Origin of the sequence: Pseudoalteromonas sp. XMcav2-N (genome assembly GCF_024124545.1) — a bacterium.
Classification (GTDB): Bacteria; Pseudomonadota; Gammaproteobacteria; order Enterobacterales; family Alteromonadaceae; genus Pseudoalteromonas.
Genome location: NZ_JAMXSF010000010.1, coordinates 57672 through 115342 on the forward strand (window position 1 = coordinate 57672; position 57671 = coordinate 115342).

The 57671-nt window shown below is 49.3% G+C and carries 30 protein-coding genes (2 of these 30 cut by a window edge); 21 read left to right on the forward strand and 9 right to left on the reverse strand.

Going from position 1 to position 57671, the window contains the following annotated elements; all coding sequences use genetic code 11:
- The 8 genes from NH568_RS14050 to NH568_RS14085 form a co-directional block, all read right to left on the reverse strand.
- Window positions 1-574 carry the beginning of a cyclic peptide export ABC transporter gene (locus NH568_RS14050; protein WP_253048278.1) on the reverse strand. The gene continues 1088 nt to the left of window position 1, outside the view, so only the first 574 of its 1662 coding nucleotides appear in the window; its start codon is at window positions 572-574; the stop codon falls past the left edge of the window.
- Between the two features lie 190 nt (window positions 575-764).
- Window positions 765-944, reverse strand: coding sequence for a hypothetical protein (locus tag NH568_RS14055; protein ID WP_253048279.1), 180 nt, complete (start codon window positions 942-944; stop codon window positions 765-767).
- Between the two features lie 93 nt (window positions 945-1037).
- The gene (locus NH568_RS14060) at window positions 1038-1598 is read right to left on the reverse strand and encodes a DUF697 domain-containing protein (RefSeq protein WP_138543464.1); all 561 of its coding nucleotides are present in this window, start codon (window positions 1596-1598) and stop codon (window positions 1038-1040) included.
- A 1520-nt stretch (window positions 1599-3118) separates the two neighbouring features.
- Window positions 3119-4486 carry a serine hydrolase domain-containing protein gene (locus NH568_RS14065; protein ID WP_138550908.1) on the reverse strand — a complete coding sequence of 456 codons (1368 nt, stop codon included), beginning with the start codon at window positions 4484-4486 and terminating at the stop codon, window positions 3119-3121.
- Between the two features lie 73 nt (window positions 4487-4559).
- Window positions 4560-5513, reverse strand: a complete 954-nt coding sequence (locus tag NH568_RS14070; RefSeq protein ID WP_253048280.1) for a TauD/TfdA family dioxygenase — start codon at window positions 5511-5513, stop codon at window positions 4560-4562.
- Window positions 5514-5640: 127 nt separating this feature from the next.
- Entirely contained in the window at window positions 5641-17682 is a 12042-nt protein-coding gene (locus NH568_RS14075; protein ID WP_253048281.1) for a non-ribosomal peptide synthetase, read from the reverse strand.
- On the reverse strand, window positions 17682-27581 hold the full coding sequence (locus tag NH568_RS14080) for a non-ribosomal peptide synthetase (protein WP_253048282.1): 9900 nt from the start codon (window positions 27579-27581) through the stop codon (window positions 17682-17684). Before NH568_RS14080 ends, NH568_RS14075 begins: the two co-directional genes overlap by 1 nt.
- A 2-nt stretch (window positions 27582-27583) precedes the next feature.
- Window positions 27584-37615: a non-ribosomal peptide synthetase/type I polyketide synthase gene (locus NH568_RS14085; RefSeq protein WP_253048283.1), complete on the reverse strand. Its 10032-nt coding sequence runs from the start codon at window positions 37613-37615 to the stop codon at window positions 27584-27586.
- A gap of 964 nt (window positions 37616-38579) precedes the next feature.
- On the opposite strand from NH568_RS14085, the gene adhP reads away from it, so the two are divergent.
- On the forward strand, window positions 38580-39596 hold the full coding sequence (adhP, locus tag NH568_RS14090) for an alcohol dehydrogenase AdhP (protein ID WP_253048284.1): 1017 nt from the start codon (window positions 38580-38582) through the stop codon (window positions 39594-39596).
- 69 nt (window positions 39597-39665) lie between these two features.
- Here adhP and NH568_RS14095 read toward each other — a convergent pair whose 3' ends face one another.
- The gene (locus NH568_RS14095) at window positions 39666-41837 is read right to left on the reverse strand and encodes a fasciclin domain-containing protein (RefSeq protein ID WP_253048286.1); all 2172 of its coding nucleotides are present in this window, start codon (window positions 41835-41837) and stop codon (window positions 39666-39668) included.
- Window positions 41838-42444: 607 nt separating this feature from the next.
- Between NH568_RS14095 and NH568_RS14100 the strand changes: the two genes are divergently transcribed.
- From NH568_RS14100 to NH568_RS14195, 20 genes are all read left to right on the forward strand, one after another.
- A complete protein-coding gene (locus NH568_RS14100) occupies window positions 42445-43596 on the forward strand; it encodes an ATP-binding protein (RefSeq protein ID WP_253048288.1) in 1152 nt (383 codons plus the stop codon).
- Between the two features lie 111 nt (window positions 43597-43707).
- On the forward strand, window positions 43708-44934 hold the full coding sequence (locus NH568_RS14105; RefSeq protein ID WP_253048289.1) for an AraC family transcriptional regulator: 1227 nt from the start codon (window positions 43708-43710) through the stop codon (window positions 44932-44934).
- A 230-nt stretch (window positions 44935-45164) separates the two neighbouring features.
- Window positions 45165-45464 (forward strand): RebB family R body protein, encoded by a 300-nt coding sequence (locus NH568_RS14110; RefSeq protein WP_039607636.1) that lies wholly within the window; start codon window positions 45165-45167, stop codon window positions 45462-45464.
- Window positions 45465-45601: 137 nt separating this feature from the next.
- Window positions 45602-45868: a RebB family R body protein gene (locus tag NH568_RS14115; protein ID WP_010380819.1), complete on the forward strand. Its 267-nt coding sequence runs from the start codon at window positions 45602-45604 to the stop codon at window positions 45866-45868.
- Between the two features lie 70 nt (window positions 45869-45938).
- Window positions 45939-46205: a RebB family R body protein gene (locus NH568_RS14120; RefSeq protein ID WP_253048290.1), complete on the forward strand. Its 267-nt coding sequence runs from the start codon at window positions 45939-45941 to the stop codon at window positions 46203-46205.
- Window positions 46206-46287: 82 nt separating this feature from the next.
- Window positions 46288-46479 carry a RebB family R body protein gene (locus NH568_RS14125; protein ID WP_253048291.1) on the forward strand — a complete coding sequence of 64 codons (192 nt, stop codon included), beginning with the start codon at window positions 46288-46290 and terminating at the stop codon, window positions 46477-46479.
- A gap of 14 nt (window positions 46480-46493) precedes the next feature.
- Complete coding sequence (locus tag NH568_RS14130) at window positions 46494-46850, forward strand: RebB family R body protein (RefSeq protein ID WP_253048292.1); 357 nt, start codon at window positions 46494-46496, stop codon at window positions 46848-46850.
- Between the two features lie 40 nt (window positions 46851-46890).
- On the forward strand, window positions 46891-47250 hold the full coding sequence (locus NH568_RS14135) for a hypothetical protein (RefSeq protein ID WP_253048293.1): 360 nt from the start codon (window positions 46891-46893) through the stop codon (window positions 47248-47250).
- Window positions 47251-47290: 40 nt separating this feature from the next.
- Entirely contained in the window at window positions 47291-48298 is a 1008-nt protein-coding gene (locus tag NH568_RS14140) for a hypothetical protein (protein ID WP_253048294.1), read from the forward strand.
- 14 nt (window positions 48299-48312) lie between these two features.
- Window positions 48313-48798 carry a hypothetical protein gene (locus tag NH568_RS14145; RefSeq protein WP_253048295.1) on the forward strand — a complete coding sequence of 162 codons (486 nt, stop codon included), beginning with the start codon at window positions 48313-48315 and terminating at the stop codon, window positions 48796-48798.
- A 26-nt stretch (window positions 48799-48824) separates the two neighbouring features.
- Window positions 48825-50243: a hypothetical protein gene (locus tag NH568_RS14150; RefSeq protein WP_253048296.1), complete on the forward strand. Its 1419-nt coding sequence runs from the start codon at window positions 48825-48827 to the stop codon at window positions 50241-50243.
- A 27-nt stretch (window positions 50244-50270) separates the two neighbouring features.
- A complete protein-coding gene (locus NH568_RS14155; RefSeq protein ID WP_253048298.1) occupies window positions 50271-50528 on the forward strand; it encodes a hypothetical protein in 258 nt (85 codons plus the stop codon).
- A gap of 229 nt (window positions 50529-50757) precedes the next feature.
- Complete coding sequence (locus NH568_RS14160) at window positions 50758-51177, forward strand: DUF4157 domain-containing protein (protein ID WP_253048299.1); 420 nt, start codon at window positions 50758-50760, stop codon at window positions 51175-51177.
- Window positions 51178-51330: 153 nt separating this feature from the next.
- Complete coding sequence (locus NH568_RS14165) at window positions 51331-51687, forward strand: hypothetical protein (protein ID WP_253048300.1); 357 nt, start codon at window positions 51331-51333, stop codon at window positions 51685-51687.
- 43 nt (window positions 51688-51730) lie between these two features.
- Window positions 51731-52465 (forward strand): hypothetical protein, encoded by a 735-nt coding sequence (locus NH568_RS14170; RefSeq protein WP_253048301.1) that lies wholly within the window; start codon window positions 51731-51733, stop codon window positions 52463-52465.
- Between the two features lie 668 nt (window positions 52466-53133).
- Window positions 53134-53658 carry a hypothetical protein gene (locus NH568_RS14175; protein WP_253048302.1) on the forward strand — a complete coding sequence of 175 codons (525 nt, stop codon included), beginning with the start codon at window positions 53134-53136 and terminating at the stop codon, window positions 53656-53658.
- A 356-nt stretch (window positions 53659-54014) separates the two neighbouring features.
- Window positions 54015-54854, forward strand: coding sequence for a glycosyl hydrolase family 18 protein (locus NH568_RS14180; protein ID WP_253048303.1), 840 nt, complete (start codon window positions 54015-54017; stop codon window positions 54852-54854).
- Window positions 54855-55079: 225 nt separating this feature from the next.
- Window positions 55080-55763 carry a hypothetical protein gene (locus tag NH568_RS14185; RefSeq protein WP_253048304.1) on the forward strand — a complete coding sequence of 228 codons (684 nt, stop codon included), beginning with the start codon at window positions 55080-55082 and terminating at the stop codon, window positions 55761-55763.
- Between the two features lie 64 nt (window positions 55764-55827).
- Entirely contained in the window at window positions 55828-56220 is a 393-nt protein-coding gene (locus NH568_RS14190; RefSeq protein WP_253048305.1) for a LysM domain-containing protein, read from the forward strand.
- 131 nt (window positions 56221-56351) lie between these two features.
- On the forward strand, window positions 56352-57671 hold the 5' portion of the coding sequence (locus tag NH568_RS14195; protein ID WP_253048306.1) for an ATP-binding protein. Its footprint extends 78 nt past the window's final position; 1320 of the gene's 1398 nt are visible here — the first part of the coding sequence; it begins with the start codon at window positions 56352-56354; its stop codon lies off the right edge, out of view.

Sequence of the window (57671 nt, forward strand, 5' to 3'; positions counted from 1 at the left end):
GAATAAGCTGGTTTTCACTCTGAAACGCTTGTTGCATGTTGCGCTGGATCTCATCAGATCTGAAACGGTGAATAAAACCGCCCATGGTAATCAGTACGCCAAGTACCAGGAATGCTGCAACTGAATGATAAGCAATATATAAAGATGTAAAAAACACCAAGCTTATTGACTGGCCGATGATCACAAACAGCTGCGCAGAGTGAGAAATGGTCTGCAATTCTTTACTCAGGGTGTTAAAAATACGTTCTTTACCAATTTTCTCCAGAGTTGATAGCTCGGTATGCCTTACAGATTCAAATAGCTCGACCCGCAACTTGTCGATGGCTTTTTCTACCATTTTTGCAGCTTTGGTCATAACTCTTTGTTGCGTCAAACCGTAGATCAAGACTGTCAGCGTGAACAGGATCAGGTAGTAAAAGATAAAGTTTTCTTTGTGGATATCAGAAATATTTTCTGCCACGTTGTTGATGAGAGCAAGCACCAGTGCATTCGCCAGGCCAGAGATACAACCGAGTAATACAAAGGTCCTTTTCTTAATTTTAATGTTTCGACTTATTAAATCGTATAATACCATTTTTATTGTCTTTTCATTGTGTTACCAATGGCCTGAAAGTCCGCCATTGGTCAGAATACTGAGCGCTACGACGCAGCAAAAACTGCAATCCTTGTTATCTTATCTTGAGGATCTGCTTCCTCTGTTTTTTAGCTTGCCTGTTTTTCAATCACAATCAAGCAATGACTGCTGGCAATGCGATCGTTTTCTACTATTCTTCCTCTACTTCTTTCGGTTCTGCCAGGCGTGATTGCGCCAGTAGCAGCACTAACAAACTGACTAAAGGCGTAAAGAACAGGCCAATTAAAAAGAATCCCACCGGACCTGCAAACGTGTTACGTCCCCAGTAGCCCGAAAGTACACACAACACCAGATACAAAGTAACTAACATTTTTCGCTCCTATGAACTGCTTTACAGTTCGATTTAACAAACGAAAATAAACCAACAGTAAACTGCTGGTTTATTTAAGATTTAGCGTCTCAACTACACTGCAGCTTGATTCTCTTGAGTGCTGTTGCCTTTATCTTTACGATACTTTGCTGCAATTTCAGAGATATCTCCCTTAATACTTGCCAGATTCAGATCTAGCAAAGTACCGCCATTTTCAAAGTGTCGAATAAATGTGGAGCCGACTGCATTTGTAGAAGCAGCAGATACCACAGGCATAAATGCGATTGCGCTAAGCGTGCCAATGATTGGTACTGACTTTAAGAAACTACTCAGTCCAGCACCGCCCAAAGATTGTGGGAATGAGCCGCCAATCACCGCACTAACCGTTCCGCGGATTTTATTGTCGCTGTATGACTGGCCGTAAACCTTGGCGATCTCACTGATCATCTTGATTTGCACCCCAGTTAACGCCACCAAATCAATCGCAGGTACTGGAATAAGACCGGTACCGAAAGACCATTTGGTGTACTTATCGACAATAATGCGCGCTACGGCTTCGCGATTCTCAGCTTCAACACTGACTGTATCCTGCTTTGCAGCAGCTTCAGCAGCAGTTGTTGCCTTGTCATCCTTCGCTGTTTTTGTCGCTGTCATGTTTTTTCCTCTATGATTGGAATTGTACCAACGTCGTTTAAAACTCAGTTGGCATAAACAGTTGTTAAACCCACCAAGTCAGGTAAAGCCTAGACCCTAACTTGCCCTTTTTCACTTTCCATGTCCTAAAACACAGCAAGTAAATGCTTAAAAATACAGTGGATAAGCCGTTACAATGCCTAAACTCACCGCGAGTATATTTTTTATTTCTACCAGGCTCGTTGCTGCTAAATGACGCAATGCCCAAACACACCAGCATCAGAGCCCGTCATCCTGATTTTGGGCACACGCCTATACTCCAACCCCGTCATCCCGGCCAACGAGCCGGGAACCATAAATTCTTCACTCGTACCGCCATCTACCCAACAACCGTGTTGTCTGTGAGTAGATCCCGCATCAAGTGCGGGATGACAACGCAGTTGTTGTTTACACTCCAAACCCCGTCATCCCGGCCAACGAGCCGGGAACCATAAATTCTTCACTCGTACCGCTAACTACCCAACAACCGTGTTGTCTGTGAGTAGATCCCGCATCAAGTGCGGGATGACAACGCAGTTGTTGCTAATAGCCCTAAATCCGTCATCCCGGCCAACGAGCCGGGAACCATAAATTCTTCACTCGTACCGCCATCTACCCAACAACCGTGTTGTTTGTCGGTAGATCCCACATCAAGTGCGGGATGACAACGGAGCTGTTGCTAATAGCCCTAAATCCGTCATCCCGGCCAACGAGCCGGGAACCATAAATTCTTCACTGGTACCGCTAACTACCCAACAACCGTGTTGTCTGTGAGTAGATCCCGCATCAAGTGCGGGATGACAACGCAGTTGTTGTTTACACTCCAAACCCCGTCATCCCGGCCAACGAGCCGGGAACCATTCATTCTTGACTGGTACCGCTAACTACCCAACAACCGTGTTGTCTGTGAGTAGATCCCGCATCAAGTGCGGGATGACAACGCAGTTGTTGTTTACACTCCAACCCCATCATCCCGGCCAACGAGCCGGGAACCACAAATTCTTCACTCGTACCGCTAACTACCCAACAACCGTGTTGTCTGTGAGTAGATCCCGCATCAAGTGCGGGATGACAACGCAGTTGTTGTCGGATAGCAGTATGTCCCTACAAACCAGCATCAGAGCCCGTCATCCTGATTTTGGGCACACGCCTATACTCCAACCCCGTCATCCCGGCCAACGAGCCGGGAACCACAAATTCTTCACTCGTACCGCTAACTACCCAACAACCGTGTTGTCTGTGAGTAGATCCCGCATCAAGTGCGGGATGACAACGCAGTTGTTGTTTACACTCCAAACCCCGTCATCCCGGCCAACGAGCCGGGGACCACAAATTCTTCACTCGTACCGCTAACTATCCAACAACCGTGTTGTCTGTGTGTAGCTCCCGCATCAAGTGCGGGATGACAACGCAGTTGTTGAAGGGTGACAAAGGTGTTGTTACGGGCTGGCTGGTTTGCCACCCCAGCCTTGAACCGATAAACACCTGTGTTGCCCGCACTTTTACGCTTCATCCAATACTGTCTGACATGCCTCGGTGCGGTGCTTGTCGCTATAGAAAATAATGTTGCGAATTTCTTCTGCGATACAGTCCGACTCAGTGCCGGTTTTCACATAGTTGCTGAACACCATCACGTTCTGATCCCGCTCCAGCAGGCGATTAAAGCTGGTCACCCATGAGTAAGGGTAACTGCCCGAATATTGTAAAAATTTCTCGTACTTTCTGAGGTTTGTTTCGCTGGGGTCATCGGGACAGTCTGCGACTTTGCCGTACTGATTGGGGTCGATATAGGTGACAAACCAACCATATCCGTAGTATTCACACGAGCTTGAGCTGCCAGTATTTGAATAAGGCGCGAATGCTGCCAACTTCTGCGCTTCATTAAGGATTTTGTTGGTATATAAACCCTGATCCCACTTGTGCATATCTTCAACGGTGGAGTACATATCACCGGCCGAGTACAGCACCAAAGGGTTACTGTATGGATTAACCAGGATATCCTGATAGGGTGCCGGGCCACCGGTTGCTGGCGGACGGCCGTTGGCCAGTGGCAGGTATTGGTTGTCTTTGTAGATATAACCTGTTGTCATATCAGAATAAATGCCAATGGCACTAAACGAGCCACTGTCACTCATATCCAGCGGATCCAGGATCTGTTCTTTTAGGATGTTGCTGAACCAGAAACTGCGGTCGATATCCCCTTGTGTACCCGCTGCTAGCTGCTCAATGATGTTGCCAACCAGATAGTAGTTACAGTTACTGTATTCGTATTTGCTTCCCTGGGTAAAAGAAGGCTGGCCCCCTTGCTCATCACATGTACAAAAGCGGTTACCAAACCCTTCCGGACCATTCAGGTTGAGCGTTTCGTCATACAAGTAAGGACGCCAGCCCCAGTTGTTATACACTTCTTCGTTGTCACTGTAGTTAGGGATCCCCGACGACATCGCCAGCAAATTATGCAAGGTTACGTCTGCGCACTGGTTTTTAGGATACCAAGGCAGATAGTCACCAACAGTTTCGACTCTGAGGTCCTTACCCTCTAACATGCGCATCAGGATAGCAGCAGCAAATGCTTTGGTATTTGAACCAATGCGGTACTTAGACTTAACCGTGTTGTCCACGTTGTATTGCATGTTTTGCGGGCCACAGTGGTACTCATAAACCACTTTGTCTACGGAAGTAATATAGATAGTCCCGAAAAACACCATAGCGTCGCAATACTGTTTAACGGATACATCGATCATTTCCAGTTGCGATGCCGTGATAGTTGTGTCTTTTGCCGAACTTTTGTTTTGCAGACACGATGCCAGGATCAGGCTGATCAAACACATCACCATGATCTTGAGTCTTGAAGGGTATAACCAGTTCATTGTATGGATTCCTCAATTTTGACCACTTTGTTTGCCAACCACATCACCACTAACAAACCCCAATTGGCGCTCATTAACGCGCCGCTTTTGCCATTCCCACCAGTACCTTGCGAGTACCTGTATAAGCCTGACGGCCATGTGTGAATAGCATGTTGTCTAGCAGCAAAATGTCGTTGCGCTGCCAGGGGTAAGAAAAAGTGAGCGTACGGTAGACATCATTGATGACATCAATGTCTTCTCTGGCAATCTCACTACCGTCACCGTAATAGGCGTTGCGCGGCAAGTAATCGCTTCCGATGCTGTCGGGCATTTCATTGTCTACTGCAGAGCAATGGAATAAATGCGCCTGGTTAAACCAAACCTTTTCGCCGGTTTGCGGATGTGTCATAACCGCAGGTCTGAACTGTCTGGTCTGTAACCTGCCATCGTCAAACCACTCGCACTGAATGTCGTTTTTCCAGCAATACGCCTCTACTTCATCCCGATCACTGGTCTGAAACACTTCCTGCCAGGGCAAATCTATGTCACCGTAATTGCGTACATACATAATGCCGCGCTCTTCAAACCGCGCTTTGAGGTCATCAGGCAGTCGCTTGTATACTTCCCGACTATCTGCAAGCGGGGTATCGCCCCCCGTTTTAGCAGGAACAACGCAAAAAAAGCCCATCCGCATTGGCCAGCAATTGGAGTAGGCATTTTCATTGTGTTGCAGGATCACCTGGTCGGCGTGATATTCCGTGGTGGTATAGATGTTGTTGCGAAGTGCGGTACGAGGCGAAGAGCGATAAATATATTGACTGAGCGGTTCACCAAAAATCGTTTCCAAAATGGTGCTGAACTGGTTGGTGCTAACAATGTTGAGGCCACGCAACAGCGCAAACCCATCGCGGTCAACCCAGGCATTAATTTCCTTAACATTCGCCTTAACCCAGGCAAGACCACTTTGCTTTTGTCCTGAGAGATCATGGATCCGTTGATCTGTATCGGCGGAATTTAAATCCATGTCTGGTGATAGTAACTGATCCATTTTATTCCCATCCTTTAAGTAAGGTAACAAGTAAAATTTACATCGTAATTTTGACATTAATTGTTTACTTTTTAAGCTTAACCAACATCAAATTAAACATTTAAAAAACATATTCATAAACAATAGACTACAAAATATAATCACTCTCTATTATTTTCACGACCGCTCCGACGTCTTTGTGGCCCAAAATTGAAAGGTGTCCCCCTGCAACTTCAAATGCGCGTACATGGCCATAAAGTGCCCGCCAGCCCATATCAGACGTTAAAGTTCGCCCTTCAAACTCTTGAGTCTGTGTGGCTTTGACCACCCTGACCGGACAGCTAAGCTGTTCAGGCAAGTACACATCAGCCATCAGCTGAGCACAAAATACCGTTTGTAAACGCTGCAACTGGGCCGGCGAAAAGTGATACCCCGACTGAGCCATGGACTGAGCTAAGGCTTTGCCCTGCGCCTCGGCCGACATTGCCAACAGCGCTTCCAGCTGAGCGTCATCAAACTGCAGTGCAAAGAATGCGTTCATATTGTCGAGCATCAGGCGATTTGCCTGTTGCTCCGTAACTGGTACTACGCTTTGCACAGGTCTGGGCGTGTCTAAAATCGTGATGGAAGCAACAGACACTCCCTGCGAGTCCGAAACGAATTCATCGCTGTGTTCCAGGTGCCGGGCCATTGCCAGCGCAATAAAACTACCAAATGAATGACCAATCAGGTTGACCTGACCAAGACCGGCTTGTGTCAGCGCAGACACATAATGCAAAGCTGTGGTTTCAACCGATCCGACCGCATCCGGGTCATGTGCTATCAGATCTGGCTGTAAACCATACACCGGGATCCGTTTATCAAGCCCCTGTACCAATGCCTGAAAGGCCATCAGCAGTCCGCCAGCTCCGGCTATCAACACCACAGGGGTGACGCCATTGCTGCCTGTTTGCAGGCACAGCAGGCTCTGAGGAGACAGATGCTGGTCCTGGTGGGCATGCTGAAACTCAGTTAACGCCTTGGCAAGGTCACCTACACACGGGTGTTGCAGCAACAAAGCTATCGGTACTTCCACCTTAAGCGTATCGCACAGCTCAGTATGCAATCGCATCATCAGCAGTGAATGACCTCCCAGCTCAAAAAAGTCGTCACTTAAGCCCACCTGAGGGCACTGAAGCAACTCAGCAAGGTAGTCACACAGGTGGCGTTCAAGTGGTGTTGCCGGGGCAATATAGTGCTCAGGCCTGTCCAGTGTCAGCGTCTGAGCCTCACGAACCAGCGCTTTTCTGTCCAGTTTGCCATTATTGTTGTGTGGTAGCTGGGCACGAGGCACCACCCATTGAGGCACCATATATTTGGGAAGCTGCTCAGCCAAAGTTGCTTTGAGCAAAGTGACATCCGCATCATGTGATTCGATAAAAGCAACCAGCTGATCACCCGCCGCTTTATCACTTTTAACTACGACAGCACACGCTTTTACCTCTTGGTGTTCAAGCAATGCCCGTTCAATTTCGCCCAGTTCAATACGATATCCTCTGATTTTTACCTGCTCATCCAGACGCCCCAAAAAGTGCAACGCCCCACCCTCAAGCCGAACTTTGTCGCCGGTTTTGTAGCAGCGGGCTTGCGTATTCGGGTTAAACACAAAGGCTTTGTCTGTTTTCGTTTTGTCACCCAGATAACCAAGCGCCAGAGCGGCTCCGCCCACATACAGCTCCCCAGCAACATAGTCCGGCACAGATCTGAGTTCCTTATCGAGAATGTGCACTGTCAGTCCAGTCAGAGGCTGACCTATCGGAATTGAATCTCCCTGGTACCGGGTGACATCCATAAGAGTGGCTGAAATGGTGGTTTCCGTCGGGCCATAAGCGTTAATAATTCGGATGGCAGAACCGTAGTGACGCTGCCAGGCACGTAACGCCGTACTTTGCATTTGTTCACCACCTACGGTGATAATCCGCATAGCCGAACCTAAGTCCACAGGGCTCATCGCCAGCTGATGCCAGTAGGCCGTTGGCAGACTCATTAAACTCAGCTTACTTTGCCGGGATAATTCGGCCAGAGCCTGACTGTTAAGCAACTGCTCCTGCTCTGCCATAACCAGCGTTGCGCCGCTGAGTAAAGTACAAAAGACCTCTTCGGCAAACACATCAAAGCTACAACTTGCAAATTGCAGATAATTATCCTCAGGCGTAATCGCATAATTGCTTTGCAGGCAAGACACGTAATTCAATACGCTGCGATGCGCAACCTGCACGCCTTTTGGCTCACCTGTGGTGCCAGAAGTGTAGATAACATAGCAAGCAGACTCGCCGTGACAATCCGCTTCCACAAACTCGTTTGACTGCGCTGAGATAGCAGCATGACTTGCAGTCAGGTCAACGACCGGACAAGCTAGTGCGTCGTCTATCCAGGCAGACTCGGCGCTGATCAGCACAGCAGCTTGCGCATTAGTCAGCATGTAGTGGCGCCTTTTTTCGGGCAATGCCGGGGCAATCGGCAGATAAGAGGCACCGAGTTTAAGGGCGGCCAGAATGGCAATGATAAGTTGCGGGCCAGAGTCCAGGCAAACCGCAATGACCGCTTGGCCTGCGCCCAGCGAATGGTGCGACGACAAGTAATTCGCCAGCTGACAGGCGGCTTCATCCAGTTCACCATAGCTCAGCACAATCTCAGTGTGATTACTCTGCTGAATGTAACGAATGGCAGGGTTCGTCTCATATTTGGCCCTGTTCTGCGCAAATGCCTGCTGTAACGTCTGATACTGATCCATCCGCGGTTGCGCACCAGGCAATTCGAAATGGGGGATCTGAGCTGCCTGGTCAGGCCGCACCAGAGGCAATTGAGTCAGCGTCATATCGGGCTGCGCCATAAAGGCATCCAGCAAATCCGTGATCAGGTTCAGACTCTGACTGGCCTGTGTGTTTGTCAGTATTGCTTCGCTATAACTGAGCGTCAGCGACAGCTGATCCGTTACACCCACTACAAATGTGATGGGATAATGCGTCTGATCCTGCTCCGAGCAGACCTTTACCCTGAATGGTGCGCTTTCTTCTGCCAGTGGATCGTTGGGATAATTTTCAAAGACATAAAGTGCATCAAACAGGTCGCTGCTATTATCAATGCCACTCCACTGGTGGATCTGCGCCAGAGGTGTATGGGCAAACCGTGTCAGCTGAGCCTGGTGCGCTTTAATCTGCAGCAGGTAATCTTTTACTGACATCTGCCCCACTGTAGTAATTAGAACAGGTTGCGTATTAATATACAGCCCAACCCGCTGCGCTACATTTGGCAAAGCGTCCGGGCGACCTGAAATGGTCTGACCGAATAACACGTAGTCACTCTGACAACAGGTGCGCAACCAGTAAGCCCAGGCCCCCTGGATCACCTGATTGAGTGTCAGTCCCAGATGCTTCGCAAACTGGTTCAATCGCTGAGTGAACTCAGTACTGAGCGTCTGGGTCAGCTCACTCACGCCAGGATCTTTGTCTGCGCTCAGCGTCAGGTGTTCTGTCACTAATGTTGGTGTGTCAATATGGCCCAGTTGGCTATGCCAGAATGCCTTTTCTGCCTGTGTATCACGGGTCTCAAGATAAGCCACATAGTCACGAAATGGATCTGCGACCAGCGCTAATCCCCGGTTTTCAATCCTGGCACGGTACAACTCAACCAGACCATCAAACAGTACGGGCAAGGACCAGCCATCCATAATCATGTGATGGTAAGTCCAGATAAACCCATGGCAATGCTCACCATATGGTACAAGCCTCAGCAGCATACAAGGCGCACGGTTTAACTCGATTGGCCTGGCGAACTCCTGCTCAGCAAGCTGCGCCAGACGAACGGTGACCGTTTCGTCATAATGCTGAGGTTCATCGATTTGCAGGGGAAGCTTGCACTGCTCAAAAACTAGCTGCACTGGTTGCTCTGAGGTGACAAAAAATGCTGTACGCAGGATAGAGTGTTTCGCCATCAGCTGAGCCCAGGCGTAATCAAAGGCTTCCGTATCCAGTGCACCTTCCAATAACATCACTGACTGCTCGCGATAAACTGGGATTTCTGTACTTTGAGCATGGAACCACATCCCCTGTTGCAACGGCGTCATGGGGTAGATATCGGCTACGGGCTGACCTGCCTTGTCGAGCAGTTGCTGCAGTTGCAGGCAGTCAAGATCCGGTAACAGCGCAAAATCGCTGGGGGTCGGGCAGCTTTCGGTTTGCGCCTGGCAATGTGCCAGCACAGTTTCAATGGCCTGTTCAAAGTGCGCACTTAACCGCAGTGCATCCTGCTCTGTGTAGTAACCCGATGCACATTCCAGTGTGACCGACAAACGGCCATCCGTCACCGCTGCCGTAATTTGCAAAGCAGCAAACCCATCATCCAGTTCGTTACGCATGGCACCCGGGGGTTCGCTGGCATCACCGAGCAAGCCCCTTTGCTGTAGCACAGTATCGAGCTGGCCCAGATAATTAAAAAAGACCTGAGTGCGCGTATCGATTGTCAGTGATGTCCTCACTTGCGGGTCGGGGTGAGAATAGCGCAGCGCCCCAAACTCACAGCCGTGTTCCGTGGCCCAGGCCAGCTGCTCTTTCACTGCACAAATTGTCTGAGTCAGGGCACTGTCAGAAGCCCCGCTTTGACTGTGTAAACGCAGCGGAAACAGCGCGGTTAACCAACCAATGGTGCGGCTGGCATCGTGTGCACCGCTGAGTTTTGCCCGGCCATGGCTCTCAAGCAAAACAACCTGCTCCGCCTGCTGGTAATTAGCTAAACCGGACCACTGCCAGGCACTGAGTAGTAACGTCTGTATATTACTTTTGTATGCCCGGTTTGCCTCATTTAACAGCTGCCGGGTGTGCGCTTCACTCAACTGAAATTTCGTGTGGCTCACACTTGTGCTTGCACGGTCAGACAAGCTGGCACCCAAAGCTTGCTGACACCTGACCGTCGCACAAGTCCCCTGCCACCGTTCAAGATGCTTACCCTCACAAGCGCGTTCCTGAAGGTAAAAGGCAATCGCATCGAGCGAGGCACTGGCGGGCGGTAATGTCACAGCCTGTCCGGCTTGTGCCATAGTGCAGGCTTGCTCCAGATCCGTCAGTAAAATACGCCAGGATACGCCGTCTACCAATAAATGATGAGCAATTATCAGTAGTCGATCCGTCTGCTCTGAACCGGGAGTCGCGGCATGACATAGTCGCAGTAAAGGTGAGCCATCAAAAGAAAAACTTGCCTGCGCGGAGTTACTTAGCTCTGCAAGTGCGTCGCGCCACTGCACGCCGGCTCCACTCAGGTTGTGATACTGGCATATATCTGTGCTGCTCAGCTGATCAGTAATATAGAGCTCATCTTTGTTCCTGACCGACAGTCTGAGTGCATCATGACATGCGACAAGGCTCTGAACAGCTTCGCACAGATGCGTAAAAGACACTGATTTGTCGATGCTCAGCATTACAGCCTGATTCCAGCGCTCCGGTTCAGCAAAAGCTTGTTCAAAGAACCACTGCTGTATGGGCTGAGGTCTCAGCTTGCCTGCAAAATGTTGCTGCTCGTGATCAGCCGCAGATGATTCAGAGAGCGCATTGGTTGTTGTAAAGTTTGCCGCCAGTGCTGCCGCAGAGCTATGAGCAAAAATATCAGCCACAGAGACAGGTATGTCTATCGCTCTGGCCCGACTGGCAAGCTGAATGGCTAAAATAGAGTCTCCACCGCTGGCAAAAAAATCATCCTCGGGTTGCAGATCAGGCTGGTTTAACAGCTCCCGCATCAGGATTAAAATACGGTTGTGCTGTGCGTGCGTGTTACTTTTAGCGCCCGGCTCTTTCGGGTGCTCCGCTGCCACTTCCTGTGCCTGCTGTGCCAGTACCTGTAGCGCCCGGTGGTCTAATTTGCCATGAGCGGTCAGAGGCAGTGCCTCCAACATCAAAAAGCGTGCTGGCACCATGTACTCAGGCAGAATCGGACGCAGCAGTCCTCGCAGTTGTGCCGCTAAATTGTGTCCCGTATGCGTTAACTCTGGTACAACAAAGGCCGTCAGTTGTTTATTACCAGACTGCGCTTCGGTTATCTGCACCGTACATTCAGAAACACCGTCTTGTGCACGCAGTTGGTGATCAATTTCAGCCAGTTCAATGCGATAACCGCGTATCTTAACCTGGGCATCATTGCGGCCAATATACGCAATACGGCCACTGCTTAGTCGCCGTACCAGATCGCCACTACGATAAACACGCACTGACGTGCCACTATCCAGCTCCAGTTCAGTGAATTTTTCCTTACTTAACTCAGGTCTATTGAGGTAACCCAGCGCCAACCCCAGACCGGCAATCAGCAACTCACCGACCATGCCGTCCGCAACACTGTGACCCTGCTCATCGACAATATAAACATCGCAGTTGTCCACTGGTAAACCAATATCCGGAAGTGCCTCTGTACCGCAGACAACCGGACCCGATGTCGCCACTACAGAGGCTTCGGTTGGACCATAATTGTTGATCAGCTTGAAAGGAAATGACCCGTTAACCGGGTTGAGCCTGTCACCACCCACCAGCAGATACTTAAGTGATGCCGGCGCAAAACGGGGGTCTGCCAGCATCACTTCTGCGATGGGAGTAGCCAGGAAACAGTGACTTACCGACTCTTGGGTCAAAAATGCCGAGAGTAACTGCGGATCCGTAAGCTCGGCGTTGGCAACAAATACCAGCTGTGCACCAGCGCTCAGATAAGGCCAGATCTCCCAGGTTGCCGCGTCAAAGGCAATATTCGCCGTCTGGCTGCCCACGCTATCAGCATCCAGTGTAAATACTCGCTGATGCCAGGCACACAGGTTAGTCAAACCCCGATGAGGGATCATCACCCCTTTAGGTTGCCCTGTTGTACCTGAAGTATAGATCACATAGGCGAGTTGTTCGGCATTGAGCTCGGGTAACGGAGCCGTCGCGAAAGACGCCAATTGCACATCCAGTTCAGGGCTGTCCAGCATAATGATTTGACATTGTGTGTGTTGTTCAAACTGACTGGCAAAGCGCTGCTGTGTGAGTAGCCACTGACTGTTGCTATCCGCAATAATATGCGCGATGCGCGCCTTGGGATAATGAGCCGACACAGGCACATACGCACCACCGGCTTTAAGCACCGCCAGCATTGCTACGACCAGGTCGCAACCGGCGTCACAGCTAACTAAAACGGTTTGCTGTGGCTTAAGCCCCTGTCCAATCAGGTATTTGGCTAAACGGCTGGTACGCTCGTTCAGTTCACCGTATGTCAGTCTTTCACTCTGTTGAGGGTCTTTAAGTGCTATTTTGTCTGGGTTTTGAGCCCCCAGCTGAGCAAGGCGGTCAACCACAGTCTGTGGCTTTGATACTGGATGAGATTGTCCTTTGATTGCGTCATACCGCCGCTTTGTCAGAGGCAAGTCTGCGATGCAATGATCTGTATTGCTGGCAAGTGCATTCAGTAGCACCTGTAGTGACTGGCTCATACGTTCAATACTGACGGCGTCAAACAAAGCTGTGTTATAACACCAGGACAAGCGGATCCCATCCGCGGTCTGTGCAGCGCTCAGCTCAATATCGAACTTGGCAGCTACTGAGACCGCTTGCTCAGCCTGCACTTCTATATCAGCAAGACGTAAGTCGGTATCCAGCTGCGGGTTTAATGCAAAACTAAGCTGAAAGACGCCCTGGTGACTGAGGGAGCGCTCCAGGTTAAGCGCATCCAAAATCTGCTCAAACGGCATCGCCTGATGTGCCTGAATATCAACCATAACGGCTTTTTGTTGTGCAAGCAGCTCGGTAAATGTGAGCTGCGGCGTAAACCGTGTACGTATCGGCAAGGTATTGATAAAAAAACCGACCAAAGGTTGCAACTGGCTGTGTTCACGGCCCGAGAAAGGCGCGCCTATCACCACATCCGTGGTGTGGCTGTATTTGCCAACAAAAACAGCAAAGGCAGTCTGTAACAAGGTAAACAAGGTGACGTCATGGCGGCGGCACTGCACCTGAATTTGCTCACACACCGCGCTATCAAGGTGCGTTATATGTGTGTCCCCCTGGGCGACAGACATTCTGGTTCTGGCTCTGTCCAGTGGCAGTTGATGCAGCGGCGGCGCGTCTGCCAGATGAGCAAGCCAGAACCTTCTATGGGCCTCTAAAGCACTTGTGTTCAGAGTGTTGCGCTGCCACTGCGCATAATCGGCATAGTTTATAGGCAATGGGTGCGCAAGCAATTCAGGTAATGGCTGGCCACACGCAAAATGCTGGTAAAAAGCCGCCAGTTCTTCACTCAGGATAGCAAGAGAGTGGGCATCCGCAGCAATGTGATGCAGATTCACCCGTAGTCGATACTGAGTATCAGCAACCGCCATCAGGGTCAGTCTGATCATTAACCCCTGACTCAAATCGAACGGCTGCATGGCATCGTCGCGCTGCGCTCTGAGCCAGCTTTGCTGTTGTGCATGTGGTGCCAAAGTGCGTGCGTCAATGAAAGTCAGAGGCACTTCAAAATCTGGCACAACCTGTTGCTGCGGACCGAGCGTATCGTCCTGAATAATTTTGCTGCGTAACACCTCATGACGCTGGATGATAGCGTGCCAGGCTTGTCTGAACGCCGCCAGGTTTAACGAGCCGCTCAGCGTGAATGTACCGGGCATATGATACTGAGCCGAACCGGGTGTCATCTGCTCAACGGTCCAGAGTCTCGCCTGAGCGAACGACAGCGGCACTGGCAACCCGGATTGCGTGCGCGATATGTCAACGGACAAACTCGTTGCGGTATCGGCCACAGACACGGCTTTAGCCAGCTCACCCACTCTTGGGCTCTGAAACACCTCTTTTAGCTCGACTGACAAGCCATAGCGTTCCCGTAGCTGACTCACCAATTGGGTGGCCAGTAATGAGTGACCGCCCAGGCGGAAAAAGTGGTCATTCAGGCCAACTTTGTCAACGCCAAGCAACGCAGTAAAACACTGAGCAATAGCGCGTTCAACGTCACTATCCGGTGCCTGATAAACCGCTTCTTGCTGCAAAATATCCAATGCCAGCAACGCTTTTTTATCTATTTTTCCATTACTGGTCAGCGGCAAAGCCTCTACCACAACGACGTTGGTTGGCAACATAAACTCAGGCAAAGCACTGCGCAGATATTGTTGTACCTGTGAAATTGGATCAGTGAGCTCAATCCCGTTACGGGCAACCACAAAGGCGCTGATCCTGGCTCCCTGTGGGTCGTTGCGATTAAGTAATACGCACACCGCCTGCAAATCAGGGTGCTTACGTAGCTGGTTTTCAATTTCCCCCAGCTCAATGCGATAACCACGCACTTTCACTTGATCATCGGCACGACTGATGTAAGTTAGCTCACCGTCAGGTAAAAAGCGCACCAGATCACCCGATTTATAAAGCTTTTTGCCGCTGGTGTTTGCAAAAGGATCTGCAATAAAGCGCTGGGCATTGAGCTCCTCTCTTTGCCAGTAGCCACGACACACCCCTTCACCACCCACATACAGCTCACCCACGGCGCCCATCGGTAACAACTGCTGATGCTTATCAAGCACATAACAAGACATGGTAGGAATGGCATGACCAATATTACTCACTCCCAGCGCCAGATCCGCATCGGTGAGTCGTTTAAAGGTCACGTGAACTGTGGTTTCGGTAATGCCATACATATTAATAAGCTGGCAGGCATCAAACCGTTTGGCCCAGGGTTTGAGTTTGCCCGGTTGCAATGCTTCTCCACCGAAAATAACGTAGCGTACCTGGCATAGTGCCTGCTCGGTTTCCTCCAAGCCGCACATCGCAGACTGAAGCGCGTAAAAGGCACCCGGCGTCTGGTTCAGCACAGTGACCTTTTCACTCAACAGGCAGGATGCAAAAGCCTGGGTGTCCTGACTCATTGCCTTACTGATCACCACCAGCTTCGCGCCAAACAGCAAGGCGCCGTACATTTCCCAGACAGAAAAATCGAAGCAAAAGGAGTGAAACAGGGTCCACACATCCCGCTCGTTAAAATCAAACAATGCCGGTTCAACATGCAATAGCCGGACAACATGTCGGTGCTCTATCTGAACTCCCTTTGGCCGGCCTGTGGTGCCTGAGGTATAGATCATATAGGCGAGGTGGTCCGGCTGAATATCCAGCTCGAGATTGTCGGCAATGGCAATACCGGCGTAAATAGCCTCATCATCAATGTTGATCATCGACTGAGCACACCCGGCAAAACGAGCCTCAGTGACGCTGTCGCAGATCAACCAGCGACTGTCCACATCACCTATAATGTAGTCAATCCGATCTTTGGGGTAATCCGGGTCGATGGGCACGTACGCTGCACCCGCTTTTAAAATCGCCAGTAAGGTCACGACCATATTGACTGAGCGTGTCACAATGACGGGCAGCATGGTCTGGGGTTCTATTTTGCTGGCAACCAGCACTCTGGCAAGCCGGTTAACGCGATTATTTAATGCCTGATAGCTTAATCTTTCGTATTCATCGACCACGGCAATACGCTGGCCAAACCGTTGTACCTGCTCCTCGAACAAACTAACCAGTGTCTGAGTGTTGTCCCACTGTGTCTGTGTATATTGGGCGTATTCCAGTATGGACTGCGTTTGGGTCCTGTTCAGTAACGGAATACGGCCAATCTGTGTTTGCGGGGCTTTAACTAACTGCTCCAGCAATACTTCAAAACTCTCTGACCAGTGCTGAATCGTTTTTGCAAGATATAAGTCACTGTCATACTTCCAGTTTAAAGTCAGTGCTTTGGTATTTTCATCCAATACGGCATTGAGTTCCAGGTCACATTTAATGTCAATCTCATCGCCATCCGCGCGGGATTGTTCCACCACAGTCAATCCGGGTAGTTGCAGCGCGTGTGCCGCATTACTTTGATCCAGTGTGAATAAGATCTGCACCAAAGGATGGTGGCTCATATCACGGGGACAATTTAGCGCTTCGACCACCTTATCAAAGGGTACCTCACGGTGCTCAAACGCAGCCAGGATCTGCTCTTTTTGTTGCTGTAACCAGGCATTAAAGGACAATGATTCTGTTATGTTTGCCGGGATCACCACAGTGTTGACAAACAAACCTATCAGAGGCGCCAGATCGGGATGATCACGTCCCAAAACCGGCGTCCCCACAACCACCTGCTCATTTTGAGTTAACCGACCCACAAACAGCATAAAGCTGCTCAGTAACCACATAAAAGGCGTAACGGATTGTTGTGCACTGTGGGTTTGAATGCGGGCTGTCAGAGCAGAACTCAGCGCCTGACGATAGACCCGCCCACGCTGGGTTTGTACAGCGGGGCGCACAAAGTCACCGGGCAAAGACTGGATGGGATCCAGGTCAGCCAGTGCCTGCTGCCAGAACGCCAGCTTATCGCTAAGGTGGGCCGACGTCAGGGTCTTTTGCTGCCAGGTCGCAAAATCCCCGTACTGCACCTTTAACGGGGCCAATTGTGGCGCTGAGTCTGCTTCTAAAGCTGCACGGTAAAGGGCGGCCAATTCCCTGACCAGCACCTGCATGGACGCACCATCTGATATAATATGGTGCATATTAAACGCCAGATAATGGGTTTGCTGATCAGATATCACCACCGCACGGATCAGTAAATCCTGCTTTAAATCAAATGGCAGGGACAAAAACTCATTGAGTTTCGCACGAACTTTCTGCGCTTTATCATGTGGCGGCCATTGACTGGCATCGCACCACTGAAATGGCGTTTCAAACTGCTCTTGTACTATGACAGACACACCTTGCTGACCACTTTCAGTGGCAACAAAGTGGCTGCGCAAAGACTCATGACGGATGATTAACGCTTCAATACTGGCTTTGAGTGCGGCAATATCCAGTTGTCCGGTAAGGACAAATTCAGCAGGCATGTAGTACTGACTACTGCCCTGTAACTGTTCAATAAACCACAACCCTTGCTGTGCATAGCTTGCGGGTAGTGGCACGGAGCGGTCTGCTTTTGGAATGGCCGAGTATTCAGCCTGCTCCAACGAGGTGCCACGCTGCTGCTGAAAATAGGCAATGATCTCAGCCTTGTGGGCGACAATCCGTTGCTTCAGCACAGCGGGAAATTCCCCTTTTTGCTTAAATGCCAGAGCACCGTTTTTCTCATACAAGGTGATCCCTGCACGTAATGCATCCGCTATCAACTGCTCAATTACTCTCACCTGTTCCGTCATTACAAAAACATCTCTTCTGAAGTATCGTTTTCGTTATCGTCCTGTGCCTGTTGGGCCATCGCCTGATGGATCTCAATCCACTGCGCGAGTGCCGCAACGGTAGGCCGCTCAAATAGAATTCTGACCGACATGCTTACGCCAAGTTGTGCCTCAATCAAACCAATACACTGTGTAGCCAGCAGCGAATGGCCTCCCAGACTGAAGAAGTTGTCTTCAATACCGAGCGTTTCCACATTGAGTACAGAGGCCAGAATCTCGACCAGCGTTAACTCCATGTCATTTCTTGGCGCAACAACATTATTGGCTGATGATGCACATTGCGCACCTAAGGCATGCAGCGCACGAACATCCACTTTGCCATTCGCAGTTAAAGGCAGGGTTTCTGTCAGTACATAGCGATACGGCAACATATAGGCGGGCAAAGACTGACTCAGGTGTGCAGACCACTCTGAGGCCAGTGCAGGCTCGGCAAGCGTTGGCATTTCAGTGCGTTCAGCCAGATCCGATAGCAAATAGGCTTCGAGGTTGTCACCCGCTTCATTGAGCAACACCACAGCCTGTTCAATACCGGGCAGTTGCTGTAACTGGTGAGCAATTTCTTCTGGCTCTATTCGATAGCCTCTCAGTTTTATCTGGCTATCCGCGCGGTGGCAAAACACCAGCGCCCCAGGGGTACCATCGTCATTTATAGACCAACGCACCAGATCACCACTGCGATAAAAACGCTGCTCACTCTGCTTTGCACCAAATGGCAGCCACACAAATTTCTCATCACTGAGCTCGGTTCTGTTTAAATACCCCTGAGCCAGGTTGTTGCCGCCGATATAGAGCTCACCGGTTACACCGGCAGGGACAGGCTGCATCTGCTCATCCAGTACCAATAAGTGTGTATTCGCTATTGGTTGACCAATTGGGACCTGACTATGGGGCTGTGCGTTAAGCGCGGCTATTTGCCGCTTGTCACAGCGGAAGGTACTCGTACCCACAGTGGCTTCGGTGGGACCGTATTCGTTGATCCACTCAACATTGGGTAAACGTTCGCTAAGCTGAGCCACAAGCGAAACCGGTAACGCCTCGCCACCCACGACCACCTGATGCGCCCCGTTAAAACTCCGCTCTTCTGCAAGCGCGCACTGTTTCAGTACCGAAACGACCCCCTGCAGATGTGCTGGTGTCAGCTTAAACACCCCGGCAATCTCCTGGCACAATCGGTTTGCCAGCTCTTTGAGCATACGCTCGTCATCTGCCAGCATATCGATGCACACTCCTTGCAACAAGGCTGGCCAGATGGCCGTGACAGTGGCATCAAACGCCAACGGCGTGCTCACTACACTGAAACTTATCGTGTCGTTGAAGTAGTCATGGCGAGCATGATCCAGGTAAAGCGCCAGATTGGCATGGGTGATGGCGACACCTTTGGGCTGACCTGTCGTGCCTGAAGTGTAAATCACATAGGCCAGATCTGAATGTTCACTGCGTGGGAACTGTTCACGCGTTTGCTTTGGCAACCAGCTATTCGGCTGGTCTATTTCCAACACCGACAAAGGGGGTTGGGTAGCTGCATCTATAATCGGTTTAAGCTGTGTCATCAACTTACTATGAGTGAGCAGCCAGCTCGCGCCACTGTCGCAAATAATAAACTGAGCACGTGACGCAGGCAGTGTCGGATCAACCGGCACATATGCAGAGCGAACCTTAAATGCCGCCAGCATAGCAACCACCTGGTCGCACCCGGCATTCAGGCACAACGCAATACGCATGCCCGGCTTCACCCCCTGCTCCAGCAAATAGCTGGCCAGGGCGCTGGCCTTTTGCTCCAGCGCTGCATAACTGAGCATACAGCTGTCAGCGTCGCGCACCGCAAGCTGGCTGTCCGCTAGGTGTGCCTTTGCACTGATCTGGCTGTGAATACATTGTGCCGGGACCGCTGTGACCGGACCGCGCATATTGACCAGCTGATGTTGAGCTTGCTGCGTCATCACAGGCAGGCACTGCACCTTGTGTTCAGGCGCCTTGAGAATGGCACTGATCAATATTTCAAAAGACTCAGCAAGGGCCGCCATTGTCGCGGGTTTAAATAAAGCCGAGCAATAGTTCCACTCCAGTTCAATGCCATCACCCTTTTCAATGGCGTTCACTTCGAGATCAAACTTCATCATGGGCTCGGCAGGCGCTTCAACTTCAATGTGCAACTGGGGCAGCACCAGATCGGTGGTTTCATTATTTTGTAGCGCAAACAAAATCTGAAAAATCGGTTGGTGTCCCAGGTTTCGTTCCGGCTTAAGCGCCTCAACTAATTGCTCAAAGGGCAGTGCCTGATGTTTAAACGCATCCAGAATAACCTGCTTTTGCTGAGCCAATAGCTGATTGAAACTTTGCCCTGGTTGAGTACGTGTGCGTATTACTAAGGTATTGACAAAAAAGCCGATAAGATTGGCCACTTCATTGTGTTCACGGCCAGCAACCGGCGAGCCAATGACCACATCATCCGTTTGACTATAGCGCTGTACCAGTAAAGAAAACACGGTATTGAGCCACATGAACAAGGTCACGCCCTGAGACTTACAGTGTTCATGAATTGCCCGGGTCAATGCTGCACTCAGACGTTGGGTATGACGCTGACCACTTAGCTGCGCCATAGCAGGACGCGGGTAGTCCAGTGGGAGCTGATGCAATGGGGGATGGCCATCAAGGGCTGTCAGCCAATATTGCACCGCATCCTGATTAGCATGCTTTGTCCAGGTATTACGTTGCCAGTACGCAAAGTCGCCGTACTGAACAGGCAGAGGCTGAGTCAATTCGGCCGGCAGCTGGTACTGCGCTTCTTCCGCAAAATGGCGATAAAACGCAATGAATTCTCGGACTAAAATTGCCATAGACCAGCCATCGCTGGCGATGTGGTGCATATTAAAATGCACCCGATAATCGTCCTGCGCAAATTCAACCAGTAACACTCGGATCAGCAGGTCCCTACTCAAATCAAACCGGTTTGTTGCATTGGCATGGGCCGCCTGCTCCCAGCGCTGTTGCCGGGCTCGCTCACCCAGTTTAGTCAGGTCAAGGTGAGTGAGCGGTAAATCAAACCTGGCGCTTACTTGCTGAACGGGCTCTGCGTGTTGCGCCCCCTGAATAATCTGAGTGCGTAACACTTCATGGCGTGAGATCAGGGCGTTAAGCGCTTCACTGAACGCGTCTTTGTCGAGCGTCCCGCTGAATTTAAACCCGGCAGGCATATGATACTGAGTGCTCGACTCATGTAATTGCTCTATCAGCCAGAGCCGCTGCTGGGCAAAGGACAAAGGCAAAGCTTGCTGGCGTGACACAGGCACAATCGCATGCACTGCTGCAATCGGTGCGCAGTGTTCTAACGCCTGAGCCAGCGAGGCGATGGTGGGTGTTTTGAATAGTTGAGGCAGCGTGACATCGAGATTTTTTTGCTGCCGGATCTGGCTAATAAGCTTGATGGCCAGCAGCGAATGCCCGCCCAAGTCAAAAAAGCTGTCTTCAAGATCCACATGCTCAGTGAGTAAAATATCACTGTAAAGCTGATACAAATAGGATTGTATGGGAGTCAGCGTAGTCAAATCCAGCGCCCTGCTGGTGCTGCTTTCTCGTTGCTGCGCCAACGCCATCAGCGCTTTACTGTCTACTTTGCCATTGGCTGTCAGGGGAATCGCTTCGACCCGATTAAACTGCCCCGGGATCATGTACGGAGGCAGGTATTGGGCAAGATGGTTTCTCAGATGACTGTCTGATGGCACTTTGCCATTGAGGTAAAGTACATGCGCCTGTAACAACGCCTGGGATTCATCGACGGTCACCGCACAATCACGCACACCATCCAGCTCTCTCAGATAATGGCAAATCGCATTCAGGTCTATTCGATAGCCACGCAGCTTAATCTGCTCGTCGGTACGGCCACAGTATCTGAGATATGCAAGCCTTCCCTGTTCATCACTTTGCCATCGTACCAGGTCACCGCTTCGATAAAAGCGCATCGGCTTTTTGTCCGCCACGTTGAGAGTGACAAACTTAGCCTGATTCTGAGTTTCAAGGTTGACGTAACCCGGGCTGATAACCGGGCCGCCTATCAGTAACTCTCCGGGTACATTGTCGGGCACAGGCTGATCAAACTGGTCAACAACCAGCATTGCCACCCCCTCATTAGGCAGGCCAATCGGCACATCCGCATAACATAGGGTAGTTTGCGGGTTCAGGTCGGGGGTGAGCGAAAACACGCTACAGCCTACAGTAGCCTCGGTCGGACCATACTCATTTACCCAGGTACAGGCTGGCAACTTGTTGCGTAATGCAAGTAATAAATCGCTGTCCAGCGCTTCGCCGCCAATCACCAGAGTATGCGGCGCACTGTTGCTGCCAAGCTCATCCATCAAGGCCTGGATCGCACGTAAGTGTGCAGGTGTGAGCTTGAATAGGCGTGGCCTGATAGAATTAAACAGGAGCTCACTGATGGCTGCCAACTGATGAGGTCCCTGAGTCACTATCTCGACCTCCCCGCCACATAACAGCGGGGGAACAAGCGCGGTAATCGTGGCATCAAAAGCCAAAGGCGTGCTCACTACCGCCAGCGGCAGTGTTACATCCGCATCCAGGTAAGTATCCATCGCATGTGATAAATACCCGTTCAGGTTGCCATGGGTGATCATGACGCCCTTTGGTCGTCCGGTAGAGCCCGACGTATAAATGATGTAGCACAAGCGTTCTGCATCTGAGGTTTCTGACTCACCAAGCTCATCATTGCCCGGGACTGAAACCGGATAACCGGCAAAACTGGATTCCACGTCAAATAAGTCATCCAGAAAAAGAAAATCCGTGCCGCTGTCTATCAGCTTTTCGGTATCTTCGCTGAATGCCAGAATCATCACAATGTCTGCATCTTCAACAATGTAAGACAGAGATTTTTCTGGCGTGTCATAATGCAAAGGCACATACACATGGCGCGCTTTGAGGATAGCCAGCACCGCAATGACCATGGCTGGGCCCGAAGGCAACAGCAGTGCAATCCGGCTTTGCTCATCAAAGCCCATTTCCAGCAAACAATGAGCAAGTTGGTTGGCACGCTGTTCCACTTCGAGGTAACTGAATGCTTCACCGTTACAACGCAGCGCAACGCTATGGGGTTGTATTTCTGCAATGGCACTGAAGTGATGATGCCAGCCAATATCGCTGCTGTGTTGCTCGTTGTCGGCCTCGATATAAGCCAACAGTTGCTCAAGCAATTTGGCATCGCATAAACTCATCTCACTGATGCGTCGCTGCGGCTCTTGCAGGCATGTCCGGAGCAAATGGGTATACTGACGCGCGAAAGACTCAATGCTGCGCTCCTGCCACAAAGCACTATCGTAAAGCCATTCGACCACCAAAGTATCGCCACTGTCGATCACAGAAACTTCGAGATCCAGTTTTGCGCTGCGTACGCCGGTGTCGTTGACGGTGACATCCAGACCATCCAGCTTCAGCGCTTCATTAACCTGATTATTGACCCGGAAAACCACCTGAACCAAAGGATGGATCCCCAGGCTGCGCTCACTGTTCAACGTTTCGACCAATGCATCAAACGGAATATGCTGATGGCTCAACGCATTTTGCAGTGTTTCGTTGCACTGAGCCAATACATCAGTAAAGGTCAGCTCAGGTTCAATACGATGGCGCAATACCAGTGTATTAATGAAGTTGCCTATCACAGCTTCCAGTTCACTAAGTTCACGCCCTGCAACCGGAGTACCCAGCACCAAATCAGACTGCCCGGACAAACGGCTCATCCACAGTGCAAACACACACTCCAGTACGCCAAACAGAGTTTGTCCATTGGTCGAAACAAACTGCCGCAAGGTCGCACTCAGTTCCTTCGGTAGTTCGCAGCAATAGAGCGCCCCGCCACTGATCACGCGATTTTCTCTGGCATTATCCAGCGGTAATTCATGTACCCGAGGCAAGTTGGCCAACTGACTTTGCCAGTAGTCAACGCTGGTTTGCCATTGTGGCTGGGAGACTAAATGGCGTTGCCAGTGCACATAGTCTATGTAGCTATGGTTTAGCGGGGTGTACGCGGGAGTGCGGTGTTCAACCGCAGCTTGATATGCCGCCTCTAATGCCCGACACAACACGCCGATTGACCAACCATCAGACACAATGTGATGCATGGTCACTATCAATACAAAAAGCTGCTCATCAAGCTTTAGCAGCTGAGCGCGCAGCAGCAGGTCCTGACTCAGGTCGAATGTTGTGTGATAATCCTCAGCCAGTAAGGAGCGTAGCGTATCAGCCTGCACCTCGTCATCAACATGGCTTAAGTCCTGTTGTTTTAACGCAAAGTTAAGGCCGGAATTCAGATACTGGAACGGTTCATTCTGTGCGTTCTGACCATAATTAAAGCGCAGGATTGTATGTTGCTGCACCACCTGTTCGAATGCCTGCGATAAGGCTTCAATATCTAACTCGCCTTTAATGGTAAACGCGCCTTGCAAATTATACTGCTTACTATGACCCTGCATTTGATCAACAAACCAGATCCGTTGCTGTGCAAAAGACAAAGGATGCTCACCTGACTGATCAATCGACGCCAATGTATGACCGACCAGAATATCCTGAGCTAACAGACATCGTTCCAGTTTCTCAACCGTCGGGTTAGCAAAAATTGCCTGCAATGACAGTACCCGCTCGAACCGGGCACGGATACAGTTGGCAAGACGCATGGCCAGTAAGGAATGACCACCAATAGAGAAAAAGTCATCGTCAGCTGCAACCTGAGACACACCCGTCAACTCAGCGAACAAAGTCGCCAGCTGTTGCTGTAATGCCGTACTCAGCGGCGTGTAGCTACGCTCATAATTCAGGGGCCGGGCAGCTAACTGTTTTCGGTCTACCTTTGCGTTACCCAGCACAGGCAATTGTGCCAGCGCCACGAAATGACTGGGTATCATGGCCTGAGGCAGGCTCTTTGATAAGGTATCTCGTAAAGCGGTCGCGGTGACTGGTGTCTCTTGATCCGCTGCGACAAAATAGGCAACCAGGGTATCAATACCGCTTTGCTTAATGGCGACAACAGCGGCTGCTTTAATGCTTGTCAGACCGGTCAGTTTCGCTTCAATTTCACTGATATCGATGCGATAACCTCGGATCTTGAGCTGACTATCCAGCCTGCCGAGATATTCCAGCGTGCCCTGATGTGTCAGACGAACACGATCACCTGAGCGATAGAAGCGCTCAGCTCCTGTATATTCGCTCTGGCAGCGTACGAAATATTGCTCTGTCAACTGTGGCGCTCGCAAATAACCATCGGCCAGCGAGGTGCCGCCAATATAGAGCTCACCCGGCATACCGACCGGCACAGGATGCGCCCGTTTATCCAGTACCTGTAAGTTGACGTGTGTCAGCGGTTTACCAATGGGATAGTGCTCAATATTACTTGGTACCTGATCGGAGATGGCGTGTGTAGTCACCCCAATACAGGTTTCACTGGGACCGTAATGATTGACGATATGTGCTGACGGATAGTGTTCTCGTAAATCACTGACGAGAGAGACATCCAGCGCCTCCCCACCGAGCACCCACTTTTCGATAGCTGGCTGGTTCTCTTTCAGAGCGGCTATCTGCGGCAACAATTCACGGGCAAAAGACGGCGTGATCTTTAACATATTGACCTGCTGCTTACTGAGCATCTCAACCAGCTGTTGAGGATCTGGCAGCGCCAGCTCTGTTGGCATCACCACGGTGCCCCCTTGCATCAGAACCGGATAAATGCCGGTCAGACAGAGATCGGTGGCAAGTCCGGTGACAACACCAGATCGGGTATGCGATGAAAATTCAATACACTGAGAGATAGAATCACAGTAACTGGCCAGTGCACCATGGCTTATCGCCACCCCTTTTGGTTTGCCCGTCGAGCCTGAGGTAAAGATCACATAAGCCAGGTCACACGGACTGGTTTTATCTACTATACCCACGTTGTTATTGTGCTGTACCAGCTCATCGTAGCTCCGTACAAGGAGTCCACATTCATCCAGTGTGGCTTTTGTATCTGCCTGTACTGCCTGTGCATCGACCACCACCAGAGTGTGACTCCCTGCCAGCTGCATAATTTCGATCACCCGCTGAACCGGCGTTTCCTGGTCAATGGGTAGATAGGCCGCCCCGGCACGCATCACGCCCAGCAAAGCCACCAGGCTCTTAACCTGTCGATTAACCAGTACAGCCACAATATCATCGCTCTGTATTGTGTCATCGAGCGCACTGGCCAGACTGGCACTGTGCTCATCCAGCTCAGCGTAACTCAGGGACTGAGCAGGGTCACTTGCCGAAACCAACGCGGCGTGAGCAGGTCTCGATTGGGCATGAGCCAGAATTTGAGGTAACACCAAAGGCGCAGCTCGGCGCGGCGGCTCTGTCGTCAGAAGCTGCTGAGCCAGTTTCACAGAGGGTAACTGAGCGTCTGACAGTGGCATGCTCTGGTCACCACTAAACGCCCGGAATAATGCCTGAAAGTCTTCGCCAATTTGCGCGATAAGTTCACCGGAAAATAAGGCCACATTGTATTCAAGCTCAGCGACCATTGCCTTACCCCGAGTAGTCAGGGTAAGCGTCAGATCAACTTTTGCACTGTGATTATTCAGCGTGAACAGTTCTGCTTCCAGTGAACCTGAACGTAATGGCGTTGTGGGTACAGCGTTATAATTAAACAACACACTAAAAAGCTGTGAGGTGTCGGCAAGCTTAGCCAGCGCATCCTGAGACACACTTTGGTTTTCCAGCGCCCGGGTCACTTGTGTCAGGGTGTTGCGGGCAAGCTCACTGAATGACATCTCAGCGGTTATCTGCTGACGCAGTGGCAGAGTGTGAATAAAACAGCCGATCATGGATTCAAATTCACTGTGCTCCCGACCCAGCACGGGCACACCCACCGTAATGTCCTGTTGCTGGCTATAGCGATAGAGCAACGCGTAAAACACACTCAGCAGCCCGGCAAACACAGTGATCCCCAGTTGCTGACAGCAACTTTCAAAACGCGGGAATTGCTCGTCGTTCAATATAAACTGATGACTGGCCCCCTGAAATGAAGGCTGAGCTTGTCTGGCAAAACTGGTTGGCAGAGCAAAAGGCGTGAACCCTTCCAGCTGCTTTTGCCAATATGCATGCTGTTGCTGGTAAGCTTCAGACTGGACAAAGCGTTTTTCCCAATGCACATAATCGAGATATTGTAGTGGTGCCGGTGCCGCCTGTTCCGTCGCTGTGTTCTGTAATACATCAAGCAGTTCATTGACCAATAATTGCACCGACCAGCCATCAACTACAAGGTGGTGCAACATCAGGTATACCCACTGACCCCGGGTTTGTTCATCGCCACTGATCAGTGCCGCTCTCACGGGGAGCGCTTTTTGTAAGTCAAATCCTTGCTGCAGGTAAGGTTGCACATGCGCTTCAATTTTTGCTCGGGTCACAGGCTCAGCCACGCTCAGCGACATAACCTTAAGAGACAACTCAGCATTTACGCGTTGACACCCTCCCTGCTCTGTAGCAAAAAACTGACTACGCAGAATGTCGTGGCGCACAAGCAAGGTGTTTATCGCCGCTTCAAGCTGCGCTTTTGTTATCGGGTGCGACAGCTTAAGTAATCCAGCCATGGTGTAGGCCACTTCCCCACCATGGTACTGGTCAATCAGCCAAATCCCTTGCTGAGAAAATGACAGAGCGCCCTGCTTTTGATGATTCGCCTGCATGTAGTCAATCAGTGCCGACTTATTTTCTTTGATCTTATTAAGCTGCGCCTCTGGCACGGTCGCCAGGTGGGTACGCAGTTTCAGGCGGCCTTCTTGCAGATAAACATAAATACCCTGACCATCCAACTCGGCCAATAGTGCTTCAATCGCTGAATTTTCCATACTTACAAGTCCATCTCCGTCATGGATTGATCATCAAATGCCACGCTGATATCACGACCGCTGACAATGTTACTAAGGCGCGCAACGCCATCAGGTGCAGCCGGTGCGCCTGAACTGTTCAGGTCTTCAACCCGGACAGCAAGTTGCACAACACTGGGGTTATCAAAGATGTCACCGACCGTGGCCCTGATAGCAAAGTGTTGATTCAGCCTTGATATCAATTGCATAGCCAACACTGAGTTACCGCCACATTCGAAGAAATTGTGATGGGTTCCCAGTTGCTCTGAATTTAATAACTCGTGATAAATGGTCAGGATCTTCGCTTCCACCGGGTTGGCAGGTTGGCACAGCTCGGTCTGTGCCTGGTGATTGTTATCCGGCACCACCAGCGCATTGCGATCAAGCTTGCCATTGGCTGTTGTTGGCCACTCTCCAAGCCAGCACAGGTATTCAGGTAACATATAAGCCGGCAGCTGATTTGCCAGAGCGCTTCGCAATGTACTGATAGTCCAGTGCTGCGCCAGTTCGCCCTGCTCAATGCAGTAGGCGCACAATGCGGCTTGATTCTGGCCAGTTGTTTTGATGAATACCCGAACATCTGCATCTCCCAGCACGTTGCGTAGCTGCGCTTCAATTTCACCCAGCTCAATCCGGTGGCCATGCAGCTTCACCTGATGGTCAAGTCGACCATCAAGTTCAAAGCGACCATCGGCCAGCCTGCGTGCCCGATCCCCAGTACGATATAGTCGTTCAGTGTGGTGTTCATCAAACTGGTGGGCAACAAAACGGGCTTGTGTGAGCTCAGGTCTTGCCAGATAGCCATTAGCCAGGCCAGCTCCACCGATCCACAGCTCTCCCCAAACACCCACCGGCTGCACCGCGGCATTGTATGTTGCATTTTCGGGCAGTACATACAGGCTGGTATTGGCTACCGGCTGGCCTATAGTAATGTCTTCAGGGTGGAAGATTTGCCCGGTTGCAGACCAGATAGTGGTTTCAGTAGGCCCGTACATATTCCACAGCGCTTTTGCCTGACTGAGTAACTGAGCAGCAAGTACCGAACTTAAAGGTTCTCCTCCACTCCACACAGTTAAGCCCGCCGCAAAATTGGGACATGTCGACAACAGTAATTGCCATAAGGTCGGGGTCGCCTGCATCACGGTGACCGGGTATTGCTCAATCAGATCAGCCAGCGCATTCGGATCACTACAGGCCTGCTCGCTGGCCAGCAACACAGTGCCGCCAACTACAAGTGGACCAAACAGCTCCAACAAGGCTATATCAAAGGCAATGGTGGTGACACTCAGCAAACAATCTGACTGATCTAACCCGGGTTTGCGGGCCATTGTGTGTAACAGGTTTGCCAGCGCACCGTGGCTTATCTCTACCCCTTTTGGCTTCCCTGTGGAGCCTGAGGTATAAATCACATACGCACGCTGCTGTGGCGTAATTACCTGAGCATCAAAGTCACTGGCGCACTGTGCAATCTCCGCTTGCCTGACATCCAAATCAACAATGTCTATGTCTGTATGCGCAATGGCAAGTGCAGCCTCACTCATTGCATCACACAGCAAACAACTTGCCTGACTGTCGCTCAGCATCTCTTTTAACCTGGCCTGAGGGAAAGCCAAATCCAGCGGCAGGAAGGCTGCACCGGTTTTCAATACTGCCAATAAGGCAACCAGCAGCTCGGTGCGCCGCGGCAGCGCAATGGCCACCAGAGAATCGGCACCAACTCCTCTGGCAGATATATAGTTTGCCAGTTGATTAACGCGCTCTTGCAGTTGCTCATAGCACAGTGCTTGTTCTGCGCAGATAAGTGCGGTGTTTTGTGGCAGCTGAGCCGCCCGTGCCGACAATGCATCCAACAGCAGTGGCTGTCCGAGCGTCTCTGAAATAGGTGTGACTAGCTGCGCATGCATCTGACTATCCAGCAGACTCACCTTGTCACAGTCCTGCGTAGCTTGCAGGCCCGCAAATAAGCGAACCAGCGACTGGGCGTAATGCGCCATCATATCGCTGTCATAGCGCGCACTCAGATACTCCAGCTCCAGTGTCCACTGACCATTGATACACAATAAGTTGCAGCTTAATTCATACTGACCAAACCGGGTGTCCGTTGGACAACTTGATACCGTTAGTCCGTCAAATTCGGGAAGCTTCTGCACTTTATCCAGATTGAACAAAGTCTCTGGCAAGGACACGGCCTCATGGGTCAGCTCGCTGTATGGCAGGTGCTGATGCTCAAAGGCTTCAAGCAGGCTGTTTTGCAGTTGCTTAACCAAGGCAGCAACAGTAAGGGGACCCGAGAAATCAGCCACCAAAGGTAAAATGTTGGTGCAATAGCCCGGTAAATGCTGATCAAGACAGTGCGGATCATACGCATCACTGAGCAGCTGACGATCAGAGACTGGAATGCCTACTGCAATATGTTGCTGGCCGGTCAACTTATGTAACCAAAGCGCATAAATTGCCAGTAAGGTCGCAAACTGACCACAGCCCTGAGCTTTGCTCAGCGCCGCAATATTAGGCAGCTCGCCAAGCTCCAGTATCTGCTTTTCAACCATAAAGCTTTCCTGCCTGCCTGCTCCCGGACGGGCTGGCAACGCCAGCGCCTCGCACTGTGCCAGTCGATCAAGCCAGTAGCCTTTATCCTGCTGATAGCGAGTGCTGCTGAGGTAATGTACCACGCCTTCAACATAGGCACTGAAATGAACGGTGGCTGGCGCAGTTAAGTCACCGCCAATACAAGTATAATTTTCCGCGATACGACTCATCATTTGTTGCAGACTGAGTCCGTCATACAAAACATGGTGCGCCGTAATACTGAGCACATGTGCCTGCGGGCCGTCCTGCAGCAAATCAAAGCGACAAAGTGGCTCAGTACCGAACTCAAATGCACGGTATCGCACATCCGCTAACCTGACCTGCAATGACTGTTCTGTATTTGCATGTTCAATCAAGGATACAGCCGACGCTTCAAGTCGAACATGAGACAGGGTGTCCGGGTCAACCGAATAACTTAGCAATGAATAGTCGGTTTGCAGCTGGGCAACAGCCTGCGCTAGACGTGCCTTGTCTAACTGACCGCTGAGACGTAACACGGCCTGCACATGATAGGCTTGCGCACCTTGTTCTGACTTTAAAGCCAGCGCCAGCAATTGCTGCTGCGCGCCCGTTAACGGGAATTGCACAGGCTGCGTATCCGCAGGATCCGGCTCGCCAAAATAGCCTGCAGCTTTCAAGGCAAGTGCGCTGTCTTTAACGGTCTGGATAATGGTGTTCACATCCGCATCCGTATGGGCCGCCGACAAAAAGCAATTCCGTCCTTCCCAAATGAACACACCACGGTTGAGCATTTCATAGAAAAACACATCCAGGTTCTGACTAAAACGGAAGCGGAACAGAGATGTAAAGTGCTCAATTTGTATCGGAATATTCTGCGCCGTAAAGAAGGTATTGAGGGTATTGGCAAGATAGTCGGTATTGCGACTTATCGCTTCCTGAAGCTGGGCCCCGTGTTGTTTTATCTCACTCAGAACCGCCTTAGCACTGGACATCACCAGTGGGTGTTTGCAAAATGTGCCGGCGAAGAAAGTGGTATCGGCCTGCGGGTAAGACGCATCACCATATTGCCAATGACCACCATCAATGCCATCCAGATAATCGTGACTACCGGCAACCACCCCAATCGGCAACCCTCCACCAACAATCTTGCCATAGGTAGCCATGTCTGCCTGGATCCCCAACATCGCTTGCACCCCACCCGGATGCGCTCTGAACCCGGTGATCATCTCGTCAAAGATAAGTGCAATGCCCAGCTCTGTCGTCAGTGCCCTTAATGCCTGCAAAAATGCCCAGGGCTGATGGGCCGGATGACGGCTCTGTACGGGTTCAACCAATACAGCGGCAATGTCATAAGCCTGTGCTCTGATGGCGTCAAGCGCAGCGTCAACGCCATATTCCAGCACCAGATTATCACTGATTGCCCCGTTCCTGACCCCGCCGCACATAGGTTCTACCGAGTCACCACCGGGCACATTCTGCGCAAGCGTACCGTCATAGTGGCCATGATAAGCCCCTTCAAACTGGACGATTTTGTTGCGGCGGGTTTTATTGCGCGCCAGGCGCACAGCCGTCATTACCGCTTCTGTGCCTGAGTTACAGAAGGTGACTCGCTCAAGCCCGGTCAGCTCGCTTACCAGCTCAGCCACCTCACAGGCCAGCGGACTTGCCAGCCCCAGTTGCAGGCCTTCATCAATTTGTTGTGCCAGCGCCCGAGTAACAAACGCGGGCTTATGGCCAAACAGGTTAACCCCGAAGTCCATGGTAATATCAATATATTCATTGCCATCAATATCCCAGATGCGGCTACCTTCACAACGTTTTCCAAATACAGGATAAAGTAGCTCCTTACTGGACAAGCGGAACCCGGCCGACGCACGACAGTCCGCCAGGTGTGTCCTGTGTTCAGACACCAGCGTTTTTGATAAGGGCGTTTTAGCACAATAACTGTCTGTGAGTGAGGCCAGATGCCGCTGCACAGATCTGCTGCTTGCAGCCGACGTTATCTGCTTCTGACCAAAGCCTGGAAGTATTCTGGCAGCACTGCCTGGTTGCGCGCTTTGAGACGAGGCTGGAGCGTGCGCCTTAATGGTCTGCTCTGTAGATAGTGTGGCAAGACGAGTGGTCGGGTTGGAAATAGCAAAGTTATTCTGATGACCCTGCAACATCGCAAGTTGGCGGGCAGCAACGGCTTCAACGCTTTGCGCGGCAGTCGTATTAGAGACAGATGCGGCGGCCTGCAGCTGCTCCCGGCAAATATTTGCAACAAGCTCAGAAGAGACATTCAGCGCACCTTGTTCAACTGCCGCCGGACTTGCCACATCGCTATTTGGCTTAGGAGGCTCATTGGTGACTGCCACCGGCGCTGTCGCTGCGCACTGATAATCACTGTGTTCTATGATATATGCTACCAGCAACTCTACCGTACTAAGCTCTTCATAGAACTGGCGCACACTGAACTCGAGGCCAAATTCCCGCTCGTAGGTTCGTACCGCATTCATGATCATCAATGAATCGACCCCCATCTCCAGCAAAGGGAGGTGAGTCTGTATATCACTGACGGGCATAGACAATAATCGTGACAGGGTATTGAGCACAAAGGCCCGGATAGCGTCATCTCGTGGGGTGACTGCAGCACCTTCATCAGACGCTTCAAGGCCGATGTTTTGTGCAGCGCTGCGCTGTGACGGGATATCCAGGATCCAGTAAGGGCTGCGATCGAACGGATACAGAGGCAAGGGAACTCTTGGCTGGGTGTTATCGCCATAGTGATGAGTCCAGTCAAGCTCTGTACCCATTTCAAACAAACGTCCCTTAACTGCCAGTAAACGCGGTAAATCGGCGCCTTTATTGTGTAATACGTGCAAAAACTCGCACTGCTGTGCAGGGCGATTTTCCTGCAATAAACCACACAGCACAGGTTTAGGACCCAGTTCAAGGGCAATATAAGCCTCTGACTGAGACAAGTGAGCGATACATGCAGCAAATTGCACCGGGGCACAGATCTGCTCAACCCAGTAGCTGGGGTCACACACCCTCAGCGCTTCTTGTTTGCCAGTCACAGAAGAGACAAACGCAATAGCAGGCTGGCTATACCTGACCTGTGCCGCCACTTGCGCAAATTCACTGAGCATCGGCTGCATCATTGGTGAATGAAATGCCCGTGCGGTATTAATTTCTTTGTGACGCACGTTTTGCTCTTGCAGCGTCCTGCACAGGGTGTCCATTGCGGTGTTGTGGCCCGAAAACACCACGCCCGACTCACCATGATAAGCCGATACCGATATCTGACCGTCAATGCCAGCTACCAGCGCATCGGCCTGCTCACGGTCGCACCGTGCAGTCACCATACGGCCGTTGTCCGCAAGTGCATTCATCAGCCGGCCACGCGCTGAGATAAGCTTTATCGCATCGGCAAGTGAAAAAATCCCCGCAATACAGGCTGCCGCATATTCTCCAACACTGTGACTCACTAATTGATCTGGTTGCAAGCCGGTGCTCTGCCACAATTTCGCCTGAGCATACTCAATGGCAAACAAACAAACCTGCGTCCACTGGGTCTGGGCCAGGTATTCCTCATTGGGATCCTGATACAAAACAGTAATAAGCCTTGGCCCTAAAGTGTCCGCCAACAGGCGGTCACACTCATCAATGGCGTCACGAAACACGGGTTGCGTGTCGTACAGAGACTTACCCATATCAGGGTATTGCGCCCCCTGCCCGGTGAAAAGGAATACCAGCTCACGCCCTGGTGCCGACATTTGGCTTGCCAGTTCCGGGAGGTCTTGCACAGCTGTCAGTGCGGCTACCAGTGCTTCCCGACTCTCGCCCACAAAGGCATGGCGCGCTTCTTTGTAATGGGGCTTTCTCGCCGTCTGGCGCACCAATGTATCGAACTCATTTGGGGTGGCTGCACTTAAAACATCCGCATAGCGGTGTGCAAGCTGAGTCAGGGAGTTGGCTGATTTTGCAGATAGTGGCAGCACGTACCCCGCATATTGCGATACATCTTTATCGGCTTTTGCAACATTTTCTGGCCGTTGCGCACAAATAACATGGGCATTGGTGCCACCAAATCCAAACGAACTCACCGCTGCCAGTCTTGGCTTGTTCTCCTGCGAAGGCCATATCTGAGACTGGGTGACAACCTCAACCGGCAGTTTTTGCCATGGAATATGCGCATTCAGCTGCTCAGTGTGTAATTGTGCAGGTAGCTGCGCTTTCTCAAGACACAATAGCGTTTTGATCAACCCTGCCAGACCCGCACCAGACTCCAGGTGGCCAATATTGGCCTTAGCTGAGCCCAGTAACAGGGGCTGGTTTGGCGCACGTCCTTCGCCATACACCTTGGCCAGTGCCGATACTTCGATAGGATCGCCCAGCTCTGTGCCTGTACCGTGGGTTTCAATGTACTGGATATCCTCCGGTGCCACCGCCGCACGTTGTAATGCTGATTTAATAACGCGCTGCTGCGATACACCATTGGGGGCGGTGATACCGTTGCTCCGACCATCCTGATTTACCGCACTGCCCTTGAGTACCCCGTAAATAGGGTCTTTATCGGCCATAGCCTGCGCCAGAGGTTTTAATAAAACACAACCCACACCTTCGCTGCGTACATAACCATCAGCAGCGCGAGAAAACGTTTTGCAACGACCATCATCTGCCAGCATCTGCGCATTGTCACAAGCATCAGTGACCTCATTACTGAGGATCAGGTTGACACCACACACCAGGGCCATGGGCATATCACCAACACGGAGCCCATTCAGAGCATGGTGCAAAGCAACCAAGGAAGAAGAACAGGCTGTATCTACCGACAGACTCGGACCTGTGAAGTTATAGGTATAAGACAAGCGATTAGCAGCAATACTCAGTGCTGTACCAGTGCCAAGATAGGGATTACCCTGCTGCGCTTGGTTCGACATATTAAAGTAGTCATTCTGAGAAATGCCCACATATACACCCACGGGCTGACCGGTCAATTCGGCAGGCATCAATCCGGCCGACTGGATGGCATGGTAGCTGGTTTCAAGCAACAAACGATGCTGAGGGTCTATGTAATTGGCCTCTGCCGGTGAAATACCAAAAAGTCCGGCATCAAACTGCTCAATGTCACTCAGGTAACCACCCAACCGGGTCTTACTCAGTGCCGGACATAAAGCCTGCCGCACGGCATCGGGTACACTGATGGCATCGCGCTTATCAGTCAACAACTGCCAGTACCCATTGAGGTCTGCGGCTTGCGGGTAGCGACACGCCATACCAATTACAGCAACATCGGTGTCACCTTCACTCTCGCCAGTCGAAGCATCACCTTGTGTACTGGTTTCTGAACTCTCTGAGGGCGTTGCATTGTACTCAGACGTAGTGTGACTATCACAACTCAGGCGCTCACGTATCGATTCAAATTGACTTAAATGATGAGCCAGCTGAGCAATTGACGGATACTCATACAGTACCGTTGCTTCGAGCTCTATGTCATGTAGCTCCATCAGCTCGCCGGAAATCCGCACAGCCTTCATTGAGTCTACACCCAAAGATAAAAAGGTGGCGTCAATATCCAGACTACCGGGTTGACGGTCGACTTCCAGCCCTACGACTTCCTGCAAAACTTTACGTAACGCCGCTTCGACGCCCGAATAATCAGTTACTTTGCTGTTATCTTGTATCTTCTTTGGTTGTACTTGCGGTGCTCGTGAGCGCGCCAGTACATCGAAAGTATCGGCAAGATAGTGACGTTTGTTTTCCTGTCGTTGAATTTTGCCACTGGAGGTCTTCAGGATCCGCCCGGGCTTGATCAACACCACCTCATACGGGGTAATACCATGTTGCTCAGTGACCGCAGCCGTAATCGCTGCAAAGATCTCCTGCTCGTTCAGTTTGCGCACAGCGGTACGCTTGACCTGCTGCACAATAACCAGACGTTCCTCTCCTTGCTCTGATAAACAAGAAAACGCGGCGCCCCCGTTGTTGTCCATAGCGCTGTGGGCTTCCACCACTGTCAGCTCTATATCTTGCGGATAGTAGTTTTTACCACGGAAAATCATCACATCTTTAGCGCGCCCGGTTACATAGAGTTCGTCCTGGTAGACAAACCCCAAATCGCCCGTTCGCAAATAAGGCCCGTCATTGTCACCAGCAATGCGCGCCTTAAAAATCTCCTCGGTCAGCTCGTCCTTGCGCCAGTAGCCCTGCGCAACGCTTGCACCTCTCACCCAAATTTCACCGGTGTGTCCGTCTTCACAGCGTTGTTTTGTATTCGGGTCAACGATGGCCAATGTGTGGCCATGCCAGGTACCGCCGCATGACACCGCATAATAGGGTTGATTGTCTGTCTGAGTCGCTTCGGCTATATCAAGATCGTAAAACGTAGCACGGCTTGCGGACTGCGTATTTAACAACGACGCTTTGCCCTGATGCATGTCTTTACTATCAAGCGAAAGGACCGCTGGCGTAGTCAACAAACGCCCCCCGGTTGCAAACAAGGTGGTTTCCGCCATGCCGTAGCAGGGTGCCGTAGCCTCACGACGAAAGCCGCAACGTTTGAACTTCTGGTAAAAGCGTTCAAGGGTACTGGCCCGAACAGGCTCGGCACCATTGAGTGCGCTTTGCCAATGCGATAAGTCTAAGTTTGCCAGTTCTTCTTCTTTGATTGTGTCTACACACAGGTCATAGGCAAAATTGGGGGCACTGGAGGTAACGGCTTTGGTCTCACTCAGCAGCTTCAGCCAGCGTAGTGGCTTTTGTAAGAACGATGTCGGGTTCATTAGCGCGGCAGGTGCACCTATGTATATAGGGTGCAAAATACCGAAGATCAGCCCCATATCATGAAAGTGTGGGAGCCAGCTTACAATAGGTGTCTGCGCACTGTGGCCGAAGGCTAGCTTCATCATTTCTTCGTTATCCATGATGTTGCCATGGCTGACCATTACCCCCTTGGGGCTCCCCGTCGAGCCAGAGGTATACTGCAAAAAAGCCAGGTCTTGTGGCGCAATCTGGATATCCTGCCAGGCCATGGGCTCGACCAGCTCAACCCCCTCACCATCGGTGGCAATGATAGACACATTGCTCAGACTTTCCTCGGCTTCAAATAGCGGCTGTGCAATTTCATAAATCTTGCTGCTGGTCAGTGCACCCGTTGCACCGGCGTCTTCAATAATGCTTCTCAGGCGGTCGGTATTTTGGTTCTTTTTTGGCGGGTATGCCGGTACGGCCACAATGCCAGCGTACAGACAGGCAAAAAACGCTTCTACAAACTCAAACCCTGAGTTGTACAAGAGCAAAGCTCTGTCGCCTTTTTCAAAGTAAGTCAGCAAGCGTGCCGCGATCCGTCTGGAATTCAGGTCGAGCTCTGCGTAGCTCAGGGAAACTGCCGGTTGATTGTCTTCGAAGAAATACTGATATGCAATGTCATCGCCACGTGTCCGGGCCAATGTCACTAATGTAGCCACTAAGTCGTTATTCATGCCATACCCATACAAGGTTTATTGAGTAAGTTCCTTTGATCAGAACATCTGACTCAATGGCCCTGAGCAGGCAATACAACGCCGTGCCGCTATCGAGGCTGAGTACAGTTGTCCGATCCGTAAAATTGGAAAAAACCAATTAATTACATAAACACAATAACAAAGTATGACCTGTCCGATCACACCTAACCGCGAAAACGCAGCACAGGGTCATTGTGGTTTTAAAGGTTAACTAACCGCTTAAAACCGCAAGCTTTGCTAATCAACTACACCTTCTCGCCTGAAGAGCATAAAACTTTGATTATCCATGAAAACAATCTAAATCCACTGCATTCAATCAGGCTAAAATATTCTGATAGTGTTAATCTAGCGGGACGACAACTGAACTAAAAATACCATTCCCTAATGTTGTTTTTATCTTCTGCTAAGCCGTTTAAAAAATTGGCTTTCAGGTTCCTGTTTGATGATTTACCTCTTGATGCTATCACAAAGCACTAAAAAATAAAGCAAAACCAATTACAAATTTAACAAATAAGTAACGACAATATTACCCATACGCTGAGTTTAAACAACCGTCGTGCCAAAACTCATAGGCGTTGAACAGCATAAAAATAGCGATAAGTAGCCGTTCAGAGCATACGCCAAATGCTAACTCAGCAATTGGCTGGGGTAAATTACAGTGGCTTACGTACCGATTTAATTACCTAAACCTGGCTTGACCACTTTAGCCTAACCAAGCTGTTAGTGACACAAGCTGCTATTTTTCATGAAGTTTAGTCGCTCATTTGAAAAACGCACAGATATCTTGGGCACAGTGTATGACAATCGTTACATTCTAACTGAAAGTCGATAAAAGATGGCCGCAGCAAACTGCTGACTTTGTTGGTGCTGAATTTGCGCCGGATCAAATTATGTCAGGTACAAATCACTATACTCATGGCAAACACTTATCAGGGAGAAGCATATGAAAGCCGCACTCGTCCATTCCTTTAAACAACCGTTAGAGATCCAAACTGTCCCAAAACCCACTTTGACACCCGGCTCAGTACTGGTTGAAATTGCTGCATGTGGGGTATGTCACACCGATCTGCATGCCTGCCACGGAGACTGGCCAGTCAAACCAAAACTCCCTCTGATCCCAGGCCACGAAGGGGTTGGTACCGTAGTAGCAAAAGCAGACGATGTGACCCATCTTGAACTTGGAGACCGCGTCGGTGTGCCCTGGTTACACAGCGCCTGTGGTCACTGTGAGCATTGTCTTAAAGGAGACGAAAACCTCTGCCCGCAGCAGCAAAACAGTGGTTACTCTGTTGATGGGGGCTATGCGCAATTTACCAAAGCTGACGCTAATTATGTTGTTAAAATCCCCGATAATGTGCCTTTTGTCGAAGCTGCTCCTCTGTTTTGTGCCGGTGTCACTACCTATAAAGCACTCAAAGTGTCTGGTGCAAAACCTGGAGACTGGGTGTCCATTGTTGGCGCTGGCGGCTTGGGCCATCTGGCCATTCAGTACGCAAAAGCCATGGGCCTGAATGTGGTAGCGGTAGACAGCGGTGAAGAGAAGCTTTCACTGGCACACACTTTAGGTGCAGACTTGGTTATCGACTATACCAAAGAGGATCCCGCTGAAGCCATACAAACTCAGCTCGGTGGTGTTCAAGCTGTGGTCTGTACCGCTGTTTCTAAATCCGCTTTTACCTCTTCTTTTCACAGTGTCAAACGTGGCGGTGTCTGCGTGCTTGTTGGCCTGCCTCCAGAAGATATGCCAATTCCCATTTTTGATACTGTACTCAAAGGGGTCAGTGTTATAGGTAGCATTGTGGGCACACGCCAGGATCTGATCGAGTGTTTGCAGTTTGCTGCGCAAGGAAAAGTTAAAGCCATTATTGAGACTCAACCGCTTGAAGCCATTAACGATGTATTTGATCAAATGCTAAACAGCGAAATAAATGGCCGAATAGTCCTGACGCTGGATAAATAGCCGCCAAATAAAAAAGGCGCAACTTAGTGCGTTGCGCCAAACCTCATAGGAAAGAAGTGAGGAAGGGAATTAATCTACGGTGGTTATCACAGTATCAATCAGATGAACCACTCCGTTTGCGGTATAAATATCAACCTGGGTGATGTTGCTACCCTCGACCTGAAGACCGGATGTAGGTAGGTTTACCTGCCACCATTTTCCAGCAACGCCCTGCCCCATCGCATCGCCCGCATTTGTGTCTTGAGCATACATATACAGAGGGCGACCCAGATAAGCGGCTTGCATGCTGCCATCTAATCTTGCAATCAGCGACAAGCCCGGGATATTAGCTATCTGCGCTTGCGTTGCGATCACAGGTGGCCAGTTGGTAGCACATGCGTCGACACACTGACTATTTGCGAACGTCAGGTCGTCATCAAATACGTACAGCGTTTTGCCAGCCATCGCTGCACCATTACCAGAGACCAGTCTTTGATTCGTCGCGTCATAGGCAACCATGTCGGTATCTGTGTTGGCGGTTGAGACAAAATCAACAACCTTGAGGTCCAGCATATTGGTGGCCAACGTTTCTACCTGCTTACCATTCAGGCTGAAAGCCAAAGAAGAAGAGGCTTCCAGTGTCAGCACATGCTGAGTCAACACCTGAGTAAGGCCTGCTGGGTTAGCCAGCAGCGCATTTAAATCGGCCGCGGGAATCTTCTGAAATGCGCGGTTAGTTGGCGCAAAGACGGTAAATTGCTTGGTAGTATCCGACAAAGCATCGACCAGATTGGCAGTCTGCAATGCAGTCACCAGCGTCGACAAATCATCTGTCTCCATCGCTACATCGACAATGGTTTTGTCTGTCGCCATTTTATCCATTGGCGGCATGATCACCTTGTCGAGCACATGAATAACGCCATTGTCTGCTTTTACATTGGCAGTGCGGATCACCGCATCGTTGATGAATAGCATGCTATCCACAATGCTTAGCGCACTCTTATCGGTATTCGCCATCGCAACCATGTTGTCTGCAGAGGACGCAATACCAGCGGCAGTGTCTGACATTACACTCTGCCCTGCAACAACATGATACAGAAGAATGTCTTTCAGTTTGTCGGTGTCAGCAGCCAATGCGTCGAGTGTAGCCTGGCCAAGGGCTGCAAACGCCGCGTCAGTGGGCGCGAAGACAGTGAATTTGGTAGTCGGGTCGCCAAGTGTTGCGTCCAGACCCGTTGCTGTCACCAGACTCAGTAACGTGTTGAATGAACCCGCCCCAGCTGCTACTTCAGGAATGAGGCCCAGTGACTCCGGCACACTGATATCGCCAACAACTACCGCATCTAATACGTGGATCACACCGTTTGAAGCTGGTATATCAGTTTGAGTCACTGTCACACCCGCAAACTTCAGCATGTCTGTGGCAGCATCAATTGCCACACTTTGTTGGTTTTGCTCCAGCGTCGTCGCATTTTTACCATTGAGCGACATGGCTGTCACCGAGTCGACTTTACCTGCCACAATATGCTGTTTGAGTATACTGCTCAGCACTTCAGGATTTGCCAGTAAGGTATTGATGGTTTTAGTACCCAAAGCCGCAAATGCAGCATCAGTAGGCGCGAACACAGTCAAATCATCACTACCGGTCAGAGCACTGGTCAAACCGGCTGTTTCGACGGCCTTCAGAAGGGTTGTAAAATTACCAGCCTGAGTCGCTACCTCTGCAATGTTAGCTGTTGAGGTTGCATCACTGGGGGGCATTAACACAGCATCGATGACATGGATCACACCGTTGTCGGTCATGATGTCTGTTTGCGTCACCGTCGCCGTGTTTATGAGCAGGTTGTCGCCCGACAGAGACAAGGCAAGCTTTGCACCGTTCACTGTTTCTGTCGTTTGCCCGGCTAAGGTAAGCGCCGTCTCGGCTTTCACTTCAGATGCCAGAACATGGTAGGTCAAAATCTTGCCCAGTGTGTCTGGGTCCGCCAGTAACTCGTTTATGGCCGACTCTCCCAGTGCGGCGAATGCTGCATCGGTTGGAGCGAACACAGTAAACGTACTGTCCGTATTATCTAGCGTGGCTGTCAGGCCTGCGGCATCAATGGCCGCCACCAGAGTGTTAAAACTGCCAGCTGCTTTAGCAGCATCATAAACCGAGTTCTCCTCTGGTGGTGGTGTTGTTACGACTTCATGATCATCGTCGGAACAGGCCGCGAGCAAGGCCAGGGTACTGATCAACATTATTTTTATTAGTACTTTCACGATTTTCTCCATCAAGGTGGTCAACATTCGAGCAATACGCAGCCTTGAGAAACAAAGATCAAGAAAATTTAAAAATCTTTAAACATGTCATTTTTAATTGTGATTAAAGAGCGTGCAAAGAATGCTCTAAGCTAGCAATTAAATCGGCAATACAGAGGCCAAGCGAGCGCGTATAAGCTGGCTAACATGTCACATCTTCTGTTATTTGCTAAAAGCAGGTGTAACAACTTGTAATACCAAACCCATTAACATAAAAATAAACTCAAAGACACAGGTAGTAAATAATTAAATAGTAACAATGTCGTAATAATCAATCTCAAGATAAAGGAGCTAACTATGTACACTTCCAGCCACGGAAGAATTGCGGTAAACAAAACAACTCTGCGTTTGCTGAGAAAAAAAAGCACTTAGCCGGGAAAAACTAGCCCAAGAGTGCAGTAATAGGCGTTTACCTGTTTCGGTTTCCACAATAAAACGTGCAGAAGCAGGGAAACAAGTACTATGTCGCACCATACAAAGCCTTGCTAGCTACTTTCAGGTCAGTATTGACACACTCATTAACGATACGGATGCTCCTCCCTGGATTTACCGTCATCTGGTGAAAGATATGCCCAATCCCTGCTACGGCAGAGAGTGGGAACTCAATCATCTCCATTCAATGATCAACCAGACACTTAACCTCTGTTCACTACAAACGCTCTACTTACAGGGGATGACAGGCGCTGGGAAAACCAGCCTGCTGACGGCTTTTACCGCACAGCTGACCACAGCAGGCAGGCGCAGCCTTACTTTTTCATGTGATGCTTTTACCGAGCGTACTCAGTCTCCATTCTCCGTTTTGTATTTTGTCAGGGCACTCATGTCTGTCAACGATAAGACTCCAGGCCATGACATTCGCCATAAAATAGACCTGGTAGCCAGCAGTGCGCTCTGCTCACTGCGGCTGCGTCAATGGTTAGGCTGCGACTTAAACCAGAATGAAACAGATACGCTGGCTCTGTTAACCAAGAATCGGATCAAGCAATTAGATAAACAAGTTGCACAGAATCTGCTCGCTTATGCACATCACAAAGGGGTGATAGCGATTATGATTGATGGTGCGCACAACTTAACAACCAAAGCACTCCAGTTCATTCAGTTGTTAACTTCGTGCGGCGCTCAACTAGCGATCACCTTTATTATTTCGGCGCAACAAAAACAAACCTTTATCCACCCACCAAAATGGCTCAGCCATGCCCACACTATCATTCTAAAACCATTAGATCTGGACGCTATGGTGCAAATTGCTAATCACACATTATTGAGCCAGGGCAGAGTGCCCGACAAACACAGGAACCGAGCAACTAATGCCATAACTCGTGCGCAAGGTAACCCCTATTTCCTCAAACAGCTTTTGTCTCACCCAGATCCAATCGTCGCACTGCCCGACACATTACAACACTTTGCCCGCAATTGCTTAAACTCAATGCCTTGTGAAGTAGCCAATACGCTTAAGTTTGCTGCAAGCCTGGGACTGTGTTTCAACACGCATCAATTACAACAATTCAACGACAACGAGAATATTCGCGCTCCGCTATGTGTATTACACAAAATGCTCTGCAGCGGGCTGGTCACACAAAGTGATGAGCACTTTTGCTTTGTACACCCTCTGGTTCAGGAAGCACTCAAGAGCCAGACAACACGCAGTGACTTCAGCTGGTACACCTACCCCAGGCACCATCACCCTAATAATTGCCCGAATCAAGTGACCAGTATCTGACCCAATATCGGGGCGCATAAAAAAATACATTTTCCTTGACCACACGGCATGCACCTCCAGCACTTGCTGGAAGTGCATGTTTTTCACATAACCTGAAAACAAGGAAATACCATGTCTACACTTTTGAAACTAACACCAAAGGCACAGCCCTGGATTGGCAGTAGTGACGCACTTTTTAAACTAAAACAGCAAATCGTTTTACTTGCACAGTGTAACTTGCCAGTCCACATCATTGGCCAACCTGGCAGTGGTAAACACTTAGCGGTAAGTCATCTACATCAATTGGGAAAAACAGACTCTCATCCACTGGTTGTCTCTTGTGTGAATCATTGGGATGACAGTTGCGCGGTCACAAAACTAGAATCTCTGCTCTCACAAACACGCGATGGCACACTTTACCTGAAGAATATAGATGCACTGGCTCCCGAACAAGCCGAAGCTGTTAAAGACTACTGGCTTAATCTGAACACCGCTTCCGCGACTCCAAGACTCATTACTTCTACCTCCACCCAAAAGCATGACCAAGCCTTAATAGAACCACAACACAGTTCATTTTTAAGCTGGTTGCACTACCATTGCCTTGAGCTGAGCATTCCATCATTAGCTGAGCGCCAGGAAGATATACCCGATTTGATAAGCCATTACAAAGAAACCTGTCAGCATTTAGAAAACCTGCAAATAGACAAACAAGCAATGGCAATGCTAACGGCTTATAACTGGCCACACAACGCTAAGCAGCTTAAACGCTGCCTGGACAAGCTGTCATTCTTGAGTGGCCAACAGGAGATCACCAAACAACTACTCATCAGCATTTTTCCGGCCATGAACGATACTCACAGCCAATACCCCGAAGTACCTGATAACGCACCATCGAAGCGAGTTAGCAATGAATTCACCACGTTAATTCAGTCGCTCATTGCCTGTGATAATGAACTTTCATTTGAGCCCCAAAGCACAGGCACTGAGCAGTTCACCGCCCCGCTTCTCAAACTACAAGCTGCCAATAAACCTCACCCGGCGTTGGCCCGTGCGCTGCAATATATAGATGAAAACTTCAAAAAGCCACTGAGCCTGAGCGAAGTTGCAAGTTATGCATGTGTTAGTCCGTCACATTTATCGTTCTTATTTAAACGCTATGTGGGCCAATCGTTTAAACAAACCTTACTACGAATCCGAATCAAAACGGCGATGACACTACTACGTGAAGACCCCTACAGTCAGGTGACAGAAGTGTGTGACGATGTTGGCTTCTCTGACTTGAGCTTCTTTGTCAGAAAGTTTAAATCAGTCGTTGGTGTCAGTCCGGGTGTGTACCGCGACCAGCGCACCAAGCATTAGTCAATGAGTAAGCCTTGTGCTGATTGCTTTTGGAATCAGCACACAACGCAATCAACCGTTTTACCAACTTATCACCACGATTTTACCAATCAAGTCACGTGTTCCTGCCAATTCCTGACACCTGGCTTTTTCTATACTGACCTCAGTGTTTAGGCGACTCCATAAAAGCATGATGAACCAGACACCAAACTTGTATTTTATTCAAAAACTCTAAGCAAATAGGTGAAATTATGGCATTTCCAACCGCAGTTAACGATCAAATCACAGACTCCGTCACACAGGCCAATGTCAAAGTACTAGGTGATGCACCCGCTATGTCTATGGGGAATTTATTTCAGGCAACGTCTCAGGCACTCGCCAATGCTGCGCACAACGCTACGTCTGCGCAGCAGCAATCAGCCATGACTGCACAAGCTGCAACCACTATGGGTGTTACAACCCTGTACTCAATTGATACAGCGACCACAGGCATTGCGACCAAACGCATTCTGCAACCGCAGAAACAACCTGTCGCAGGGTTAGGCAACTAATGCACTTTGCATCCGTGGTTGCGCGTGGCTACAAACTGAAATGGCGCAACTGCAATTACAAAGCGCAGGTTTACAACACCCAGAATAAGGCCGGCAACAACCAGGCTTAATTTGAAAACAAAAATAAGGACGACACGATGGCTTTTCCAACCGCAGTAAACAGTCAAATTACTGATTCAGTTACTCAAGCCAATGTACAGGTACTGGGCGACGCACCGTCCATTGCTATGGGTAACTTGTTTCAGGCGACCTCTCAGGCGCTTGCCAACGCAGCACATAATGCAACGGCAGCACAGCAACAGGCAAACATTACCGCCCAAGCGGTAACCACAATGGGTGTAAATATTCTTTACTCCATTGACACTGCAACGACTGGCGTTGCGACCAGCAAAATTTTTGCGTAGCGGTCTCTTCTCAGTCTTAAACAACCAGGCAATAACGCCTATTTATTAAAACTTTAAAAGGAAAATAGTTATGGCATTTCCAACCGCTGTAAATAGTCAAATTACTGATTCTGTCTCACAAGTGAACACCAAAGTACTGGGTGATGCACCTGCTATTGCAACTGGTAACTTTATGATTGCAACCAGCCAGGCGCTGTCAAACGCAGCACACAACGCCACGACCAGCCAGCAAAACAATACGGTTACAGCCCAAGCTGCTTTGGTTCAGGGTGTTGATACGCTCATGAGCGTCAATACAGCAACAACGGCAGAAGGCATTCACAAGGTTTTCCGTTAAGCAAGCCGCCCGGGTACTGATACTAAACGTATCAGTACCATTTCGGTCAGCGTCATCTGACCGGGTTTAATAAGGAATCGCTGTGTTAAACACACTTGAAGCCAACGGGTTTTCACTCGCTGTCGCATCAACAACCATGGGCCATTCTATTTCGTTGTTGATGGAAAATGCGGTGCAAAATGAAGCACGCAGCCAGCTGACATCCAGCACTGCTGTTGCTCAATGCTGCGCACTCATGGTCGCAGCCGGTGCCGCTGCCATTAAATCTGGATAACTAAGGAAGTCATTATGAGTACTATAAACGATCAAATCACCGATTCGGTGAATCAAATAAACACTTTGCTGATGGGATCTGCACCTATGCAGTCAATGGGCATGCTGAATGTTACTGCGAGTGAAACCATAGGTATGTCGATGTTTAATGCCGTTTCTGCGCAGCAAAATGCACAAACTTCAGCTTCGGCTGCCGCAGCCGCGAGCTGTGCAAAAATGCTCCAGCAGTCGCCACCTCCACCTGCTAAGAAACCGACGCCAGAAGTGAAACCGGACCCAAGTCAGGTAGAAGCGTTAGTAAAGGAGCTTCTAAAGAAACAAGACGATTCGCAGAAGAAACAAGACGATTCGCAGACTCCAGCTAAGTCATAAAGATGCGCACTGCAAAAAATAACCAACAGAGGCACAGCATATGAACGAGTTAACAAATGTCGGGCCATCGACACAGACTTCACTGGATGTGTTAAAAAACGCCAGTCTGAACGGCGAGCTAAACAAACTCTCCGGCGCCGGCAAGGCCTATCAGTCGGTTTCACAGTCAACTGCCATAGCTATCCAGGATGCCACCGATAACCTTAGAAATATCAATACAATGGCGACAACGGCTATGGGAGTCGCCATTTCTCAGATGTTGGCCACCGGCTCAGTCGGTGATTACGCTGGCATTATCGAAGCCGCAAATAAAATGGTAGAAAATGGCACCAAAAACTTTGGTGCGGTAGGTAGTTCAGCCAGTAACCTGCTCGACAATTTTCCCGATGGTGGCAGTTAGCTGAACAAATACAAGGCTAACGGCGACTAAGGAGACGAATATGACGATCATTGTGAACAATAAAGAGATTGAGCAACTTGACCAGTTTGCTGATAAAACGCAGACCCTGATCCAGTTTCTTAATCAGGGTGCACACAGCACCGATGCACTCATACAACAAAGTGAGGTACTTAGTTTCACCTCAGAAGCGCAATTTATCGAGCAACTGTATCTGGGACTAATGAACTCAACGATGCTGTATTTACATCAGATCCCCCTGTCTGTCGACATCAAAAAGCTCCTGGAGCTAAGTACCAACGACCTCAGGGATCTGGCAACATTCAGTAACCGGGATTCAGAAACTGACAAAGCCAGGCTAGCAAGCATTCTGGCCAAATATCGACTGGTAGACAGTGCCATTTTAAACAAAATAGCCCTTTTTTACCGACGCTATAATCTCAATTATCACACGCTGGGCTGGGGCGCTTCGTTCCATGATCAGCTCACATTATACAGCGTTATCTGCTACTGTGAGCAAGTGTATGATCTATCAAATCAGACAGTGATCCCAGCTTGCCAGTGGGCAACACAACAAGCACAAAGCCTGAGCGAATTTGCTCACTACTTTTGCATTTATCTGGCATGGAAAAACAACAAAAAAGAAATGCCCGGTACACCCGATCACCTTGTTGACATACTGGCGCCAGTAGTAAACAGCAACCTCGACTCTCCGATTGTGACCTTTGAGCTACAGGCCATTGACCTGCACAACGCAATAAAGCAGTGGCATGAAGGAGGCAATAACCTGGGATTCAGTAGTTTCAGCGCTGGGCTACTCAATATTGTACTCAATATCGACTTGCATACTGACGATCTGGTAAAGGCTGCAAATGATTACTTAAGCACACTTCAAACCACTCTGAGCAATGCCTTAGCCAGTGACAGTTTTGTGTGTCAAGCCGGGCTTTGTCGTCACTATTTATTTAAATTACACAACAGTGAAGCCTTGCTCAACGTAGACAGTCAGGGTTGCCTGAGCCTATTTAACCATTGGCCGACAGCCGCCTAACCGGAGAAAAAAACATGAACCCAGCACAACAGAAAAAAGCCGCGCTCGGTGAGTTGACCCAAGTCGTTATGCCTACACAGCTGAACACCATTTTGTCAGACATAGACGCCATGCTAGCCAGTGCACGGCAGACCATAGATCAGTCTTTACAGCAGTCATCTCAGCTTGTTGATCAGTCGCGTCAACATTTGGCCCGTATTAATCACGCACTGGCAAGCGAGGCTGTCAGCGCGTCACCTCACACATTGAATGACGAGACGACTCAGGCAGAGCCAAATCAGGAACAAATGCTCAACGCTCAGGTAACTTATCTGGAAGAGCAAAACACTCATATGAAACAAGTTTACACGGAACAAGAGCTGGCCGCTCAACAAAGTGCCCAGGCAGCTCAGCAAGCCATGGAAACGACCATTAAGAACATGGAGGCTCAGCTGATGCAACAAAATCAGGCTTTTCAAAGTGAAGTCATGCAACGTAGCACAGAAACACCCGAGGGTTAAATCACAAGATAAGGAGCTACCTCGTCATGATCAGAATTAACTTTAGTCCGCTCACCTGGTTACCCGATGAAAAAGTAAAAGTGAATGCGGCAAACAAGCAAATGCAAGAGCTGGTATCACGATTAGCGGACGCACCTAAGTACCATACACTGACAACTCAGGACCGCCAGCAACTCATTGATGAAGGTTATGCTGCAGACTTGGTAGACAATCTGGTGTTTATTACACTCAGAACCGACGAGCTGGGCAAGGATGTCGTGACAAGCGGGTTTAACTACGCGGCTTTTGATACCTCACTGTTCAGCTCTGCGCACCTCAGGACACATCTGGCACAGCTTAATCGGGGGTGCTGCGCCTACTGCGAAAGCTATTTGTCGGCAACTGATGGAGGAAAAGTCGGACACTTTCGCCCTGTAGAGCTGTTGGAAACAGAGCAGGAGTCCGGACAAAGTACGGTTACCACTTGTTCTCCCTACTACTCACAAGCCTATGAACAGCGAAACCTGCTATTTGTCTGCGAGGCATGCCATGAACAGCATAAAGGCGGACGATTTCCACTGGCAGGTCTGCGTCTGCCTGCGATCAGTATTGAACAGGAACAACCGTTGCTCATCAACCCCTATGAGGAAGACCCCAGACTGTTTATTCGCTTTGACCCTGTAACCGGCCGTGCATACCCTTTTGATTTACTGGCCGCCTTTTTAATGGATACCCGTACATTACACCTTGACGGCGTAGCAAAAGAAATCTGGTCACACCCGGACATTTTGCGTCACGCACCTGACTTTCATCAATTACCAGAGTTTACGAGTTGGTTTCATTCACTGGACAAAGACAGGTTAAAGCAGCTCAGTAAAGGCCAGAACAGTATTCAGTTGCTGGGGTTAAACCGACCAGAGCTGGTGATTGCTCGGCTGAGTGCACTCAGCCAGTTACACCTGGCCTTTGAACACTTCAGGCACAGTAAACAATCAGATATGAGCTCATTTATTGACTCGCTACCTATACTTCAGTTCAGAAGCTTGAGTATCGATGCCTTACAAACCTGGCATAATCAGTCCGACGAACAGGAGCTCAGCGACGCAGAGCCTTCCCTGCCCGAAAACTTATCGATACCAGAACGCAGCGTTTTTCCCGCCTGGTTCAGAGCCTCACTACGCTACTGTATTGAGGAATCTCAGCTGACAGAAACACACAAGCGTAACCTCGTATTTCTCTCGGCCAGAGACAAATTATACGGACAAAAACCCAAAGAAAAATGCGTGTTTCTGCCCCTGAACTGGCAGCAGGATAAGCATAAACTGATCAAAGTTCGTTCTGAGCGCAATATCTGGGAAACCTCTTTCGCTGAGCTGGCCAGCTCCCGCCCCCTGGAGCTACTGAATTTATTCACACAAAACGATGTTTGGGTGGAAGGCCCATTCGACGCACTGCATAGTGCATAACTTAACCATATGTAAGGAAAATCAGCCATGAGTAATTTATACGATCAAGCAGTGAACGGCGCCGAGCAACAAGCTACCCAGGCGGTAGCACAAGCCGATGCTGACACGGCAGCCCAATCCACCGGATACGCCACTACCACGCCTTTTGAGGCCGAAGATGTCGCCAGAAATGCCGTTGTTGCGGCAGATCAGAGCATGTATCAGCAAGCCTTTAACTCGCCCTCAAATACAACTCCTGACTTGGCGGAGCAAATAGCAACTGAGGCAGTGGAAGCGACGGAATAATGCAGAAGCGAGTTCCAGCCAAAGTACCCGACCCGTTCGGGTCTTTTTTTGCCTGGAAATCTCTATCAGCCCAAGCCTCTCCAGAGACAGGATGAGAGAACAATGAACCAGCAATGTCTGAATATAATTTTAACTTACTGACAAGTACCAACTACTGGCGCTTTTTTACCAATCTCCCTCTAAACCGCTCATCTATAGTAAATACATCCAGCAAACACGGGATAACCCCATGGCGTTTTATCAACTTAAGGTGAAGCAAAACCGCTTTACTCGCCCCGTTACTCAAGGACCAGCACAACGACGCACAACAACGGGCATTCAACCTGTCAGCCGTGCCCTGCCGCCCCGTCTGAGGCGGGGCATGGAAAAGCTTACCGGCGTGAATCTGGCCAATGTGCGGGTGCATTATAACTCGCCCAAACCAGCACAGGTTCAAGCCCACGCGTATGCACAAGGACGTGATATTTATCTGTCGCCCGGTCAGGAGAAACATCTGCCCCATGAACTGGGGCATATTGCACAGCAGGCGCTGGGGATGGTCAAGCCTACCACTGAGGTCAATGGCGTAGCGGTAAATGACGATCCAAAGCTTGAGCAACAGGCCACAGAGTGGGGCAAACTGGCGCTGCGTTTGGGTGGGCAGGAGTAGCTGGCTATGGCGGTTGGACTGGGGAAAGCAACCAAGTCCCCGTTTAAAACATATACAGGGAGGATTAAAGATGCAAGACCAGGCCTTGATTCTGTCAATGAAAGCTAAAGAGAAAACAACATTCAATAAACCAATACTAAGGAGTATTTAGACATGTATGCTCAAATAGATAAATTAAAGCAAAAAATTGAAAGTTCAATTTATAAGAAGAAAGACTGCACTGAACGAGATGTGTTTTCTCCTGATTCCATGACAAGGGGAATGAGACTGAATGGTGGGCCAAGTTTCCCCATACAACTCAATCATAAAAAACAAGGTAGTAAAACTGCGTCAAACAAGCAAAAACATCAAAAGGGTGAAAGGCAGCTGCAAATGTCACAAATAAGGGCAAGATTTAGACAGTTATACAACAGTGATTTTAGCAACAATCCATTCTGTAGAAACTGGGTGAGTAAGAACCGTGCATTATATGGAGAGAACTATTCACAATGGACAAGGCAAAAAATGTAACTTACAAACCTTATTATTAACTTTATAACAATGGATATAGACTATGTACACACCACAAACAGAAACAAAGAAAACAATTAACACAAATTTTAAGCTCATTGGTTTAAAAAAAGCAATGAAAAGCCACCCAACATCCGTCAAAAAAAAACTGAACAAATGTAAAGGTATGACGGTTGACAACAAGTACAATATTCAAAACGCTGGAACAGCATTTCCAATTCAGAGAATGAAAATAACCCTTACAAAAGGCAAGCTAAAACTACCCAGAATATACATGAACTCAATTGAACCTGAAAACTACATCGTAGCCGATCTAATACAAGATTTTGATGATTACTACGTGGAAATCAATCGAATGTGTAATGCGATGTCAATATTATGGGCAAAAACATGGGGGGACGAAGGAAACGTAGGTTTTTGGGATTTTACTGAAGAAGATCAAAAAACAATGGCTGTATGGGCAGCCACAGATTTGGAACCAATTAGTCAAGCAGAAAGAGTATCTACAGAGCTAGAAGCCAGTGAGATAGGCATAGATAACTTGGGCCGCCTTCTCGAAACTCTAGACGGCACGGATTTGGTACGAGGAGTATTAGCAAATGACGTACATGCTGTAGCGATAGTAATAAAAGACAATAATGTGCAGATTTATGACCCTATGGAAGGGGAAGTAATTATTGAACAGTCACTTGCAGATTTTATAGAGCAATTTAATACTTATGCTGAAACCTACAAGTGGGATTCGGCTATCATAAACTCCCCTACTCAATCAGCCTAAAAGAATGCAGTGGCGTTGTGATTTTGGCCACCTAAATAGAGGTGTTATTGAGCCAATGGGGTCAGGTCTTGCACCGTGCACAAATCACAAAACTGGCTATGATTAGTTAACCTTTTTAACTTTGTTGATTAATTATGAGCCGACCTTTGCGATTGGAATTTTCTGGTGCTTTGTATCATGTGACTTGAAGAGGCAATGAATGCAAAGAAATATTCAGAAATGAGATGACTTTGCTATTTTCATCAGCTTACTCGGTGAGGTGTGCATGCGCTTTAACTGGTAGTGTTCAGAATTCTGTGTCATTTCAGTATTATGATTGAATCTGGAGTGGCACATGACCCAAAACGTCGATCGACAAAGCCTTTAAGGCGCGCCAGGCTAGTCAGGATCTAACTGGCAAAGATGGCATTTTAACGCCGTCGATAAGGCTAATCACTGAAGTGGCTTTAAATGCTGAAAAAGATCACAGTTGAAGCAGCATTGAATGCAGAAATGGAGTTACACAGAACCTGTTACAGGATCCAAAAAATATCGGTTAGCTTATAAATCACCCACAGCCATAGGCATCAGTTAAACATCCCCTAAAGCATAAAAAATACCAAGCCCCGAGACATATTACTTACTAAGTTATTCACAACACAATCTGCCTACACGCAAAAGGATTAGTTATGGATACATTACATTCTGCACACAATACCAGTGACCAAGCACTGACAAGCTCTGTTGACTCCGAACAAGAGGCAACCGTCATAGTGCCTCAGCCAGACATAGATCAAACCACACCTCCTGCCAGTGTGGACATTTTCCCATCTCGTAAAACCACGGCTCTTGCTCTTATCGCCAGGTTTCTGGCTTTTTTCCCGGGTTTTACTAACCCACAGCGAGATGACGTGATTATTGCCAATCGCATTCTGAATTTTGGTCTGGAAGAAATAAAAACATCAGATCTGTCCGTTGCCAAAGAAGCCATGGACTCTGCGCGAGGTTTTTACAACAAGTACGCCAGTATATTAGGCCTGATCATCGGTAGTACAATCAGCGCGGGTATCGAGTGGCTACAGCATTCTTATCCCGAATATCAGGCTATTCGCGCAGCACATGTAGGCAGTGGCGTCATTGCCAGCTGGATAGTGAGCAATATTATGGGGGAATATGAAAGACGATTGCATCAGCTTAAAGAACGTCTTAATTAACTCACTACCGCACAACGACAACGCACACTCAGCAAAACAAATATCCTGCAACAAGGACAGCTAAAAAATGGCCCGACCTTGTTGCTTAGGAACAAAAACTAATCTCCTAAACCGCTTTTTCAATCAGAATCTTGTAATCATATGTAATATCAATCTATCACAGACTCAGCTAAGTTTTTCTGACTGATAGCAGGTCATGGCCGAGGCATTGCAACATCGTTTTCTAAACCTGCGAGAAGTTATATTGAGTTGTCTGCATACTGAACGTCGTAACTTTTACCAAGTCAGGTATTGCTGGTGTAGCTAAGCTGACTGCGCAACCCTCTCTTACAGTCAAACATATACAAGGAACTATCATGTCTAAAACGATTACCTACTACAATTCTGGCGCGATCCCACTGATAAACGCCAGCGAACTACCATATGATGTCGTGAATCTGGCATTCTTGTCTTCATCACACGACAATCCGTTTAACCTGATATTAAGTGGCGCCATCGCAGCGACTGATTCTAGCTTTACAGGGAGCACTATAGAGGCAATCAAGGCAATGCAACAAAAAGGGCAGAAAGTACTGATTTCCTTTGGCGGCGGCGACATGGATTTCAACGCTTATCGCCCACTGTCTGAGGACACGCCACGACTGGCCGATTCTCTCGCAAATTTTGTAAAAGAACATCAACTCGATGGTATTGATATTGATTACGAGGACACCGCAGCATTCACCGGTAATGCCGGGTACGACGGTGCACAATTCTTAATATCTTTGACTCAGGAGCTCAGAAAACGACTGCCCAGCCCCGACTATATTATTTCTCATGCACCTCAACCCCCTTACCTGGAACAAGGCGGTCCTATGGCTGGCTATATTGAGGTGGTAGAACAGGCTGGCCAGGATATTGACTGGCTAAATGTGCAGTTTTACAACAACCCACCATGGAGCGCTAACCCTGATCTGATAGTCAGCTCGTATCTCAACTACACCAAACTTCCGAACATGTCACCAGAAAAAATAGTGGCAGGTTTCCCTGTTTCTATGCACGATGCTGGTTCCGGGTACATGCCAGCACGCAATATAGTTAACGAGGTCATTGTTCCTATTCAAAATACCTCTCAATTGGGTGGTATCATGAACTGGCAATTCTCAAGTGACCAAAATGGCCTCTGGATCGAAACGATTTCACAAGCGCTAAAATAGCTAAAATAAAAAGCAGTTAAGCTGATATTAGGCCGTCTTTTGACGGCCTTTTTCGTTTCGCATATCAAAATAAGAAAATAAAACTCGAGTAAGTAACATATACCAATTCAACCCCCATTTTTACCAAGTTGGTAAAAGAAACCTCTTTTATAGTTAATTCAACCAAATCGATTACTTGGTTTTACAACTCCCACATCAATGACACTTAACTTTAGAGGTTTTATTATGAGTAACGCACCCGCTTTAGGTTCCAAAGATAATCCAGGCTATGTCAAAATAACCAACACACCTGAGTTACAACATGCATATTCAACCGTCGCGCACCCACATTCAAAAGGCTTTATCTATAATGGTACAATGAAACCAAGTATTGCAGACAAGTACAAAAGCGAAGGTTACACCTTTTGTATGCGAAACCTAAACCAGTCAGATGGTTCCAGTCAATATATCCCCTTAACGGCACAAGAAACCAACAGAATAACAGGCACAAATGACCAGCACGGCTATGAATTAGCTTTAATGCCTGTATATATTCTGGACTCCTCAGCACTTACTAACAAAACAACGTCGGGCAACACTGCACCAACCCCGTCAGCAGTTGCTGCCGATGTACTTAGCGCACTTAGTACAGCTGCTATTCCAATCGGCACTACCGTCTGGTTGCAATTGACCAAAGCTGATAAGGGTGTCACTTCTGACCAGATTCAGGCGATAGAACATCAAATTTTTCAATCTGGTTACTCAGTAGGAATATTGGGCGACGAAGTGCAACAACAGCAGCAAACTAATGCTCGGGTACTTGAATCTACCTATACGCCGTTTGAGCAATCCGGTAGCGGCGCCAAAGTACGCACTATAACGATAGGTGACAATACGGGATCATTCCCGATTTACTGGGCAGTTCAGTAACGCCTTTTTTCCCATATGAGCAGGTATGCCAACGCCCCCCTGCTCTTAATACAGGTCACTTCCTATGCGTACCCTACTCCTATATACCGTTCAGCCGGGCGATACTTTGGCTTTGATCAGCATCTCACTGAGAGCGAGTGCTGGTATTTCACCTGTCGACATCGAGAGACTGAACCCAACCTTGTTATCAGAAGAATTACCTAGCGAAACGACTATCAAAATCCCTTACTTTAAGGCAAGTGGGCATTTTTACTATGAAACAATGAAAGGTGACACGCTACATTCAATTTGTGACGCGCTGGCAAATGTAGCAGGCGTTACTGTCATGGACCTCATAGAGCACAATGCACACGCTGATCTCAGCAAGTTAAAGCCAGGTCAGGTTTTAATGATCCCATTTACACCAAAAATCAGGTATACGACGGCACATCATTGCGTCGAAACACCACCGGGTTAAGGCCACTGTTTTCATTAAAATTACCAAAAGATTCCTCATAGTTACCAGCCGGATCCTGCAAGCTCCAAGCTACACTCACAGGAATAAACCCGCTGACTAATGTCGTCAATCAAGACAATGAGGAATATCCCATGTGGCAACCCGCACCCAAAGGGCCTGAACTCTCTCCTTCGAACGCCGCACAAAATGCACATGACTTAGAAAACGAATGTTTGTGGCTGGAAAGGACCATTCAGTTTAGAGTTTCACGCTATTTTAGTTCACCTGAGGAGCCAACTGCATTAACACCGCCAGAAACGGCACCGGAACCTCCGTCCACCACATCAACATCGCAGGATTATGGCTCTCCGTTTGCGGCTACTGTCTTTCCACACAATCCAACCGCAGTTGAACGGCTGGTCATCATTCTTGCCCTGGTGCCCGTTATCCGGCCCAGCCTGTTTGACATTTTTCTTTCTATAAATGAACAGACCAATAGACCTTTTACAGAGTTCGGCATTGTGGAATCGCAGGGCCAACTGCTGGCCACGGGAACAACAGCCTCGTTTTTGTTTAATGGTACACAATTATCAACGCAATTTGAGATATTAGAGCGACTATGTAGCAGCGCTTTACTCAAAAAAATACTGAGCTCAGAGCCAGATCAGGCAGAGCGCCCTGTGTTACATACCGCGCTCACACTAAAACCTGAATATGTGCAACTGTTCACCACAGGGGAACCTTATCAACCAGAAACCAGTCATCACTTTCCGGCCAGTCTTGTCAGTTCTGTGCTGGAGTGGGACGATTTAAAACTTCCCGATACCACCAGGGCACAGCTCGATGAAATCGTAGCCTGGGTGCAACATGGCGAAACGCTGCGTTCGCACTGGCACATTGGCCGGCAGATCAGACCGGGCTACCGGGCACTCTTCTATGGCCCACCAGGCACAGGTAAAACACTCACCGCGAGTGTGCTGGGTAAGGCACTGAATCACCCAGTTTACAAAGTAGACTTGTCACTGATCACCTCCAAGTACATCGGCGAAACAGAAAAAAACCTCGAGCAGTTATTCACTCTGGCAGAGCATAGGAATTGGATCCTGTTTTTCGATGAAGCCGATGCCCTGTTTGGTAAACGCTTACAAACCAGCTCATCAAACGACCAATTTGCTAACCAGAACGTCGCCTACTTATTGCAACGCATTGAACACTTTAACGGCGTTGTGATCCTTGCTTCCAATTATAAAGACAACATAGACGATGCGTTTTTCCGCCGCTTTGAATCCATTGTTGAGTTTCAGGCCCCAAAAGCAGAGCAGCGCTTTGAAATATGGCAAAGCGGACTGTGCGATCAATCTCGTTTGTCACCAGATGTGTGCCTTGCCAGACTCTCGCAACAATACCCACTCAGTGGTGCCGACATTATCAATGTGTTGCGTTTTGTGTCACTCAGGCTGCTGGCACAAAAC

What these genes read in the sequence shown, in the direction of transcription:
- NH568_RS14185 (WP_253048304.1), top strand. Translation starts at nt 55,080, where the DNA reads ATGAGTAACGCACCCGCTTTAGGTTCCAAAGATAATCCAGGCTATGTC.
- NH568_RS14055 (WP_253048279.1), bottom strand. Translation starts at nt 944, where the DNA reads ATGTTAGTTACTTTGTATCTGGTGTTGTGTGTACTTTCGGGCTACTGG.
- NH568_RS14135 (WP_253048293.1), top strand. Translation starts at nt 46,891, where the DNA reads ATGAACGAGTTAACAAATGTCGGGCCATCGACACAGACTTCACTGGAT.
- NH568_RS14065 (WP_138550908.1), bottom strand. Translation starts at nt 4,486, where the DNA reads ATGAACTGGTTATACCCTTCAAGACTCAAGATCATGGTGATGTGTTTG.
- adhP (WP_253048284.1), top strand. Translation starts at nt 38,580, where the DNA reads ATGAAAGCCGCACTCGTCCATTCCTTTAAACAACCGTTAGAGATCCAA.
- NH568_RS14100 (WP_253048288.1), top strand. Translation starts at nt 42,445, where the DNA reads ATGCCCAATCCCTGCTACGGCAGAGAGTGGGAACTCAATCATCTCCAT.
- NH568_RS14075 (WP_253048281.1), bottom strand. Translation starts at nt 17,682, where the DNA reads ATGACGGAACAGGTGAGAGTAATTGAGCAGTTGATAGCGGATGCATTA.
- NH568_RS14070 (WP_253048280.1), bottom strand. Translation starts at nt 5,513, where the DNA reads ATGGATCAGTTACTATCACCAGACATGGATTTAAATTCCGCCGATACA.
- NH568_RS14155 (WP_253048298.1), top strand. Translation starts at nt 50,271, where the DNA reads ATGAGTAATTTATACGATCAAGCAGTGAACGGCGCCGAGCAACAAGCT.
- NH568_RS14115 (WP_010380819.1), top strand. Translation starts at nt 45,602, where the DNA reads ATGGCTTTTCCAACCGCAGTAAACAGTCAAATTACTGATTCAGTTACT.
- NH568_RS14085 (WP_253048283.1), bottom strand. Translation starts at nt 37,615, where the DNA reads ATGAATAACGACTTAGTGGCTACATTAGTGACATTGGCCCGGACACGT.
- NH568_RS14165 (WP_253048300.1), top strand. Translation starts at nt 51,331, where the DNA reads ATGTATGCTCAAATAGATAAATTAAAGCAAAAAATTGAAAGTTCAATT.
- NH568_RS14150 (WP_253048296.1), top strand. Translation starts at nt 48,825, where the DNA reads ATGATCAGAATTAACTTTAGTCCGCTCACCTGGTTACCCGATGAAAAA.
- NH568_RS14080 (WP_253048282.1), bottom strand. Translation starts at nt 27,581, where the DNA reads ATGGAAAATTCAGCGATTGAAGCACTATTGGCCGAGTTGGATGGTCAG.
- NH568_RS14160 (WP_253048299.1), top strand. Translation starts at nt 50,758, where the DNA reads ATGGCGTTTTATCAACTTAAGGTGAAGCAAAACCGCTTTACTCGCCCC.
- NH568_RS14175 (WP_253048302.1), top strand. Translation starts at nt 53,134, where the DNA reads ATGGATACATTACATTCTGCACACAATACCAGTGACCAAGCACTGACA.
- NH568_RS14110 (WP_039607636.1), top strand. Translation starts at nt 45,165, where the DNA reads ATGGCATTTCCAACCGCAGTTAACGATCAAATCACAGACTCCGTCACA.
- NH568_RS14145 (WP_253048295.1), top strand. Translation starts at nt 48,313, where the DNA reads ATGAACCCAGCACAACAGAAAAAAGCCGCGCTCGGTGAGTTGACCCAA.
- NH568_RS14190 (WP_253048305.1), top strand. Translation starts at nt 55,828, where the DNA reads ATGCGTACCCTACTCCTATATACCGTTCAGCCGGGCGATACTTTGGCT.
- NH568_RS14130 (WP_253048292.1), top strand. Translation starts at nt 46,494, where the DNA reads ATGAGTACTATAAACGATCAAATCACCGATTCGGTGAATCAAATAAAC.
- NH568_RS14060 (WP_138543464.1), bottom strand. Translation starts at nt 1,598, where the DNA reads ATGACAGCGACAAAAACAGCGAAGGATGACAAGGCAACAACTGCTGCT.
- NH568_RS14170 (WP_253048301.1), top strand. Translation starts at nt 51,731, where the DNA reads ATGTACACACCACAAACAGAAACAAAGAAAACAATTAACACAAATTTT.
- NH568_RS14120 (WP_253048290.1), top strand. Translation starts at nt 45,939, where the DNA reads ATGGCATTTCCAACCGCTGTAAATAGTCAAATTACTGATTCTGTCTCA.
- NH568_RS14140 (WP_253048294.1), top strand. Translation starts at nt 47,291, where the DNA reads ATGACGATCATTGTGAACAATAAAGAGATTGAGCAACTTGACCAGTTT.
- NH568_RS14105 (WP_253048289.1), top strand. Translation starts at nt 43,708, where the DNA reads ATGTCTACACTTTTGAAACTAACACCAAAGGCACAGCCCTGGATTGGC.
- NH568_RS14180 (WP_253048303.1), top strand. Translation starts at nt 54,015, where the DNA reads ATGTCTAAAACGATTACCTACTACAATTCTGGCGCGATCCCACTGATA.